Annotated in this window: 58 protein-coding genes and 1 tRNA gene (1 of these 59 cut by a window edge); 42 read left to right on the top strand and 17 right to left on the bottom strand. The window is 42.0% G+C overall.

What is annotated here, in order from left to right; genetic code table 11:
• From AB3N61_RS14300 to AB3N61_RS14265, 8 genes are all read left to right on the top strand, one after another.
• Positions 1-47, top strand: the end of a protein-coding gene (locus tag AB3N61_RS14300) for a DinB family protein (RefSeq protein WP_020770470.1). Its footprint begins 463 nt before the window's first position; 47 of the gene's 510 nt are visible here — the last part of the coding sequence; the start codon falls outside the window, past its left edge; the stop codon is at positions 45-47.
• 17 nt (positions 48-64) lie between these two features.
• The gene (locus AB3N61_RS14295) at positions 65-385 is read left to right on the top strand and encodes an SH3 domain-containing protein (RefSeq protein WP_367897901.1); all 321 of its coding nucleotides are present in this window, start codon (positions 65-67) and stop codon (positions 383-385) included.
• A gap of 41 nt (positions 386-426) precedes the next feature.
• The gene (locus AB3N61_RS14290; protein WP_020770528.1) at positions 427-1,224 is read left to right on the top strand and encodes a hypothetical protein; all 798 of its coding nucleotides are present in this window, start codon (positions 427-429) and stop codon (positions 1,222-1,224) included.
• Positions 1,225-1,368: 144 nt separating this feature from the next.
• Positions 1,369-4,878, top strand: coding sequence for a PAS domain-containing protein (locus AB3N61_RS14285; RefSeq protein WP_367897900.1), 3,510 nt, complete (start codon positions 1,369-1,371; stop codon positions 4,876-4,878).
• Positions 4,868-5,275 (top strand): response regulator, encoded by a 408-nt coding sequence (locus AB3N61_RS14280; RefSeq protein WP_036090096.1) that lies wholly within the window; start codon positions 4,868-4,870, stop codon positions 5,273-5,275. Before AB3N61_RS14285 ends, AB3N61_RS14280 begins: the two co-directional genes overlap by 11 nt.
• 162 nt (positions 5,276-5,437) lie before the next feature.
• Positions 5,438-7,198 (top strand): acyl-CoA dehydrogenase family protein, encoded by a 1,761-nt coding sequence (locus tag AB3N61_RS14275; RefSeq protein WP_020770347.1) that lies wholly within the window; start codon positions 5,438-5,440, stop codon positions 7,196-7,198.
• 191 nt (positions 7,199-7,389) lie between these two features.
• The gene (fliD, locus tag AB3N61_RS14270; RefSeq protein ID WP_367897899.1) at positions 7,390-9,333 is read left to right on the top strand and encodes a flagellar filament capping protein FliD; all 1,944 of its coding nucleotides are present in this window, start codon (positions 7,390-7,392) and stop codon (positions 9,331-9,333) included.
• A 30-nt stretch (positions 9,334-9,363) separates the two neighbouring features.
• Positions 9,364-10,332 carry a hypothetical protein gene (locus AB3N61_RS14265; RefSeq protein WP_020770471.1) on the top strand — a complete coding sequence of 323 codons (969 nt, stop codon included), beginning with the start codon at positions 9,364-9,366 and terminating at the stop codon, positions 10,330-10,332.
• Here the strand turns inward: AB3N61_RS14265 and AB3N61_RS14260 are convergent.
• Together AB3N61_RS14260 and AB3N61_RS14255 are read right to left on the bottom strand one after the other, a co-directional pair.
• A complete protein-coding gene (locus AB3N61_RS14260) occupies positions 10,329-12,119 on the bottom strand; it encodes a SpoIIE family protein phosphatase (RefSeq protein ID WP_020770302.1) in 1,791 nt (596 codons plus the stop codon). The genes AB3N61_RS14265 and AB3N61_RS14260 overlap by 4 nt on opposite strands.
• Complete coding sequence (locus AB3N61_RS14255) at positions 12,116-13,861, bottom strand: SpoIIE family protein phosphatase (protein ID WP_020770293.1); 1,746 nt, start codon at positions 13,859-13,861, stop codon at positions 12,116-12,118. Before AB3N61_RS14255 ends, AB3N61_RS14260 begins: the two co-directional genes overlap by 4 nt.
• A gap of 221 nt (positions 13,862-14,082) precedes the next feature.
• Here AB3N61_RS14255 and AB3N61_RS14250 point away from each other — a divergent pair, with 221 nt between their 5' ends.
• Positions 14,083-14,640: a hypothetical protein gene (locus AB3N61_RS14250; RefSeq protein WP_020770481.1), complete on the top strand. Its 558-nt coding sequence runs from the start codon at positions 14,083-14,085 to the stop codon at positions 14,638-14,640.
• Between the two features lie 53 nt (positions 14,641-14,693).
• Here the strand turns inward: AB3N61_RS14250 and AB3N61_RS14245 are convergent, their stop codons facing one another.
• The gene (locus tag AB3N61_RS14245) at positions 14,694-15,626 is read right to left on the bottom strand and encodes a bifunctional riboflavin kinase/FAD synthetase (RefSeq protein WP_020770533.1); all 933 of its coding nucleotides are present in this window, start codon (positions 15,624-15,626) and stop codon (positions 14,694-14,696) included.
• Positions 15,627-15,661: 35 nt separating this feature from the next.
• Between AB3N61_RS14245 and AB3N61_RS14240 the strand changes: the two genes are divergently transcribed.
• Entirely contained in the window at positions 15,662-16,285 is a 624-nt protein-coding gene (locus tag AB3N61_RS14240; RefSeq protein ID WP_020770434.1) for an LIC10729 family protein, read from the top strand.
• Between the two features lie 3 nt (positions 16,286-16,288).
• Here the strand turns inward: AB3N61_RS14240 and AB3N61_RS14235 are convergent, their stop codons facing one another.
• Positions 16,289-16,621 (bottom strand): STAS domain-containing protein, encoded by a 333-nt coding sequence (locus AB3N61_RS14235; RefSeq protein ID WP_008595407.1) that lies wholly within the window; start codon positions 16,619-16,621, stop codon positions 16,289-16,291.
• A gap of 118 nt (positions 16,622-16,739) precedes the next feature.
• Here AB3N61_RS14235 and AB3N61_RS14230 point away from each other — a divergent pair, with 118 nt between their 5' ends.
• From AB3N61_RS14230 to AB3N61_RS14215, 4 genes are read left to right on the top strand one after another with little or no spacing between them, the layout of a single operon-like run.
• The gene (locus AB3N61_RS14230; RefSeq protein WP_367897898.1) at positions 16,740-17,432 is read left to right on the top strand and encodes an LIC_12936 family protein; all 693 of its coding nucleotides are present in this window, start codon (positions 16,740-16,742) and stop codon (positions 17,430-17,432) included.
• A 27-nt stretch (positions 17,433-17,459) separates the two neighbouring features.
• Entirely contained in the window at positions 17,460-18,128 is a 669-nt protein-coding gene (locus AB3N61_RS14225) for a J domain-containing protein (RefSeq protein WP_020770352.1), read from the top strand.
• A gap of 6 nt (positions 18,129-18,134) precedes the next feature.
• A complete protein-coding gene (locus AB3N61_RS14220) occupies positions 18,135-19,127 on the top strand; it encodes a type I phosphomannose isomerase catalytic subunit (protein ID WP_367897897.1) in 993 nt (330 codons plus the stop codon).
• Positions 19,124-19,414, top strand: coding sequence for an HNH endonuclease (locus tag AB3N61_RS14215; protein WP_008594056.1), 291 nt, complete (start codon positions 19,124-19,126; stop codon positions 19,412-19,414). The genes AB3N61_RS14220 and AB3N61_RS14215 overlap by 4 nt, the downstream gene beginning before the upstream one ends.
• Before the next feature lie 232 nt (positions 19,415-19,646).
• On the opposite strand, the gene AB3N61_RS14210 is transcribed toward AB3N61_RS14215, so the two are convergent.
• Positions 19,647-22,133, bottom strand: a complete 2,487-nt coding sequence (locus AB3N61_RS14210; protein WP_367897896.1) for an ATP-binding protein — start codon at positions 22,131-22,133, stop codon at positions 19,647-19,649.
• A gap of 186 nt (positions 22,134-22,319) precedes the next feature.
• On the opposite strand from AB3N61_RS14210, the gene AB3N61_RS14205 reads away from it, so the two are divergent.
• The 3 genes from AB3N61_RS14205 to AB3N61_RS14195 all read left to right on the top strand — a co-directional run bounded on the left by AB3N61_RS14205 (position 22,320) and on the right by AB3N61_RS14195 (position 25,957).
• Positions 22,320-22,658, top strand: a complete 339-nt coding sequence (locus tag AB3N61_RS14205; RefSeq protein WP_020770523.1) for a DUF1292 domain-containing protein — start codon at positions 22,320-22,322, stop codon at positions 22,656-22,658.
• 179 nt (positions 22,659-22,837) lie between these two features.
• On the top strand, positions 22,838-24,319 hold the full coding sequence (locus AB3N61_RS14200) for a potassium/proton antiporter (RefSeq protein WP_036090158.1): 1,482 nt from the start codon (positions 22,838-22,840) through the stop codon (positions 24,317-24,319).
• Between the two features lie 6 nt (positions 24,320-24,325).
• Entirely contained in the window at positions 24,326-25,957 is a 1,632-nt protein-coding gene (locus AB3N61_RS14195; RefSeq protein ID WP_367897895.1) for a hypothetical protein, read from the top strand.
• Positions 25,958-26,123: 166 nt separating this feature from the next.
• Here the strand turns inward: AB3N61_RS14195 and AB3N61_RS14190 are convergent, their stop codons facing one another.
• Positions 26,124-26,855 carry a motility protein A gene (locus AB3N61_RS14190; RefSeq protein ID WP_036090091.1) on the bottom strand — a complete coding sequence of 244 codons (732 nt, stop codon included), beginning with the start codon at positions 26,853-26,855 and terminating at the stop codon, positions 26,124-26,126.
• A 545-nt stretch (positions 26,856-27,400) separates the two neighbouring features.
• Between AB3N61_RS14190 and AB3N61_RS14185 the strand changes: the two genes are divergently transcribed.
• The 8 genes from AB3N61_RS14185 (at position 27,401) to AB3N61_RS14150 (ending at position 35,120) form a co-directional block, all read left to right on the top strand.
• Complete coding sequence (locus AB3N61_RS14185) at positions 27,401-28,945, top strand: cellulose synthase family protein (RefSeq protein WP_257588058.1); 1,545 nt, start codon at positions 27,401-27,403, stop codon at positions 28,943-28,945.
• A 92-nt stretch (positions 28,946-29,037) separates the two neighbouring features.
• Positions 29,038-29,319, top strand: a complete 282-nt coding sequence (locus AB3N61_RS14180; RefSeq protein ID WP_010414765.1) for a hypothetical protein — start codon at positions 29,038-29,040, stop codon at positions 29,317-29,319.
• An 8-nt stretch (positions 29,320-29,327) separates the two neighbouring features.
• Positions 29,328-30,479: a 4Fe-4S dicluster domain-containing protein gene (locus tag AB3N61_RS14175; protein WP_367897894.1), complete on the top strand. Its 1,152-nt coding sequence runs from the start codon at positions 29,328-29,330 to the stop codon at positions 30,477-30,479.
• Positions 30,469-31,377, top strand: coding sequence for a hypothetical protein (locus AB3N61_RS14170; RefSeq protein WP_367897893.1), 909 nt, complete (start codon positions 30,469-30,471; stop codon positions 31,375-31,377). The genes AB3N61_RS14175 and AB3N61_RS14170 overlap by 11 nt, the downstream gene beginning before the upstream one ends.
• A complete protein-coding gene (locus tag AB3N61_RS14165) occupies positions 31,352-31,807 on the top strand; it encodes a PTS sugar transporter subunit IIA (RefSeq protein ID WP_020770519.1) in 456 nt (151 codons plus the stop codon). Before AB3N61_RS14170 ends, AB3N61_RS14165 begins: the two co-directional genes overlap by 26 nt.
• A 12-nt stretch (positions 31,808-31,819) precedes the next feature.
• Positions 31,820-32,722, top strand: coding sequence for an ABC transporter permease subunit (locus AB3N61_RS14160; protein WP_020770338.1), 903 nt, complete (start codon positions 31,820-31,822; stop codon positions 32,720-32,722).
• On the top strand, positions 32,719-33,489 hold the full coding sequence (locus AB3N61_RS14155) for an ABC transporter permease (RefSeq protein WP_367897892.1): 771 nt from the start codon (positions 32,719-32,721) through the stop codon (positions 33,487-33,489). Before AB3N61_RS14160 ends, AB3N61_RS14155 begins: the two co-directional genes overlap by 4 nt.
• Positions 33,486-35,120 carry a PEGA domain-containing protein gene (locus AB3N61_RS14150; RefSeq protein ID WP_367897891.1) on the top strand — a complete coding sequence of 545 codons (1,635 nt, stop codon included), beginning with the start codon at positions 33,486-33,488 and terminating at the stop codon, positions 35,118-35,120. Before AB3N61_RS14155 ends, AB3N61_RS14150 begins: the two co-directional genes overlap by 4 nt.
• Before the next feature lie 40 nt (positions 35,121-35,160).
• Here the strand turns inward: AB3N61_RS14150 and AB3N61_RS14145 are convergent, their stop codons facing one another.
• Both AB3N61_RS14145 and aroE read right to left on the bottom strand, forming a co-directional pair.
• On the bottom strand, positions 35,161-36,366 hold the full coding sequence (locus AB3N61_RS14145; RefSeq protein WP_367897890.1) for a glutamate ligase domain-containing protein: 1,206 nt from the start codon (positions 36,364-36,366) through the stop codon (positions 35,161-35,163).
• Between the two features lie 21 nt (positions 36,367-36,387).
• A complete protein-coding gene (gene aroE / locus AB3N61_RS14140) occupies positions 36,388-37,254 on the bottom strand; it encodes a shikimate dehydrogenase (RefSeq protein ID WP_367897889.1) in 867 nt (288 codons plus the stop codon).
• Positions 37,255-37,321: 67 nt separating this feature from the next.
• Between aroE and AB3N61_RS14135 the strand changes: the two genes are divergently transcribed.
• Positions 37,322-37,714: a hypothetical protein gene (locus tag AB3N61_RS14135; protein WP_036090145.1), complete on the top strand. Its 393-nt coding sequence runs from the start codon at positions 37,322-37,324 to the stop codon at positions 37,712-37,714.
• A 180-nt stretch (positions 37,715-37,894) separates the two neighbouring features.
• Here AB3N61_RS14135 and AB3N61_RS14130 read toward each other — a convergent pair whose 3' ends face one another.
• The gene (locus tag AB3N61_RS14130; protein WP_367897888.1) at positions 37,895-38,662 is read right to left on the bottom strand and encodes a glycosyltransferase family 2 protein; all 768 of its coding nucleotides are present in this window, start codon (positions 38,660-38,662) and stop codon (positions 37,895-37,897) included.
• On the bottom strand, positions 38,663-39,355 hold the full coding sequence (locus AB3N61_RS14125) for a hypothetical protein (RefSeq protein ID WP_020770421.1): 693 nt from the start codon (positions 39,353-39,355) through the stop codon (positions 38,663-38,665).
• A 26-nt stretch (positions 39,356-39,381) separates the two neighbouring features.
• Between AB3N61_RS14125 and AB3N61_RS14120 the strand changes: the two genes are divergently transcribed.
• From AB3N61_RS14120 to AB3N61_RS14095, 6 genes are all read left to right on the top strand, one after another.
• Positions 39,382-40,737 (top strand): hypothetical protein, encoded by a 1,356-nt coding sequence (locus tag AB3N61_RS14120; RefSeq protein WP_367897887.1) that lies wholly within the window; start codon positions 39,382-39,384, stop codon positions 40,735-40,737.
• Positions 40,734-41,882, top strand: a complete 1,149-nt coding sequence (locus tag AB3N61_RS14115; protein ID WP_367897886.1) for a S1 RNA-binding domain-containing protein — start codon at positions 40,734-40,736, stop codon at positions 41,880-41,882. Before AB3N61_RS14120 ends, AB3N61_RS14115 begins: the two co-directional genes overlap by 4 nt.
• Complete coding sequence (locus tag AB3N61_RS14110) at positions 41,883-42,344, top strand: tRNA (cytidine(34)-2'-O)-methyltransferase (RefSeq protein ID WP_020770531.1); 462 nt, start codon at positions 41,883-41,885, stop codon at positions 42,342-42,344.
• Between the two features lie 67 nt (positions 42,345-42,411).
• Complete coding sequence (locus AB3N61_RS14105) at positions 42,412-43,083, top strand: ATP-binding protein (RefSeq protein ID WP_412758376.1); 672 nt, start codon at positions 42,412-42,414, stop codon at positions 43,081-43,083.
• Positions 43,084-43,143: 60 nt separating this feature from the next.
• Positions 43,144-45,141, top strand: a complete 1,998-nt coding sequence (uvrB, locus tag AB3N61_RS14100; protein ID WP_020770392.1) for an excinuclease ABC subunit UvrB — start codon at positions 43,144-43,146, stop codon at positions 45,139-45,141.
• Positions 45,138-45,746, top strand: a complete 609-nt coding sequence (locus AB3N61_RS14095) for a rhomboid family intramembrane serine protease (RefSeq protein WP_367897884.1) — start codon at positions 45,138-45,140, stop codon at positions 45,744-45,746. Before uvrB ends, AB3N61_RS14095 begins: the two co-directional genes overlap by 4 nt.
• 102 nt (positions 45,747-45,848) lie before the next feature.
• On the opposite strand, the gene cutA is transcribed toward AB3N61_RS14095, so the two are convergent.
• Together cutA and AB3N61_RS14085 are read right to left on the bottom strand one after the other, a co-directional pair.
• Positions 45,849-46,181: a divalent-cation tolerance protein CutA gene (gene cutA / locus AB3N61_RS14090; protein ID WP_367897883.1), complete on the bottom strand. Its 333-nt coding sequence runs from the start codon at positions 46,179-46,181 to the stop codon at positions 45,849-45,851.
• A gap of 70 nt (positions 46,182-46,251) precedes the next feature.
• Positions 46,252-46,728, bottom strand: coding sequence for an LIC_10730 family protein (locus AB3N61_RS14085; RefSeq protein WP_020770362.1), 477 nt, complete (start codon positions 46,726-46,728; stop codon positions 46,252-46,254).
• 269 nt (positions 46,729-46,997) lie between these two features.
• Between AB3N61_RS14085 and AB3N61_RS14080 the strand changes: the two genes are divergently transcribed.
• From AB3N61_RS14080 to AB3N61_RS14060, 5 genes are all read left to right on the top strand, one after another.
• Positions 46,998-48,272, top strand: coding sequence for a serine hydrolase domain-containing protein (locus AB3N61_RS14080; RefSeq protein ID WP_367897882.1), 1,275 nt, complete (start codon positions 46,998-47,000; stop codon positions 48,270-48,272).
• Positions 48,273-49,022, top strand: a complete 750-nt coding sequence (locus tag AB3N61_RS14075) for a type 1 glutamine amidotransferase domain-containing protein (RefSeq protein ID WP_367897881.1) — start codon at positions 48,273-48,275, stop codon at positions 49,020-49,022.
• A gap of 84 nt (positions 49,023-49,106) precedes the next feature.
• Positions 49,107-49,808 carry an HAD-IA family hydrolase gene (locus tag AB3N61_RS14070; protein WP_367897880.1) on the top strand — a complete coding sequence of 234 codons (702 nt, stop codon included), beginning with the start codon at positions 49,107-49,109 and terminating at the stop codon, positions 49,806-49,808.
• 66 nt (positions 49,809-49,874) lie between these two features.
• Positions 49,875-50,420, top strand: a complete 546-nt coding sequence (locus AB3N61_RS14065; protein WP_367897879.1) for an NADPH-dependent FMN reductase — start codon at positions 49,875-49,877, stop codon at positions 50,418-50,420.
• 222 nt (positions 50,421-50,642) lie between these two features.
• Entirely contained in the window at positions 50,643-51,218 is a 576-nt protein-coding gene (locus AB3N61_RS14060; RefSeq protein WP_367897878.1) for an LA_3696 family protein, read from the top strand.
• A 15-nt stretch (positions 51,219-51,233) separates the two neighbouring features.
• Here the strand turns inward: AB3N61_RS14060 and AB3N61_RS14055 are convergent, their stop codons facing one another.
• Positions 51,234-51,929 carry a DJ-1/PfpI family protein gene (locus tag AB3N61_RS14055; protein ID WP_036090073.1) on the bottom strand — a complete coding sequence of 232 codons (696 nt, stop codon included), beginning with the start codon at positions 51,927-51,929 and terminating at the stop codon, positions 51,234-51,236.
• Between the two features lie 206 nt (positions 51,930-52,135).
• On the opposite strand from AB3N61_RS14055, the gene AB3N61_RS14050 reads away from it, so the two are divergent.
• The 4 genes from AB3N61_RS14050 (at position 52,136) to AB3N61_RS14035 (ending at position 54,473) form a co-directional block, all read left to right on the top strand.
• Positions 52,136-52,432 carry a helix-turn-helix domain-containing protein gene (locus tag AB3N61_RS14050; RefSeq protein ID WP_036090072.1) on the top strand — a complete coding sequence of 99 codons (297 nt, stop codon included), beginning with the start codon at positions 52,136-52,138 and terminating at the stop codon, positions 52,430-52,432.
• Between the two features lie 113 nt (positions 52,433-52,545).
• Positions 52,546-53,550, top strand: coding sequence for a hypothetical protein (locus AB3N61_RS14045; protein ID WP_020770484.1), 1,005 nt, complete (start codon positions 52,546-52,548; stop codon positions 53,548-53,550).
• A 96-nt stretch (positions 53,551-53,646) separates the two neighbouring features.
• On the top strand, positions 53,647-54,153 hold the full coding sequence (locus AB3N61_RS14040) for an ankyrin repeat domain-containing protein (RefSeq protein ID WP_367897877.1): 507 nt from the start codon (positions 53,647-53,649) through the stop codon (positions 54,151-54,153).
• Complete coding sequence (locus AB3N61_RS14035; RefSeq protein WP_367897876.1) at positions 54,150-54,473, top strand: hypothetical protein; 324 nt, start codon at positions 54,150-54,152, stop codon at positions 54,471-54,473. Before AB3N61_RS14040 ends, AB3N61_RS14035 begins: the two co-directional genes overlap by 4 nt.
• 156 nt (positions 54,474-54,629) lie before the next feature.
• On the opposite strand, the gene AB3N61_RS14030 is transcribed toward AB3N61_RS14035, so the two are convergent.
• From AB3N61_RS14030 to AB3N61_RS14015, 4 genes are all read right to left on the bottom strand, one after another.
• Positions 54,630-55,469: a sterol desaturase family protein gene (locus AB3N61_RS14030; protein ID WP_367897875.1), complete on the bottom strand. Its 840-nt coding sequence runs from the start codon at positions 55,467-55,469 to the stop codon at positions 54,630-54,632.
• 102 nt (positions 55,470-55,571) lie between these two features.
• Entirely contained in the window at positions 55,572-56,687 is a 1,116-nt protein-coding gene (locus AB3N61_RS14025; protein WP_020770462.1) for a helix-turn-helix domain-containing protein, read from the bottom strand.
• Positions 56,684-57,055: a type II toxin-antitoxin system VapC family toxin gene (locus AB3N61_RS14020; protein ID WP_367897874.1), complete on the bottom strand. Its 372-nt coding sequence runs from the start codon at positions 57,053-57,055 to the stop codon at positions 56,684-56,686. The genes AB3N61_RS14025 and AB3N61_RS14020 overlap by 4 nt, the downstream gene beginning before the upstream one ends.
• Positions 57,052-57,186, bottom strand: a complete 135-nt coding sequence (locus AB3N61_RS14015) for a hypothetical protein (protein ID WP_367899103.1) — start codon at positions 57,184-57,186, stop codon at positions 57,052-57,054. The genes AB3N61_RS14020 and AB3N61_RS14015 overlap by 4 nt, the downstream gene beginning before the upstream one ends.
• Before the next feature lie 404 nt (positions 57,187-57,590).
• On the opposite strand from AB3N61_RS14015, the gene AB3N61_RS14010 reads away from it, so the two are divergent.
• Positions 57,591-57,662, top strand: a tRNA-Thr gene (locus AB3N61_RS14010).
• The last annotated feature ends 9 nt before the right edge of the window (positions 57,663-57,671 follow it).

The raw sequence follows: 57,671 nt of genomic DNA, 5'->3' as shown, positions 1-57,671 counted from the left end.
GAGTCACGGATATTCCTTGGAATCCTTTTTATCCGAAATCAAGATAATATATTCAGGAAAACGAATGAAACAGATCCTTGTATTCTTTGATACTTTCATTTCTCTTTTGATTTTGAACTGCGCCTCCGTAGAAAAGGTAGAACCTCGTAAGATCGAAAAGATCATGAAGGTCCATGCGGGTGGAGGTCTTCGTTTGAGGATTGCTCCGAATATAGAAGCTAAAAAAATAGATCTGGTCCCGGACGGAGATATTGTCGAAACTTTCGGAGAGACCGGAGAGATTGAGGTCCAAGACGGTAAACAAGGTCGTTGGGTCAAAGTAAAGTGGAAGAAAAAAGACGGATACGTGTTCGGCGGATTTTTAGAATTTATCAACGTCAAATAATTTTATACTTTTTGAATATTCTCCTATTTTAAGGAATTCCATTGAGAAGATTAAGAAACCAATTTATAGAGATCATTTCATTCCAAAACTCGGCCGGATATTTCGCCGCTATTACTTTCTTTGTGAGTTTATTCTCCCTATTGATCGATCCAAAGATCGGAGTTTTGACTCCTGATATGCTCGACGGAGGTAGATGGTGGAACGCAGGATTGTTTGTTTTTCATCTACTTTCTCCGGCTGAGATCCAAGCCGGAACTTATATGCCTTGGATCTTTTTGATCTTCTACACGTACCTTGTTTTTTCCGTGGGTAAAATTTTAGAAGAGGATATGGGTTCTCTTAGATTTAATCTATTTTTGTTTTCTTTAATGTTCCTGATCACGATAGGCGGGGTCCTTTCCTTATATTATCCGTTGTTTGTGGAAACTAAGATGATATACGATTGTCTTTTGTTGGCTCTCGCAATCCGTATGCCCAATCTCGAATTTTTTATTATTCCGATCCGAATGAAATGGATAGGGATCGTTTTATTTGTCTACCTTTTCTGGGAAAGAGGGGATGAGGTGAGAATGTTCAACTCGAGCTTACCTTGGGCAGGATTGTTTTTTGGATTTTCCAGTTTACTTATATTTTTCGGTAAGGATATCTTAGGCGCCAAAATCCGGGAGCACAAAACTTCTACTTGGAAAGCCAAACAATCGGAAGTATTCACAATACATAAATGTTATGTTTGCGGAGCGACCGAGGCTACGGACCCTCAATTTGAATTCCGTTATTGTGTGGATTGTGAAGATAAGGAATATTGCGAGAATCATCTTCATAATCATTCACATTCTTGAACGAACTAAATTTTGTCCCTTAAGAGCTTGTAAATTACTCAATTTTTTTTAAACCGGATTGACTTTCTTTCGATAAGATATGAAATTCTCCGGCACTCCAAAATCCCCCGATCCGGAAGTGGGTTGTAACAGGAAAAACTTTCCGTGAATTCGATCGTTTACTGGTTTGAAGAATTATTTGCCTCTCTTCCTTTGCCCTTCTTGGATATTTGGGGAAGATTCGGCTATATAGTCGGGATCTTTCTGACGATTTGCGCCTACGGAGGTTTTACTTTTAATCCGGCAGGTAAATTCGGTTTCGGTCGCCAAAAACAAAGCTGGGACACTCAGGCTTTTTTAAGTATTCCGTTCACTTTTGTTTTTATATTTATAACCGGTTATATCGGCTCTTTTATCGTTTTAGTACCCGGAGCTCAGACCTTCGAATCCTTAAAGGATCTAACGGTCTTTCTTTGTATTCTTTTGTTCGGTTATCCTGCACTTCTTGCGGTACCTTTTGCATACGGACTTTCGGATCTGATAGAAGGTGTTCCGCCCGATTTTTTATTCGACTGGCTTTTAGGTTATTTTATCAATCCGTCTTGTTTCTGGGTCGCATATCAGTTGATCGGCAGGGACCCTGATTTTAAAAAATTGAAAACATGGGGATTATATTCGATTTTCGTAATTATCTTCATGAGTATCGAACCCCCGCTTTGGGGTTATATCTGTTCGGAACAATTTACTCGGGAGATCTCCTACCGAAATATTACTCCCGCTCTTTTTTTTACGACAGGAGTTACCTGGGTGGTCGCTCCTTTTGCTACGTTGGTCGCATTACCGCTTGCTAAAAAGTACGGATTATTTTGGGCCGAAATCCCCGGTCATACTAGAGAGCTGATCTTAAGTTATAAAGAATGGTATTGGCAGGAGGAAAAAATAGGAAAAGATGGGGCTCCCTTACCGCAAGGACTTCCTATTCGGATGTTCTTGGTCACCCCGTTCATTCTTTTGGTCCTGATAATGGTAGCCGCGACCGCTTATCTGACTTTGAGAAGTTCCGAAGCGGCTTCCGGAAAACTCGCTTCCAGATTGCACCAAGAGATCTCGGAAAATATCAATCTCCGGCTGGATGATTATTTGTCTCATTCTATCGATAAAAAAACGGAGGAGATCTCTCTTTTATTAAAAAATACGAATATAGCCAGACACGGAAGAGCTTTTATTTTGGATAGAGAGACTAGGGTCGTAGCTTCTTCCGATCTGCGTTTTAGTAACTTGGGGTCCGCTTCGGAGAGTGGGGATCCCGTAATACGAAATTCAATTCTTTCCATATTGAAGGATTACAGAGATCTGTATTCGATCAAAGTAGCATTCCAATTTAGATTCGATATAGTAAACGCAAAACCCGTATCCCGGGAGACTTGGCTTACTCAAGTAACTCCTTATCGGGACAATGCAGGACAGTACGATTGGATCGTGATCACGGCAATGCCTGCTTCTTATTATTTGGAAGGTGTGCAGATCGGAAATAGCGAATCAGCAAAAGTATTCGCAGTAGCTTTGACTCTTTCTCTTTTGATCGCCGCATTACTTGCCGGGATTGTTACATCGCCGATACGAAAGATTTCTCGGGCTACTCGTGCAATGGCAGAAGGGGACTTCTCCCAAAGAGCTCCTAGCAGTAAACTGGAAGAAATCGGGATCCTTGCATTTTCTTTTAATCATATGGCGGAACAGTTGCAAGAGGCCTTCCTGAGAACAAAGTCCAGTGAGCAGCAATACAAAGATCTTGTGGATACGACCCCGGGAGTTGTCTGGGAAGCGGATGCAGCCACATTTAATTTTACATTCGTGAGTAAACAGGCCGTGGATCTACTCGGGTATTCCGTAGAAGAATGGAAAACTCCCGGTTTTTGGGCGGATCATATCTATTCGGACGATAGAGAGGAAGCGGTGAATTTTTGTGTGGCTTCTACAGGAAGATTGGAAGCTCACGAATTCGAATATAGGTTCTTGAAAAAGGACGGAACTATCATTTGGCTCAGAGATATGGTGAAGGTGATCACCGAAGCGGATAAGCCGAAATGGCTTCGTGGAGTAATGGTAGATATTACCGAACGGAAAAATTTCGAAGAGAAGTTTTTGGAGAGGAATAGATTTGTCGAATCGATATTGGATATCTCTCCTGATATATTATATATTTATGATATTAGGGAGAAGAGGAACGTATACTGCAATATCGGTGTGGAGAGATTATTGGGTTATTCCGTGGAAGAAATCCAAGGAATGGGAAATTTCGTTCTTAAGACGCTGATGCATCCGGATGAATTTGAGATACATTGGGCCGAGACCATTCCGAAATATCTGAATGCCTTGGACAAGGATGTAATAGAACACCAATATAGGATGCGGCATAAGGATGGAAAATGGCGTTGGTTTGTATCCAGAGAGTTGATCTACATGAGAGATACGGAAGGAGTCCCGATCCAAATCTTCGGGATCTCCAATGATATAACGAAGAGTAAAGAAGCGGAAGAGACTATCCTGGATCTGAACGCAAACTTGGAACGTAAGATCGATCAAAGAACGGAAGAATTAAAAAGAACAAACGAAAATCTCAAAGAATCTTTGGAATACCAGAAAAAGATCTCCGAAGAACTGAAAGAAACACAAAGCCAACTTCTTCTTTCGGAAAAGTTGGCAGCTTTAGGTCAACTTGCTGCGGGAATGACCCATGAGTTAAACACTCCTTTGGGCGCTATTGTTTCGTCCAATCGTGCCATTTTGGATATTTTGTACGAAGAGATCAAAGAAATCCCTGACCTTCTTCTTAGTTTAAATAAAGTAGAGGTGGAACATTTCAAATTTCTATTAGATGAAAGTTTAAAGGAAATTTCCCAGGCCGAGATACTGCCGAATCGGTCTTTGAGAAGGGAACTTGTTCGGGAATTCAAAGAAGCTTCGGTTCCGGATCCGGAGAATGCGGTAAATATGGTCCTAGAATTGGGGCTTCACAGACTAGGGGAAAAACTTCCTGAACTTCTGAAGACTGAAAATTCCCTGAAGTTATTGGAGGCGGTTTCTTCTATAGCATCCGTTGTGCGATTCAGTAATGTGATCTCAATCGCTACCGGAAAGGCGTCTTATGTGGTCGATGCTCTCAAAAATTATTTAAACCCAGGAACACATAACGGAGAAGAGGAACTTGTCCCGGTTGACGTAGAAGTGGAGCTGGAAACGATCATCGCACTATATCATAATAAGATCAAATACGGGGTCGAAGTAATTAAACATTATCGGACGAACGAGCTTTGTTTGGGAGATCCGGATAAGTTGAACCAAGTATGGATCAATCTATTAAATAATGGATTGCAGGCCATGAACTATAAGGGTAAAATCGAAATTTCGATAGAGAAAAGAGAATCCTGGATTATAGTCTCCTTCATCGATTCCGGCTCTGGAATTGCTAAAGAGATCCAGGACAAAATTTTCGATCCATTCTTCACTACTAAAAATCCTGGAGAAGGTATCGGCTTAGGTTTGGATATCTGCAAAAAGATCATAGAGAAGATGGGCGGGAAAATAGAATTTGAAAGCGAACCTGGACGTACCAAGTTCGAAGTTTGGCTGAAATCGGCAAACCGTAAAAAAGAGGAATCTATTGGAAACTGAAACATCACAGAATGCGATCCTATGTGTGGATGACGAGGCGATCATCTTAATTACCTTACAAAAGGAATTAAAGAAGCAGCTCGGAAATTTATTCCAATACGAGACTGCATTAAATGCAGAAGAGGCTATGGAAGTCATAGATGATCTGGTAAAGGCAGGTGTGAATGTGATCTTGATCCTTTCCGATTGGTTGATGCCGGGGATTAAGGGAGATGAGTTCTTAATTTTAGTTCATCAAAAGTATCCGAATATCCGATCCATACTGATCACGGGACATGTGGATGCTGCCGCCGTGGATCGGGTTAAAAAAGAAGCGGGGACTTATACAGTGATCCCAAAACCTTGGGACGTGAACAAACTAATGGAAGCAGTTCGAGTTTGTTGTAATTTGAATTAGAGCGAACGTTACGAAAATCATCCTTGGAGACAGTTTTAACCGTTTCGATATTTTGCCCATCAAACTAACACCGGTTCGTTCGGATGCCTCCTTCCTGAAAACGAATTGACCTTTCCTTTTCTAAGAAGATACTTTATTATCTCCAAAAGGAATCTTCTTACCATGCTACAAAATAACTACTTTAACGATGTATCCGACTTAAGGTTACATTTCGATCATATCATCAATTGGAAAGAAATCGTGGATTCCTATGAGGGCGGATTTGTAGATGCCGCTAAATTCAAAGCCGGGGACGAAAGATTTGCCGCTGCACCTTCTTCTTATGAAGAAGCATTAGAATATTATAAAACACTATTGGATTCCGTTGGGGAATTTGCAGGGAAAGAGATCGCTCCTTATGTTGCCGAATTGGACAAAGTCGGCGTTAAATTCGAGAATGGAAAAGTGGTATTCCCCGAAAAACTATTGGAGATCGTTCGAAAAGCAAGGGATGCGGGCTTACAACCCACCGGCTTTTCCAGAAAATACGGCGGACTCGGAGTCCCGTGGACTGTCCGAGCATTCTTTAGTGAAATCTTATATAGGGTGGATGCATCCGTTTGTATTTCCATCGGTTGTGTGAATTTGGCCGAGATCATCGAGAAGAACGGAAGTGAAGAATTAAAAGACGAATGGTTGCCTCGCTTGGCTGCGGGAGAATTTGCATGCGCTATGGGACTTACGGAGCCTGACCATGGTTCAGATCTGCCGGGGCTTCGGACTAAAGCCGTTCATAAAGAAGGAAATATTTATCTTTTAAACGGAACAAAAAGATTTATCACCCAAGGATGTGGAACAGGAGAAATTCCTGCGATCCTTTTGTTATTAGCGAGGACCGGAAATCCGGGAAGCGGGGCTCGAGGGCTTTCCTTCTTCTTAGTGCAATCCAAAGACGTACAAATTGCGGGAATAGAAAAGAAGATGGGTCTGCATTGTTCTCCTACTTGTGAGATCGTTTTAGAAAATACTCCGGGAATTTTGATCGGAGAAGAAGGCCATGGACTCATTAAACATACAATGGGAATGTTGAACGGGGCCCGGATGGGAATTTCCCAGCAAGGAGTCGGGATCGCGCAAGCAGCGTTAGCCGAAACCAAAAAATACACTTCCGAACGGATACAATTCGGAAAACCGATCGGAACGATCCCTGCAGTCCGTAAAATCCTCCGAAGAATGGAAAGAGAAACAATGGCAATGCGCTGTTTAATGTTGGAAGGCGCTAGAGCTATGGATCTGTATTATTTCAGGGGAGATCATCTGAAAGAAAAAGGGGCCACGGAAAGAGATCTTAAATCGGACGTGGTCCTGAAATACTGGGAAAAGTTAGCCGGAATACTCACACCTATTTCCAAGTTTTATTGCTCCGAATCTTGTGTGAAGATTGCAGGCGATGCTGTGCAACTTCATGGAGGAGCAGGTTTCACGGACGATTACGATGTCTCCAGGATTTACAGGGACTCAAGGATCACGACGATTTATGACGGGACTTCTCAGATACAAGTGAATGCTAGTATAGGTGGGATCGTTACCGGAATGAGCGGTCACGGTTTTTTAAGGGAATATATAGACAACGAATGGTCCCATTTCCCAACCGAGGAGACAAAGGTTCTTTCAGATGTTTGGGACGGTTTCCAAGAAGCGGTCGCAATGTATAAAGAACTCGCTACTTCGGAGGAAAGGGAAGAGACTGCCGATGAGATCGTTTGGGCAAGCGCCAGACTCCTTTCCGGTTTACTATTCTATCGTTCTACACTTCGTATTCCGGAAGAGCTGAGAGCTGACAGACTTTCTCATGTGGAGGAATATAATCTGGACAGTCTTGGGTATATGGAAGGTCTGAAAGCAAAGTTGAAAGTAAAGGTTTCCTCAAGGCAAGCGGTTTAGATTTTAGAACCGCCAGGGATCGATGCGGGCGTCGCGAAGCGACCGAAGCGGAGAGCCCGGTCCGAACGAAGTGAGGAGGCGGCCCTTATGTCTCGACTCATTTCCGTCGGAAGTCCAAAAAATCCGTCTTTCTTATCTTGAAATGCTTATACTTTTGGGAAATCGGTCGATGGAATTAGAAGGAGGGGACTATGCCCGCATTCTCTATTCCGGGATTGAGTTCCGGCCAGGATACGAACCAAATCGTAAAAAAACTGGTAGAGCTAGAAGCAAAGCCGATTCGCCGTTTGGAAAAACAAAACGGTTTCAATCAGGCCCAGGTTAAGGCGTGGTCCGATCTTAAAACTCTTACTACTGACCTCCAAAATAAAACGAGAGAAATTATTTCTTTTACGGCGCCCTTTGCGACGAAGTCTATCGTTTCCGATCCGGAAGGTGTGATCACCGGTGATGCTGCGCGTTCTGCAAGCAGCGGTAAACGTAAGATAGAAGTGAAAGAGCTTGCTACATTTCATCAGATCTCGGGCGATCCTATCGATTCGGAGAGAAAGATCCCTGCCGGGACATTTAAGATCCTTTCCGGAGAGATAGAGAAGGAGATTGAGTTCCAAGGCGGGACTATTCGAGATCTATATCTTACCGTACGAACCGCGGCTGCGGGGATCGTTCAGCCTACGCTTGTAAAAGTGGATCAGGATAAAACGGTTTTAACGTTAGCCGCTTCTCAATCCGGCAAGGATAATCAATTGAAGTTCGACGATCCGAACGGGGTACTTAAAGCGGCTACTCTTGTGGGAGGAATGCTTCCTCAGGATCCTCCTCAGTCTTTTTATCTTCCATGGGAAGCGAGCCAAACAAATCCATTCCAACCGGATAAGTACGGTATGATTGCGAATGCAAAACCTACTTTTATCCCTGCGGACCCGGAGAAAAAAGAACCTTCTAAGATCAAATTAAGCTCTAAACAAGCTTTCCAATTCCATATAGATGCGAAAGAAGGAAAGAAGGGCGCAAGGATCGAGGCTACTCTTTCCGAACCTTTGGAGGAAGGGGAAACGATTTCCTTAGGTGTGATCTACGATCAGGACGAACAAGATAAAGTATTCTTAGAACAGGCTTATCATAAGGAAGGGAAGGTTCGTATTACTTTTAAGTCCAATATGGACGGCAAAAAGATCCATAAGGTAATCGTAATCAACCAAACCGGAAAGGAGAAGGAATTCTCGAATTTCAGATTCGTTCTTCCCGCGGAGTTCAACGGTGCTAAACCCGCAAAGACCATCGTAGAAGCAAAGGATGCGGTTTTTACGGTAGACGGAATTGAGATCACTCGACCTAAAAACGAGGGTCTAACCGATGTTTTGGACGGAGTTCTTCTGAATTTGAATAAAAAGAGCGAAGGTGGTCCGGCGAGCGTCGATATCAAAGTGGATTCCGCAAAAGGTATCCGTATGATCAAGGAATTTATAGAAGCATATAATAATGTTCTAAAATACTCCAAGGATGCCACCGCTGTTAATAGGGAAGGCGGGATCAGCGATTCTAAACTGGAAGATCCGGATATTACCAGATCTTTCTGGGAAGGAAAAACGAAAACCGGCATTTTGGCCGGAGAAAATTCCGTCATTCGTTTGGTTGCGGGTATGAAAACCGTTACCACTTCTTCTTTTCCCGCTTATCCGAATTCGGAGATCAGGACTCTTTCCGATGTTGGAATTTCGACTGGAGAAGTGGGAAGTAAATGGGCCGATATCCAAGAAGGTCTTCTAACTCTAGACGAAGCGAAATTAGCCGCAAAACTTGCGGAGAATCCGGATGCAGTCCGCCATTTATTCGCCCAAGACACCAATTCCGACGCCAGGATGGACACGGGAGTTGGCGTGAACCTGGTGGAACATTTGAAACCTTATACGCAGTTTGCGGGCGGACTGGTAACAAGCAAGATCAAGTTATTGGAAGAACAGGTCTCCGATAATAATAAGAAGATCAAAAACTTCGAGTCTCACCTGATGAGTTACGAGAAAAAACTCAAAGAGAAATTCCTGTATATGGAGCAGGGTGTGGGAAGGAACAAGGCCGTAGGATCCTATCTGAACAATAATCTCAGTAGGGGACAAGGCGGAGACGATAAATAAAGGAATTATAATATAAACGGAGGAATCACCGTGGAAATATTCGTAAACGAGCAAAAATTGGAAAGCGTCATCGAAAATGAAAAGAACCTTGGAGAGGTTTTCGACGCTGTACGTCGTTGGGTTGAAACTAACGGTAAATTTTTATTATCCTGCGTTGTGGACGGGGAGGAATTTACCCAGAACACAATGCGTGATTCTTCCATTTCAAATGTTTCCAAAATGGAATTTTTTGTAGGAGAAGAATTGGATATTCTGATCAGCTCTCTCCATGAATTGGATTCCTATGTGGATAAGGTGGGAACCACTTTACTCGGCAGGGATTCCCTGACCGAAAAAGAATCCAAGGAGCTAGGAGACGGGATTGAATGGATCCGCAGTCTCTTGGAATCGGCAGGTAAACTTTTAAAACTAAAATACGATCAGATCAAGCCAATGGGTACCGGATCCACGGTAAGAGAGATACTGGATGCGTTGAGCCATAATTCTTCCAAGCTCGACGGAACTACCGCTATCGAGGAATTTTTGGAATACCTAAGAGATCTAAAATTATTCGTAATGGATCTGGTCGCTAGAGCTTCCGTTTTGGATCTGGAACTTCCTACTCTGAGGGAAATTTTAGATACTTTCATCAAGGCTGTTCCTGCATTAAAAGAAAGTTTCGTAAAAGTAAACGAAAGTTATCAAGCTGGAAAAGACGAAGTAGCGACTCATCTTCTAACACAATCCGTTTCTCAAATCAATGTTCTTCTGACTTCGTTTATAACTTTGAGACAAAAACTTCCCGGTATGGACTTCTCCAAGATCCAGATTGCGGAAAGAAGTTTTGAAGAAAAGACAAACGACTTAAACGATACATTGGCATCCGTTGCACTTGCTTTGGAAGAAAAAGATATAATTCGTGCGGGAGATATTATCGAGTATGAGATCCCTGCCGTTTTAGACGAATTCCTTCCCTTTTTGGAAAAGGTAAAAGAGCAAGCGGATTCGCTAGCAGTTTAACCGGTAATTTCCAAACAGAATAAGGTTAGATCGTCCGTCATGATCCCGTCTCCGAAGGATTCCGAATAGGATACTAAGGAGCGGATCAGACTGTCGGAATCCTGGTATGAAAGTTTTTTTACCGCCTCCACAAGCGTCGAATTTCCCATCGGAATCCCTTTCGAGCCCCTGACTTCGAATAAACCGTCGGAATACAATAGTACCCTGTCCCCGGGACGGAGTTGTACCTGAAAATCCTCCAAAATGGGAGTACCTACCGCAAGTAAGACCCCTCCTTTACCTTTTAGGTCCAAAGTTTCCCCGTCTCTGAGAAGAAGTCCTGCATGATGACCTGCATAACTATATTCTAATATTCTTGTATTTGGATTATATCTAAGGAAAACCGCAGAGATAAAATGTTGTGTTACAACGGAGGAAAGTAGATCGTTTGTGAATAGTAACCCTTCTTTAGGTTTACTTCCTTTTCTGGAAAATACGTTAAAGGAGATGGAAGCCATTGCTGCCACCATTGCGGATGAGATCCCATGTCCTGAAACATCTGCGAATAGGATCTCAAGGCTTCCGTCTACACTTTCGGAACAATTCAGAACGTCTCCACCTACACGATCGTAAGGACGAAAATAGGAGAATATCTTGAATTTATCGGAAGTGGGGAAGTCCCGAGTAGTGATCGTATTTTGCACTTCTCTTGCTATGTCCAGATCCCGGATCACTCTGGAATAGAGCATGTTGATCCTTTCCGAAGCTTCTTTTTTTTCCGTGATGTCTCTAAGGACATACACTCTTCCTAGGTCTCTTCCTGAGATGGGGATCTCCGATTTAGAGACTTCTAAATATACCGAATCGGAGGAGGGTAACATCTCTTCTTCGGAGTAGGTCCGATCTTTTTCCGAAAATTTTCTTTTGAAGTCCATTCTAGAAAAGGGCCTTCTCGTAAATCCTTCTAAAAATTTTCCAAGATCCAGTCTTTCCGGATTGGCTGCTATTTTAGGAAAACCTAACATTTCTTTTGCACTTTCGTTCCAATACAATAGGTCATCGGAAGCGGATAAAAGGATCACTCCTTCTCTTAGTTTTGAATACAATTGAAGGGCGATCTTTTCCAATCGGATCTCTAAAAATCCGTACTTTGCGATCGCTATGAATATGCAGGCGGATTGGATCACGCTTACGCTTCCGCTCAATGGAGGATAATGTAGATCTCCGTTAGATAGTATCCTCGGAAGTACGGTGGTCAAAAATCCGAGTACCGAAGATAAAAGTGTTCCGAATGCCAAAAGGTAACATTGTTTTCTGAATCCGATCTCTTCTTTTCTGGATTCGAAAATCAATAGAAAGATCGCATATACCGGAGGAGAAACTATGAGCAGATTGACGCCGTAAACGTACAGAGGTCCTTGGACGAGCATGTCTCCCCAGTATTTTCTTTCTACACCCGCTATGATCCAATCGGTGGTCAATGTAATCGGGAAAATTGCGAGAGCCAGTCCCCGCAAGAGGTATAAAACTATATTCGGATTTTTTGATAAGAACGCGAATACGAACTCCAAGAATAAAGGCCCGACTAATAACCAGGAAATAGAACTGATCTTAAAGACCCAAGTCATCCAATGAAACGGTAAGAAGGACCAGTATAATATGATGGAAATGATCCAAAAACTTAATGCTCCGGAATATAATAGATACAAATGAACTACCTTATGTTTTCCTTTGAGGGCCAAAACATAGGTGAACAACCATAGATTGATGAATAATGCGAATAATGGAAGAATCAGGTACGGATTCATGGTCGTATTTCCAAAGCGAGCATCGCCAAATCGTCGTTATGTTTTCCGTTTCCGAATTCCAATGCTTTTCGGTGGGCCGCTTCCAAAAGAGAGCGAGTGTCTCTATCCGCCATCCCTTGGATCCAGTCCAAGAATTCTTCGTAACCGAAAATTTCTCCCAGATCGTTTTTTACTTCGTATAAACCGTCTGAGTAGAATAATAATCTATCGGAAGGTTGTAGATCAAAATGGTAATCGTTTAGGTGTAATTCCTTAACTGCCAGTAGTATCCTACCTTCTCCTTCCAGAGGGTAAATTTTCCCCTCTCTGAAAACAAGCATAGGATGATGTCCCGCGTAAGAGAATTTAACTCTATTTTCAGTCGGATAAAAACTCGCATAGACCGCAGAGATATGATGGTGTAATACCACCTTGGAGAGCATTTCGTGGATCTCGGACAAACTTTCCTTAGGAGAAAGTTTTTTATCCGATACGATCTGGAATGCGATAGAAAGCATTCCGCCTACCATGGCGGAAGCGATCCCATGACCGGAAACGTCCGCAAAGAGTATATCCACTCTTTCTTCGGAATGTTCTATCACTCTCAACATATCCCCTCCCACTTTGTCGATGGGTTCGAAAAAGGAATGGATCCTATAAGAACCCTTGTCCGGAAACTTCTGAGTGATGATAGATGCCTGGGTAACCCTTGCGATCTCCAGGTCGTTTACGATCTGTGAATATAATTGATGGATCTTTTCTTGAGCCGCCTTTTTTTCAGTGATGTCCCGTAATAGATAGAGAGTCCCTGATTCATTCTCAGTGATCTTGATCTCTGAGACAGTGAGTTCTATGAATTGAATAACCGAGTTATTCAACAATTGGTAGTCTCTGGGAATATGATCCTGTTCTTCTCTATAACCGGCAAAATGCCATTCCGGTTTGAATAGACCTTCCTTAGAAGGAGAACCGTCTAAGATCGCGATTGCAGCTTGATTTGCAAAAAAGAATTCATGATTCTCTTTTGTAAGGATGATCCCATCATGGATATCACGGAATAATTCTACTGCGATCCTTTCCAAACTGATATTTAAAAAGCCATAACGTGTGATCGCAATAAAAATGAAGAATGCCTGTATACTGATTGCGGCAGGACTCAAAGGAACGAATAAAAATCTACCCTGTTCGTCCAAGTTAAATAACTCCGTGTATGCGCTGATTCCTAAAGCGATCGTAGTTCCTATTATCCAGTAATTTAATTGTTGTCTGATCTTTCTTTGTTTTGTCCTGAATCTTTCTTTTAAAAGAAGATAAAGCCCCCAGATTGCAGGGCCGCTGACAGCAATCGAACTGAACGGAACGAATAAAATCCCAGGCTCTAATTCGTACCCCCAATCGTACAAGATAGAACCTTTGATGATCCAATCTGTGGAAGCGGTCAGAAAAATTGTAAGCACTACGGAAAAACGAAAGAATGGTAAAAGTATTGTCGAACGAATGTTTAAAAATCCATATACGGTTTCCAAAAATAATAGGCCAACCGGGATCCAGGTAAAACAAGAAAGTTTAAAAATAGGAGTCATCCATTCCGGAGGAAGCATGCTCCAATATAAAATGTAAGAAATTAACCAGAGATTTAAGAACAAAACGAAACGTAAAAAATCACGAATGACCGAACTTCGGAACCTTCTCGCGAAAACGTAAGAAATAAGAAGAGTATTTATGATTAGAGCGCTTATTGGCAGAAAAAGGTAATAATTCATAAGCCCGGACGCTCCGAGGCATCCTAACCGGGTCCTAATTCGGAATCAATCCCGAATGACTTGTCGACGGACCTTTTTTAGGCAGGAAAACAGCAGTTTTTAGAAAGTCCAAAATCCAAGAAAATTAGGTTTTGTTTATTAAGAAAATAGATTGCGTTAGACGACATTGTATATAGGGTTGACTCGACTAACGCTCTGTCGCGGCCTAAGGGGAAAATCGAATGAGTGGACTGGAGCCGGTAGGAACGATGGAACCTAGTTCCGATTATTTGATCCAAGAATCAATATCTTATCTACCTAAAGAGGCCCCTATACTCTCCCTGAAAGGAGTAACTCTTACCCCGGTATGTATTTGCCCGGTGTGCGGAGTATCCGGTAAAACTCCTTGGAATAAGTCCAGAGGGAGGCTTAGGGATTGGGCCGCGTTTTTAGAGGAAATCAGGGAAATCACGTGTTCCAACGAGTCCTGTCAGACAAAATATTCCCCAAAATATCTTCTGGAATTTCCAAAAGGGATCAGTATTTTAAATAAATCGAATTTACTTAATTCTTTAAAGTCTTGGTTCGAGGAATTTTCCGGCAGAGAGATCGTTTGGGAAGAAGAAGAGGGATCGGACTCTTTACATTGGGACCCATTCTTCCAATCTGTGCCGACCTGGTCGGATCATATTCCGGCGTATTTATTTACAAACATTCTGCGATACACTCCTCCTAAGGATCTGGAGGGGATTCTTTTGGGAAGGAAGGGAATCCCTTTGTTTGGCGGATTTAAATTTTAAGAAAACGTAATGAATAACTGCGCCGGCTTTTAGGAGCCAGCTCCATATTGCTTTTATCGTTCTTGCAGTATTTTTCTAGAAAGAGTCTCGTCCTTCTTCAATTGCAAAACAAGAGCGTCCACACCCGGGAATTTGATCTCTTCTCTGATCTTTTTGGTAAAAATTACGTTTACCTTCTTCCCATAGATATCGTCCGAAAAATCGAATATATGACTTTCTAATGTGACGGATTGATCACCGAACGTAGGATTATTTCCTATATTGATCATAGAAGGATAGGTTTTTCCTTCTATCTCGGTTCTCCCTGCATAAACTCCGACTCCGGGCAGGATCAACTCAGGGAACGGTTCCACATTGGCGGTAGGAAATCCTATGGTCCTTCCTCTTTTATGGCCTTGGACTACCCTTCCTGCGACGGAGAATTCTCGACCAAGACATTCTTCCGCTTCTTCTACCTTACCTTCCCTCAATAAGGAACGAATATAAGAGCTAGATAGTTTTGTAGAGCCGAGAAATACCGGTTCCAATTTTTCCAAATCGTACCCGTACTCGGAGGAGTATTTTTTGAGAAGATCGTAATCTCCTCTTCTCCCTTTTCCGAAACAATGATTGAATCCGATCAAGATGGATTTTGCCCCCAATTGATCGATCAGTATCTCCTTTAGGAACGTTTCCGCTTCTATTTGGGCGAATTCCAGAGTAAATGGGACAACTACAAGCCAATCGATCCCGTAAGATTCTATTAAATTTTCTTTATCCGTCTGAGTGGTGATCCCGCCTAAATCCTTGTCTTTTCCTAAGACCAAAGCGGGATTGGGGTGATAGGTGACCACACAAGAGGGGAGGCCTTTTTCCAGGGAAATTTCCTTGGTTCTTTCTAAAAGAGCCTGGTGGCCCAGATGGATCCCGTCAAAATTCCCCAAAGTTACGACTGTGGAAGTCTTTAGGTTGCTTTTTAAGTTCTCCAGACTTCTAAGAATTTTCAAGTTTCTCTCCAAAGGACGGTCGATATTCTAAAAAGATGGACTGGCACCGAATTGCAATACTCTTATTCTTAATTCTTGCCGCTGCCGGACAGGGTCCGATCAGTCAGGAAAATCGGAAAACGAAAAATTTTGAGAATTTCTCGAAACCGATGGGGGGAGAAAACTATATTTCCGAAGATTATAAGACCTTCCCCGAACTTTCTATATGGGCCTATCATAACGGTCTGAAATTAGCTCCGGATAGAAAAGATCCGGCTCCCGGAGCAGGGACAGGCCGACTATTCGATAATCAATGTAGAATGGTCCCTGAGACCGGCTTGGATATCCTATTGATTGCTGATCCGAATAAAAAAGACATTATCTACGTTTATTTCGATCTAACCCACTTTTCTAAAACGGAGAACGCAGCAATTTTACCGGATCGAGAGCTTAGAATTTCCGCAAATGGAACTCTGAAAAGAACGATCCGTTTTCCGGACACAAACTTATATTCCAAGTCTCTCTACTCTGGAAATCCTCCTGTTTACATTACGGTGGATCCAGCCGAGTTGAGGGATGGCAGATTGAATTTGAATCTTACGCCACTCGCGGGAGAAAAGGGGAGGTTTTGGGGAGTTTGGGACGTGTTTTTGTCCTACTCTGCCCCGGAATACCCTTGAATATCAGGGAAACTGGCTGGTGAATTCGGACTCTGAAAGAGTTTGGAAGTAAGAAGTCAGTCCCGCCACTTTGAAAACTTTTTCGATCGCAGGTTTCATGTTTGCGATGAAAAATTTTCCGCTCAATTCTTGGACATAATTCAATTGTTTAATCAGCATTCCGATCCCAGAGGAATCGATGTAATTTAACTTTTCCAGGTTGATCACAACGTTATTGTTATTTCGATCAATGTTCTGCTCGAAAAAGTTTTTGAGATCTATGGACGTATAGATGTCCAGGCTCCCGGAAAGGCTGATTATATTTGTTTCGCTGGATTTTCTAATGCTGATTTCCATATTGGTCCCTTCCCTTTTCGTAGAATCCGGCCGGAATTCAACGAATTTTTAGGAAAAATCCGGGCTTTTTGACGGAATGGACGACATTAAATATAGGAAATCGTCCGGAATCATACGAATGAAGAAACCTGCTATCTTACTTCTTTTGATCTTCTTATTCAGTTGGGAAATATTTTCTCAGGACTTCGAGAAGGACGGTCAGATCAAAATTCTTCCTTACGAGCCTACACAGGTCAGGGACATTGAAGGACTAACAAAAGACATCAAGGACTTTCATAAAAGAATAGAAGATATGCTCCCTTTCCTGAGTAGAAGGAAAAAAATTATTGATAATGAGTATTTCCAGTTTGTTCCTGCGATGGAAAACTTCAATTTCCCGGTCCGTGATAGATATTTGGTGGATAAAAAGTTTTATCTAAAAGTTTCAGGGGGAGAAGGTTCTCTAAAACTGGATGGAGTCCGATTTATCACCCGAAAATCCCTGGTTACTAAGCTCAGACCGGTCAATGACGAGATCGGTGAATTAAAAAACGAGAAGGTTGTTGCCTCGGATATCACTAGCATTGTTTTGGTTGTAAAAAGAAAAACGGATGCCGGAATAAAAGAAGAAGTATATAATCTAGGAAATATTCGGAACCCGAACCAAAGAGTCAAATTCGTCCGTTCTTATCGAGACAATCTTGCGGAAGTGGTCCAAGCAATAGATAAATATGTGGAAGGAACGATCCGAGCAGACAGAAAGGATGTGGATACCATGCTGGACGGTTTGGAAAGCGGCGGCTCCTTCCAGGAATATAATTCGAATCGTTAAATCGTTTTTAGAGTCTAAAATTTTACCATGAATTCGGCCTGGACAGATCATTATCGGGTTCTGGGTCTGAATTACGGTGCCAGTCCTGAATCTATCAAACATAGATATAGAGAGCTCGCCAAAATTTTTCATCCGGACAATAGACTAACGGGTTCCGAACCGGTCTTCTTAAAAGTTTTGGAATCCTACCAGGTACTGTCCAAACCGGAAGAACGTTCTCGTTTCGATCAAGAATTCAAAATCAGAAAGAAACAAGAACATGCAAAAAATGGAATTCATTTAATCCCACCTTCCAGGATTGTATTCGCTACACAAGCGGTTGAATTTGCAAGAAGGGGACTTCTTCGCGCCGGTATGAGAAGTAGGGATCGCAAAAAATACACCGGCATCTATTATGATATTCGGATCTGTCTCAAACCGGAAGAGCTACTAGGCAGAATATTCGCAGCCATTCCTTTGGTGGTCAGATCTATCTGTCCGGAATGTAGAGGTTCGGACCTGAACTGCGCTTCCTGCGGAGGAAAGGGAAGTTATAAGAGTTACAGGTACCTAAAATGGAGCCCGGAGCCGGGGAGTTTAGTCCCTGGTAGGATCTATACCTTAGATCTATCCGGGTTTCGTCCCGACGTATTTACTCATTTCAAGAAGCGGATCTTAAAAGTTAAAATTGAACTCTTCCAGGGTCAAAAAAAATAGGCATATATGCAGAAGGTTTTCAAATTCGAGCCCATCTATAAGGAAAAAGTCTGGGGTGGTAGAAAATTAGAAACCGTATTGGGGCGTGTTATCCCTTCGGGAGATATAGGAGAGTCCTGGGAGATTTCGGATTACGGTTCCGACCTTTCCAAAATTACAAACGGAGAATGTTCCGGAAAAACGTTCAGAGAAGTGTATACATCCGATTACGAGTCGGTTCTTGGAAAACCTTTTAAAGGGCAAGGATTTCCATTATTGATCAAACTCATAGACGCTAAAGAAAAATTATCCGTACAAGTCCATCCGGACGACGCGTATGCGGAAAAGTTTGATCCGGAAAGCGCAGGTAAAAAAGAAGCTTGGACGATTTTACAAGCGGATAAGGGGTCCAAACTAGTTTGTGGATTTTCCAAACAAACCAGTAAGGAAGAATTTTCACAATACGTACAATCAAACCGAGTCGAAGAAATTCTAAACGAAGTAGAAGTGAAAGAATTGGATTCTTTTCTACTGAATCCCGGCAGGATACACGCAATCGGCGGCGGCATCCTTCTTATGGAAGTCCAACAATCATCCGATTCAACTTATAGAGTGTACGATTACGGGAGACCTAGAGAGTTACATCTCAAAAAAGCGTTGGATGTTTTGGATTTTTCTTCCGCTGATCCTCAGGATAGGCTGAGTCCGAAACGAATCGATTCTTTCGAATTCAATCGTTTTGTCCTAACTGCAAACGATAAGTTCCGGATGGAAATTTTAGAAATCGATTCTAGTAAGAAGTTTGCACTTCCTCCTTTTTCTTCCGAGCCTGTGTTCCATATTTTGATGATCTTAAGTGGAGAATGTAAACTAGAAGATCTGGATCTAAAAACGGGAGATACCGTTTTAGTCACCGCTGCCGGGATTAAAGAAGGGGTGATCTGCGAATCTAAATCTTCTTTTTTACGTCTGGCTTGGTCCGGTCCAGGTTCGGATTGGATCCAATATACTTCCCCATGAACGGACCTGGAGAATATTCGGAAGAGCCGCTTCTTTGGGTAAGCGAATCCGAGATCAAAAAGCAAAGACAGATCGCAAAAGAACTACGCAAAACTCCTTGGTGGAGAAAAAAGAAAGCGGACGGAATCTGTTATTATTGCGGTAAAAAATTTCCTCCGGACGAACTTACAATGGATCATCTGATCCCTTTGGCAAAAGGGGGAAAATCGATCAAAGCGAACTTGGTCCCTGCATGTAAGGATTGCAATAATTCTAAGAAGAACAAACTTCCTTTCGAGGAGTTTTGATATTCTTTTTTACCAACAATGCGCGTGATAAACCGCTTCCAACAGGTAAAGATTACAAACATTTTGATCGTTGCGGTTCGTTAAACAAGCGGCCTGAAGTATCTCCGAGGTTTTTTTATCACTTGGAGTGGCTCTGCTACAGTCCTGTTTTCCTCCTGAATTACAATTGGATGATCCAAAAAAGATAAATAATACGAAAGTAACAGAGAGTATATTGTACATTTTTAATGAATTAGCCTGCTGGTTTGGGTCTACTCTGCACATATCTTTCTAGGAATAGGATCCAATCCCTTTTGAGAGAAGGTTTTTTGAGATAAGAATCGAATCCTGAGCTTTGGAAAAACTCTTCCGAGCCGGGCAAAGCGTGAGCTGTCCAGGCCACAAGATATGGAGGATGAGCGAAAGTCTCCTTGATCTTCTTGGAAACTTCTACGCCGCTGATATCCGGAAGATCGATATCTAAGAGTATGATCTCGTAGGTCTCTCTCTCCAATTGAGCGATCGCATCCTTTCCCATTCCTAAAGAATGTACCTTCATGCCTAATTTAGTGAGAATATCAAATGCAACTTTTCTAGAAAATTCTTGGTCTTCTACAAGTAAAATTTTGAGCGGAGGTAGAACGATAGGCGGAGCTGCCTCTTCTTCCAAATCTTGTTTTTCCGGTTCTTCCTGAGGGAAGGGAAGTAAAAAGGAGAATTTGGATCCTTTACCCGGAGAACTTGTGATCCGAATACTTCCCCCCATAAGTTCCACCAATTTTTTGGAGATGGTTAGGCCTAACCCGCTTCCCCCGAATTTTCTAGCAACGGAAGAATCCGCTTGCACGAAAGGTTCGAATAATACTGCGGCTTGGTCTTCTGCGATTCCGACTCCGTCGTCTTCTACCCAGAATTCTAATACACGGGAGAAAAGGTCTTCTCCATAAAAACGAACTCCAAGGCAGACCTTTCCACCGGAGCCGGTAAACTTGATCGCATTACTCAAAAGATTTAAGAGTACTTGTTGGATCCTTCCTTCATCTCCTAAGAAGATCCCAGGGTGGTGTTCCGGATAAGAGATATCCACCAAGACCCTTTTTTCTTCCGCTCTGGCCTTTACCACTCTTGCCGCTCTTTGTAAAACTGCAAATGGATCGAAGGGTAGGATCTCAAGGACAAAACGATGATTCTCTATTTTAGAAAGATCTAATAGTTGGTTCACTAAGTGGAGAAGGTTTTCTCCCGATGCTTGTATTATATCCGCATATTCCTTTTGCTCTTGTGTCAAGGAGGTTTCCGAAAGAAGATTAGAAGTTCCTAATAACCCGTTCAAAGGAGTGCGGATCTCATGGCTCATGATGGCCAGAAAGTCGTATCTATATTTGGCTTCCCATTCCGCTTTTTCTTTGGCGGCGGTGAGCTGGATCGTCCTGGATTCCACCTTGCTTTCTAATTCCGTTTTTAACTCGTTTAGATTTTGGTTTGCGATCTGTAATCCCTTCTCCGCTTCCATAGAAGTTCTTAGAACCCGAGAGAAGGAGAATGAAAATCCTAGGCTATGGAAGAATATGAATAAAAAGATCGCCGGAGCAAGTATATAATTGTTATTTAATATATAGTGCGAGGCCAGGATATCGTTTGCACCGGCGATGATGATAAAGGAGATCCCTACCAGGAAAAATCTGGAGCCGGGTCTTGCATGGATTACCGCTCTTGCACATCCCAATAGAGTGTAAGCTCCGCCGATGATAATCGTAAATTGGAAAGGAAAAAGTAATCTGGCATAATATTCCGCAGGCAGGACTATCGTGGGAATTGCGAAAATTAATAATATGATCAGGGAGATCCTTTCCGTTTTGGGATGGAAATCCTGTTTAAACGCGGTCGCAGAATAGGACAAAAACCCCGAACATAAAATATAGGTGCTTAGGTATTCTAATCTATAGCTGATCTCCCAGGGAATTTCGGGAAATACATAATTAAAAAGCCTATTCCCCGTTAAGAAAAACCGAAATACGGAAGCTAATGAAAATAATGCAAAATACAATTGGCTTTTTTCTTCTCTTGTTCTTAGAAAAGCCATAATTTGATAGATCGCAAGTACCAAGACCGCGGCAGAGCTTGCCATGTCTATTGCCTGGCTATAATGCAATTTTCTTAATATGAGGGAAGGTATCCCGATCTCGGGGGTAAACCAAAGACCCCCATTGATATGGGCAAAATTGGAGATCTCAAAATCCAGTTTTTTCAGGTCTTTCGGAAGGATGACGATAGAAGTTTGGAGGAATGGCACGGAAGTTTCGGGAGTCTTTCCCACTTTGCCAACGGTTTCCAAAAGTTTTCCATCCGCATAGATCGAGTAAGATGTTCCTAAATCGGGAACTTTTAACATCAGTTCAGGACAATTTTCGGGCAATTGCAGACGTAGAGTATAGGTTCCGAAACCTTTACCATTCGGAAATAATAGTTTTCCGTCTTTTGTCAGTTCGTTCCAGATCTGAGGAATCGGCGCATATACCGACTCTTGGATTTGCCCCGGCTCCGGTTCGGATGCCAAAAATTTTCCGGGAACCAGTTCCCATTCTCCACTGAGAGAAAGGATGGTTTTACTCGGGTCCCAGGTGGACGCATCCAGCTTACCTTCCCGAATTTCTCCCAAATCATAATCTATCCTTCCGCAATTCCAGGTGAGAAGAAGGCAGAAAATAAAAATCGGAAAAATTACGCGACTCGAATGCATATCTGTTCGTTGCCGGAGTATCACCAAATGCGGCATCTTTAAGATTTTTGCAAGTGGAGATTTGAAATTTCCGCCAAGATTGACGGAATTTCATCCTATAAACGGTGGATTTTCGAGTTTGTCCACCTTTTACGGCAAAGCCGGATCCTTTTTTGAGCCGATCTTTAACATAAGGAAGCGATCTTTATGTTGGAATCTTACGATCAGGAAACCGAATCCACAGACCATGAGGAGCTGGGAGAAGAATTGCTACATTTGTTGGATGAGGATGGAAATCCATATTCATTCATCGTTGGAGAAGTAGTCGAACTAGACGAACACCAATATTTTTTACTCGTTCCTTCTACGGAAGAAGAAACAGATCTCATCAATTTGGATGTGGGATTTTTAAAAGGAGAAGAAAGTTTCGGATACTTTGCCGTGAAAATAGAAGCGGACGAATTCGGAGAAGATAGATTGGTAGAAGTCACCGACCCCAGAGAGTTGAAAGATTTATTGTATGAACTGAACTCGGATGTTGTCTAATGGGTCCAATGGTCTTAACTTTTGTTTTGAAAATAGTTTTTTCGTATAAGACCCTGTCCTAAATGGTTCAGATTCTTGAAGCTCGGAAATTGAACTAAATCGATAATCTAAGTTTTAGCGCGGACTATAAAAAAAGAAATCGCATAATTTTCAACGGATTATAATCTATCGTAGTGGAATTGAACGCTCTTAACTTCGAGTTTCAAATTTTAGCTCTCTCGAGCCTCATCATATTGAGCATAGGCTTATTGCGTGTTTCCACAAAATTCGGAATTCCCTCTCTACTAATTTTCTTATCGATCGGAATGTTGGCTGGTTCAGACGGCATTCTAATGATCTGGTTTAACGACGCTGATCTTACCCGTAAAGTTGGCTCCATTGCATTAGCATTCATCTTGTTCTCGGGCGGTTTAGAAACCGATTGGACCAAGGTAAAACCGGTACTCTGGAAAGGAATTTCTCTCGGAACCTTGGGAGTACTTCTTACTTGTTTATTCGTGGCCTTATTCGCAATTTTTGTAATGGGTTTCGACCCGATTATCGGATTCCTTTTGGGGGCGATCGTATCTTCTACAGATGCGGCGGCGGTATTCAACGTTCTAAGGACCAGTAATATCGGTATGAGAAAAGGACTTACTTCTCTTTTAGAATTGGAGTCAGGTAGTAACGATCCGCTGGCGGTCTTATTGACAACTTCCGTTTTAGGTTTTGTAGGAACTTCTTCTCCCACTTGGGACAGTTTGGCTTGGACCATCTTCCAACAATTTAGTTTGGGAATTATCCTAGGATTACTTTTAGGATATTGGATCTATAGAGGAATGAACCGTATCAAACTGGATTACGAAGGGTTGTATCCGGTATTACTTTCTGCTTCCGTTTTATTTGTGTATGCGGCTACGGATCTGATCGGGGGAAACCCGTTTTTGGCGGTTTATATCGCTGGAATCATTATCGGGAACAGATCCTTCGTTCATAAACGGAGTAATGTTCGTTTTATGGACGGGATTGCATGGTTGATGCAGATTGTAATGTTTTTAACTTTAGGACTTCTAGTCTTTCCTTCTAAAATTCCTTCCGTTGCAATTCTCGGAATCGCATTCTCAATTTTTCTAATTGTGGTGGCAAGACCGGCCGCTGTGTTTTTGGCTCTAACTGGATTTAAAGTAGACTGGAGAGAAAAACTTTTGGTTTCTTGGGTGGGGTTAAGGGGAGCTGCTCCGATTATCCTGGCGACATTTCCTTTTGCAAAACAACTCCCCGAATCGGAGATGATCTTTCATATCGTCTTCTTTACGGTTCTAACGTCTTTATTGCTGCAAGGATCTACCATACCGTTTGCAGTGCGAGTGTTAGGACTAGAAGCGACTTTGGAACAAAGAGCTTCTTATCCATTCGAATTCGAGAACAAGGAAAAAAGTGATACACAACTTTTGGAATATATCGTTCCTTATGGTTCGGCGTCGGTAGGCAAGTTCGTCTACGAATTGGATTTCCCGGAAAATTCTTTGATCACCTTGATCTATAGGGGAGATTCTCATTTGGTTCCGACTGGTAAGACCAAAATGGAAGATGGGGACGTTCTTCTGGTGTTAACTCCGGAAGGTGCGGAAGATAAGATCCGAGAAATCCTTTCCAGAATGGGGGATAAAAAGGAAGTATGACTTCGTATGATATTGGATCGCTTTGATTGGAAGAAAATTTTTCGATCAAATTACTTTGAACTAGCCTTAATTTTTTTTATTTTCTCCTATATTTCGTATCAAAACGCTTGGTTAAGCGATGATTCGTTCATCAGCTTTCGAGTTTTAGATCATTTGGCAAACGGTTTCGGATTACGCTGGAATATCGCGGAACGTGTACAGGCGTTTACAAATCCCTTATTGATCCTTGTACTTTCTCCTTTTTATTATTTGTATCAGAATATTGTGTTCTGGTCATTTTTTAGTTCATTTGTTTGGGGAGTTTTCGCATTTTATTTTTTAAAAAAGATCTCCGTTTCTTCGGTTTCGTTTTGGTTAGGTTTTGGATTTCTTTTGTCGTCTAGATCTTTCGTGGATTATTCCTATTCAGGGTTGGAGAATTCCTTAAACTACCTGATAGAGGCTATCTTCTTCTATTTGTATTTTAAAAAAGAAGAGGGGTCGGGATCCAAACTGCCAAGCCTGGTCCTTCTTGCTTGCCTTGGTCTGGTTTCCAGGATCGATTTTATTTTAATTTTTATGATCCCGCTTTTCATCGTTTTTGTCCAGGAATGGAAACAAGGGAAGATTAATATTTCTTTAAGTTCTAAAATTGTTCTTTGCAGTTTGCCTGCGGTTTTTTGGTTCTTATTTTCCGCCTTCTATTACGGTTCACTTTTGCCGAATACATATTATTCCAAAACAAATGTGGAAGATTCCTTTGCCCAGATACTTTTGCAGGGTTTGCAATATTATTTTTTCGAATTAAAATGGGATCCTATCGTATTTATATTTCTTCCGATTGTGGCGATTGTCCGAGTATTTTCGCGGAAAGGTTCCGGTCCTATTGTAACTTCTCTCTGCTTCTCTTTACCTTATTTGGCGTATATCGTCTTTGTGGGTGGAGACTTTATGGCAGGGAGATTTTTTACCTATGTGATCTTTCTTTTAGGGATCGCATTAGTGCGGCTGGAGAATCTGGATAAAAAAGAGATCTATATTCTGGGATCTGTTTTAATTATTTATAATATTTTTCTATCCTCCAGTCCGGTGCATTCCGTTAAGCAACAGGTGAAACAAAACCCTTGGATTTTAAGTAAAGGTGAGATTGCAGACGAAAAACTTTGGTATTATCCCGGGACAGGCCTCGCATGGTATAATAAAAAGGATTCTTTACTCCCCGGTTTGGCGAATAAAAAGCCCTTTTTCCCTTCGACCGAGCAAAAAGTATTCATTAAATATAATACAGGTATACTCGGATTTTTTCTGCCGGATAAATATATAATCGATATAGTAGCTTTAGGTGATCCTCTCCTTTCTCGGATTCAGGGAAAAGGAAGGGTAGGTCATAAGATCAGACGTTTACCTTCCGGTTATTTTGAGTCCGTCGAGTCCGGCGAAAATAAGATCCAGGATCCTAAGCTGAAAGAATATTATGATTCTTTGAATATATTGACAAGAGGGGAATTGTTCGATTCCAGGAGATGGGAATTGTTCTGGAAATTCCAGTTTGGTTCTTTTCGAAAATATAAGGAAGTTTATCTCATAGATGAGGTTCGTGAAAATAAAATGTGGGAAGAGGAGAATCGTAAAAAGAATTCGGGGATTAATTCGATCTAATAAGGGAATATTACTTTAGTATGTAGGAATTCCAACAGGCTAATGCCTCGAAAATTTAATTGAAAAGATTAGAATTTTATGATATAGGGGGCAAGGGTTCTCCCACGGGCCCTCCTCCTCCACCCAAGCCTTCAGGGTGGGGGCGCCCTCTTGTCCGTAGGAATTCCTACAAAAACGGCGCCATTCTCTCCACAAGGATCCTTCTGTTGTCTCCCGTTTGTAGAGAAATAATTCCTCGGATGATTGCTTGTCTTCTTCTATCTCTGGAAAATGCCCAGGTCCTAAGACGATTTGCCAATGGAAAATACACTAAGTTTGCAAATGCGATTCCGTAGAAAGTTGCGATGAATGCGGTAGCGATCCCTTCTCCGAGAGCCCTTGTTCCGGCTCCTAAATTTTCCAATACGCTTACAAGTCCCATTACGGTTCCGATGATCCCGATCGTAGGAGAAAATCCTCCGGCAGTTTCTAAAATTTTAGCGGAGCGGGTTTCCTTATTCTCCTGGCCTTCCGCTGCTTCGAATAAAATTTCTTCCACCGCTCTTGGGTCAGTTCCGTCTACGATGAGTTGGATCCCTTTTCTTAAGAATGCGTCGGGCACTGCTGCGAGTTGATCTTCCAAAGATAGTAATCCGTTCTTGCGAGCCTTCTCCGCAAAGTCCAAAAATACATCGGAAAGAGAAAAATCTCTTTTTGGAAAAAGAGATTCTCTCAAGTGAATGATCAGGTTTGCAAATTCTTCCGGGGAATAACTTGCGAATGTTGCGCCGGCAGTTCCTCCGATGATCAATACAAGTGCGGATAGTTTGAGAAAGGAAAGAAAATGCGCTTCTTCCAGTAAGATTGCTAATAAAACCGAGGCAAATGCGGCAGTTAAACCTAAGATGGCCGAACGCATGGGAGCAAATTAGGCAGATTATGTCCAAGAGACAAGTCTTTTCGCGATAAGTTGGGAAGTTTGGCCGCCTCGCCTTCGGCGACCGGGCTCTCCGCTTCGGTCGCTTCGCGACGCCCGCGTCGATCCCTGGCGGGGGAAAATTCCTGAGCGATCTTAGCGCCTTTGCGTGATCCCAAATCTACGGAATTTTGTTTCTCACGCCAAAGTCGCAAAGAGGAGAAGATTTTGGATTTGTAAGCCTATAAACTCAGTGAGCTCTGTGTTCTCCGTGCGAAACCATAGAAAAAAGGGGAGGCAAAAAATAAGGGACGGTTTCGTCCATCCCCTCTACAAGAAAGTGAAAATTCGCAGTGGATTGACTCTAGCCAGGGAGGCTAAAGGTCCATCCGATCTAGAATATCGGATTTCAAAGTTCCGACCTTAGAGGTTCCTGACCATTTTTTCCGTCGGAAAAGAGATTTAATTTCGGTACGAAAAAGTTCGCTCCGAATGTTGCGCTGCAAAATCCATTGACTTTTTGCGTATTTCTAAAATTTTTGTCCCAAATGCTCACTGTTGTCACTGTTCTGTTTTTGGGAATTTACGCCCTGGATATTCTAGGATTATTTTTCTTTGGAATTCATACGTATATCATGGTGTATTTGTACAGAAAGTACAATGCCAATTGTGATACAGATCCGAGCAGAAACCTTTCTTTGGACGATCCGAGTCTTCCGATAGTCACCGTCCAACTTCCAATTTTTAACGAGTTTTACGTAGTAGATCGTCTGATCGACTCGACTATTGCATTAAAATATCCTAAAGATAAATTAGAGATCCAAGTTCTGGATGATTCCACTGATGAGACCATCCAAAAAGCCGCTGCCTTGGTGGCAAAATACAAGGCTCAAGGTTTCGATATTCATCACCTTCACAGGACGAATCGTGTTGGTCACAAGGCTGGAGCCTTAGACGAAGGAATGAAAGTTTCTAAAGGCGATTTTATCGCTATTTTCGATGCGGATTTCATGCCGGATCCTGATTTCCTCTTAAAAACCATGGCTTACTTCGAAGATCCGCAGATCGGAGTTGTGCAAGCCCGTTGGGGACATATCAACGCAGATTATAATATTCTAACCAAAGCCCAAAGTTTCGGTATCGACGGTCACTTTATGATCGAGCAAGTAGCGAGAAACGGTTCCAAACTTTGGATGAACTTCAACGGTACTGCAGGTACTTGGAGAAAGAAAACGATCGAAGATGCCGGCGGTTGGGAACATGATACCCTTACCGAAGACTTCGATCTTTCCTATCGCGCAGAATTGAGAGGTTGGAAGTTCCGTTATTTCAAAGATGTGGTTTGTCCTGCAGAAATTCCTGCAATGATGTCCGCATACAAGTCCCAACAGTTCCGTTGGTGCAAGGGCTCCATCCAGACTGCCGTAAAACTTCTTCCTCGTATCTGGAAAGCGGACCTACCTTGGAAAATCAAGGCTGAAGCGGTGACCCATTTGATCAATTATTCCGTTCACCCGCTCATGATCGTGAACATTTTATTCAGCGCTCCGTTATTATTGATGGAATACTGGTCAGGTTTCAGTTTTTACGATCTTCCTTTAGAGGTATTGTCCGGATCTGCCGCAATACTTTCTATCGGTTCCGTCGGGCCCTTATTCTTCTACGCATATTCACAAAAGACATTATACAAAGATTGGAAAAAGAGAATGGTATATCTTCCGATCCTGATCATGATCGGAACAGGGATCGCGATCGTAAACACCAGAGCTTGGCTCGAGGCTGTTTTGGGAATCCAATCTTCCTTCAAAAGAACTCCTAAATTGAGGATCGAAAAGAACACAGACGCCTTGAAAGATAGGCTGAAATATACCGTTCCGCTCGATTTCCATGTGGTTCTTGAGTTCTTATTGGGTTGTTATTGTGTGTTTTCCGTTGTGCTATCTTTCTTAGTGGGACGTCCTTATATCGTGGGCTTCCTATTGATCTACGGGATCGGTTTCTTCTTTGTTGCCTTTAAGTCTTTCCAAGAATTCACTTGGAAATACAAAGAGGCAAGAAACGCAACTCAGGAAGAGATCCCTCAGGAAGCCTGACACAGCTTCCGCCGTACAAAAGGCGAGGAAACGGGTTGACTCCCTGTGCCCTCGCCTAAATCTGTCAAATACCCCAGGAAACAGGATAACCGATGAGTGAGAAAGTCTATTGCGCCAACTGCCTGCATTGTGTAACCGTCAGACAGTATGAATCCGAGGCGGACAAATACATCCTCCGGGTCAAATGTACCAAGAAAAAATGGTCCAAACGTTCCGGCGAAGAGAAGTTATACAAATACTTCACTGTGGCTCGCCGTATGCAGACTGATTGCGAATTCTACGAGCCGATGGGAGAAATCCTTCCTTATATCAAAAATTTAAAGAAAGAACTTCCCATTAAAGACGAAATCTACATGGTGAAGTCGCCTAACTAAAAAGGGCATTGTTCTCCAAACCGTTCCTCCTCCAACCCAGGACCGTAAAAGAAACGGGAAATCGCAAAACGGTCCTGGACGAACCCTACACCCTCTTCCCGGACAAAGACGCCTTATTACTTAAGGATTTTCCAGTCCGGGTAAGTGTAGGAGATCCTCTCTACAAACAATCTTCAGGTTCAGTTCTCTCTCCTGTAAACGGGATCGCGTCTTTAGAACATAGCGAAGAAGGTTCCAAGATCCGTATCGTACAAGATGGAAACTTTATTGGTTCCAAACCTTGGATCCCAAAAGTTCTAAAAAAAGAAGAAACACTGGAGCCGATGGACAGATTGGGCTTAGTCAGTCTGGACTTTCCGGAACATTCTCTTTTATCCTATTTTAAATCCAGACAAACCACTAAACTTATTATCTTAGCTCCGTTTACTAGAACTCAAGACGTGGACTATCTTCCCGAGTTAAGAAGGAACGCAGAATGTCATACTCGTTTCTTAGAAGTTTTAAGATCCATTTTTCCGGAAGCTCAGATCAGGGATTATATTGTCGCTCTAAAATCTCCCGTTAAAAATTACGCATACCCTTGGGGAATTCCGGAGTATTTCGTATCCCAAACCGAAAAATTGCCTTTTTCTAAAATTAAGGAAATTTTATATTTAGGTCCGGAAACATTATATAATCTTTATAGAGCATTATTCGCCGATTTTCCTTTTATAGAAAGAGAGATCGCTCTTTATTTTTTAGGGAAGAACGGAGGGCTTAGAAAAGCGGATTCTACCGTTCGTATCCGGAACGGACAGAGCCTGAAATTTTTATTCGAAGAATACGGCCCCAAGTATTCCAACTTCACTCTAAATTCCTTTTACGAAAAAAATCCGGTCAGAGATATCAAAAAAGGATTCTATTGGGATATTAGACAGAATTATTCCTTAGTGTTTTTGACAAAACATGATTCGGGGAGAAGGGAATTCCCATGTGTAGAATGCGGAGAATGCTCTTATAATTGCCCTACCCAGGCAAATCCAATGGCCCTGGTTTCCAGTTTCGGCAATTTTAATTCTTCTCTTTGTATGGAGTGCGGGATCTGCACATTTCTTTGTCCTTCTACCATTTCTTTAAGGACCCGTATCAGGACTTGGAAGGAGGCGAATCATGGCTTTTAGTTACATTCTCTCCACTCAAAACGGTTTTTTCAGAAGAAAGGACCTTCTTCTACCCGATATTCTTTTCGCATTTTTAGCGATGGGCCTTTTGGTTTTAGGTTCCGGCGGATCTTATTATCCGATCGTTCCTGCGGGTTTCGGACTTGTATTCGGAGCGGCTGCCTACTTTCTTCTCACAGGTGGGAAGTCCTACCCGTTATATTGGGTAAATCATACGTTGAGTTTTGCTCTTCTTCTTCCCAGAGATCCAAGATACGCTTTACATGCGGTTCTTGCTCTCGGGATTGGATTGGGTCTTTGGTGGATCCTGGAACAGAAATTTAAGATCCGCTTCCCTTTGGCATTAGTACAATTTTTGCTTTTTCTAATATTCTATCTTTTGCCAGGGGTAGACAGCTGGGCTTCCGAATCTTCTTCCGTGTTTAGAGGAATTTCTTACCCTGATATATATACTCCCGGGTTTTTTATGGAAGGTACCTTGTCTGGTTTTAGATATTCTCCCTTGGAAGCTTGCGGTGGATTCGGGATACTTCTGGCAGTACCTTTACTATTAAGAAGTAGTTTGGCTCTATTATTACCCTTGGGATTTGCGGTCTTACTTTCCGTTTGGTTCCATTTATCTAAGATCCCAGGTTGGGAAACAGTTTCCGGACCGGTATGGCTTGGAACCTTTTCCTTCATTTTACTTCTAAATTTACCGGGAAGAAATACAGGCTCACTTTTGCCTCTTTCTTTTTTGAGTTTGGCACCTTTGGGGTTGGCAATTTTTTTCCTTCCGCCTGCCTTGGTTCCTACATTCCTGTGGGTCTCATCGTTTTTTTTCATTGAATCCATCCTGATTCGTATTTTCCTAGGAGATAGGACAGAGAAGAATGAACCAGCTCCTCGCTTTACTTAAGCCAGAGACTGTAATTTTTGAAATAGAAGGTTCCTCTAAGGAAGAAGTGATCAATCAACTTCTCCAGAAGGCCGTCGACTCGACACTTATTGCTAGAGACGACAGGGACCTTGTGTACGAATCTCTTATGGCGAGAGAAAAATCCATGTCTACGGGTATTGGAAGCGGGGTTGCGATCCCGCATTGTTCGGTCAATCTGGTAGATGAGCTCAAATGTGTGATGGGCCTTTCACGAAAGGGTATCGATTTCGATGCAATCGACCATCTTCCCGTTCATATCTTTATCCTTCTGATCGTTCCCAAATCTAAATTCCAAGAACATATCAAAACCCTGGCGCAGATCGCAAAAACCCTCAATGTAAAAGAGGATCGCGAAAAACTGATCCTTTCCAGAAATTTCGAAGAGATCCGAAAAGCTTTCTCTGCTTGAGAGGGTGGAAGTTTGTTAGAAGAAGCGAAACGCTTTTTGATCTTTGCGGTTTTCCTTTCCGCAATTTCCGTATTTTTTTCCCAGCTCAGATCCTTGAATAAGGAATTTTTAGAGGCGGATTCCGGGATCCAGGTCCAGGATTCCGCGGAGAGATCGCCTAACACAGATTTTACGAAAGAATATCTAAAATTTTGGAAAGGTTTGGTCAATTTCGATCTGGGCGAAACCGAATCCGGGGATCCGGTCCTTTCTCATATACTCTCCAGATTTTGGCCCACTTTACATTTAGCCGGATTTGCGGTTTTAACGGGGACCTTCTTTTCCGTTTTCTTAGCCTTGGTCTCTTTTCTTCCTCGGTGGAGTTTGGTGGGAGAAGTTTTCGGATTTATCAGTCAAGTTATCTTATCCACCCCAGTATTTGTAGTTTCCGTTTTTCTATTAGTATTCTTTTTTCTGATACTGGGCTGGCTTCCTCCCGGTGGATATGAGCCTTGGAATACCGCTTATGTGATCTTGCCTGGAGTCGCTCTTGGTTCCAGAGTGTTTGCCAGACTTTTTATTTTTGCCCACCAGCTGGCCGGTACTGAAAAAAAATCGGCTTATACGAACGTTTTGAAGGCGAGAGGATATTCAGAAAATCGAATATTGTTCCGACATATTCTTCTGAAAGTTTGCCCCGTACTTCTTATCTTGATCTTATTGGATTTGAGTTCTTTACTTTCAGGCGCAATCGTTGTGGAAGAGATCTTTTTTTTCCCCGGGATCGGAAAGTCCATGTACCATGCGATAAGGACCATGGATTCCGCATTACTCTCCGCTCTTTTATTCTATAGCGGAACGGTATTCTATATTCTGACCAGAGTCTCGGAAAGAGTAAGAGATAGACTTTTGGGTTGGGAGGCAGGTGCAGCTTGAAAACTTCAAACCTGCTTCGTTACGGAGTGATCTCCCTATATTTAGTTTTAGTAATATTTGGAATATTATTCAAGTCCGCTCCTACTGAATTGAATTTAAAAGAGTCTTTTCTCCCTCCGTCTTTGGATTTTCCATTCGGTAAGGATAGATTGGGAAGAGACGTGCTCTCGCTGTTCGCTTACGGAAGTTTGGCTACTTTCTTATTCGCTTTTCCTGCAAGAGTCCTTACCTTGGTCGTGGCTTCCCTAATCGGTCTCGTTTCCTATACAAGTCCATTCTTTAAAAGGAATGTATTCTCTCCCTTGTCTTCCGTATTTGTTTCTCTTCCTTCTTTACTCTTGGCGTTGCTTGTTGTCCAAGTATTCGGTGCGGGACCGATCCCTTTGTTTTTAGCGATCGTTCTAGGAGATTGGGCACAAGCTTATGAGACGGTTCGGGCCAAAATCGACGAGGTAAGCACAAGCGGTTATGCGTTAGCCGCTTCTTGTTTTGGTGCGAGTAAATCTTATATTTTTAGGGCGCATCTTCTTCCCCAAGCGTTCCAAATATTGAGAGTACTTTTGTTTACGGGACTTCCTGCAGTTGTGATGACACTTGCAATATTCGGATTTTTAGGGATTTCAGCGGGAGGTGAAGTTTTCGGGCCCGGTTTAGGGGAACAAATTGCATTTTCAAAGGATTACGCGCAGAATGCTCCTTGGTCTTTGGTTTTTCCTACATTAGGAATTTTAGGTTTAGTAATGACGGTGGGAGGAAAACGATCTTGAAATTGTTGTTCTTCCGAAAAATACCCGCCTGTATTTTACTGATTTGTTTAGCTCCTTTGTTTGTTGGATTTCCAATATTTGGGACCGGGATAAACGATTATTATCGTATTTCTGAATATTCTTCTCCCGAAAAGATCCAATTTGAGAAGGAAAGAAAACTTTGTATTTTTCCTCTCCGGAATTTATCCGGAGATGCCTCTCTGGATTTTTACTCCTCCGGTTATGCTTCTGTTCTATATTCGGGTCTGAAATCTTTAGTTCAAATTTACGACGAATCTCTTTACCCTAAGTCTATACAACATGCTTTTGGTCCAAATCCTTCCGGGGTGAAACCGAATCTAAAGGAAGGAGAATGGGATTATGCAGGACTTGAAAAATTAAAGAAGGGAGAACTTTCTTTAAACGTATCCAAAGATCCTAGATATTTGATCTTAAAAGTCCAACCTTACGAAACGGAAACAGCTCCTGACGAAGGATTTATCATTCCAGTCTCCCGAAAATACGACTGTTTTTATTCCACTTACGGAGAATTTGAGAAGAAGGGAGAAGAACTCCGGATCAATATCCGATTGAGATCTTCCAAAGACGGATCTAAGAAAGAATTCTCCCACAAAACAAGTATTAGGCGATCATATCAGGAATTAGGTCCGGTGATCGAAGAGATCCGCAAAACACTTTTAGGAAAACATACTAAAGTGCTCTCCGTTAAAACCGGGACCCAGTATGATTCTTTAGTCTTCTTGGACGGGAATTACATAGGTAAAACCCCTTTAAAAAGAAATGATGTTCTTGCCGGGATACACGATATCCGGATCACTAAGAACGGATATTCTGATTGGATCGGTCAACTGGATCTGAGAGAAAATTCTAAAGATCTGGATATCGTATTAGAAAAAGATAAAAAAGAAGGCTTTCTTTCCCTAGATTCCGACCCACAAGGAGCTAAGGTGTATTTAGATTCGGAATATTTAGGGGTGACTCCACTCGTAAAAGTTCCTGCCAAAATCGGTTGGAACAGATTGAGATTCGTTTTAGACGAGCATGTGGACCAGTTTAAAGGAGTGGAGATCAAAAAAGGAGAAGTATCGGAAATCAAGGTCAAACTGAAAGAAGGTGAATCCGTTTCCTATTATAAAAACAAAAAGTATTTATTCTTAGACCATACCTACGATGATTTTGCAATCTATTCCCTTTACGGAAGTTTGTTCTTTTATGCCGGATATTATTATTTCAATTTGAGAGCGAATCAGGCCCTGGAAAACGTAAGGCCAATGGTCCAGATCACAAATTTTACTGCTCTCCAGGAATTGCAGCAATCTTCTCCTAATTTACAGACATTCGCGCTTTCTTATTTCTATCAGGAAAGTATCTATAACGATGCTAAAGATAAATCCGATTATTTCAGATCTATTTCCGGAAGATTCGGAAGAAACCAAGGGATCCAAGGCGGACTCATGTTGTACGGGATCGGAACAATGCTGATCTTGTCTGCGACATTCTACGCTCTTGGATTGGATTCCGAAACCTTGGAGGTAGGTGTGGCACCCGTCAAGACCATGCCGACATTCGTAAGAGGTTTGGAAGGACAGTATGAAACCGAGTCTTACGCAAAATTTAATATGAGATTCTGATAGATCTTTCCGGAGTTCTTTGGCGTATCGGCCAAAATATTTAAGCTTTGATATAAGAATATAGTCTAAAACTTCCTAAGACAAGGAGGCCTTCTGCGTTCCGTATAGGTTTTAGGATCTCCGAAAGTTTTTCCGGAAGGACCGAATAAGATCCATATCCTTCCGGAAGTTTGAACTCTTTGGAATCTAAAAAATACAAATTTGTATTCTGTATTTTTGTATAATCAAAAAGTTTTTCCGCCATAGATTCTCCTTCTTTGTCCGGTAAAAATCCGGCGAGTATAGAAAACCTTTTACCTGGAAATGCGGAAGATAAAGACGCAAGTGTGACTCGGATTGCATCCGGATTATGTGCAGGATCGAATACGATGAAGGGAAGATCCGATATGGTCTCCAACCTGCCTGGAGGAAGGGGCAGGGGTTTAAAAATTACTTGTTCCGTCTTTTCCAAAGAGGATAACTTCTTAGAGATATATCCCTGTAGGTTCTCTACAATAAACTTTACGTATTCTTGATTATGATCCAGATAGGATTTTCCTTCCGGCAAAGAAGGAAAAAGATGGAGATCTAAATTCTTTTCGGAACAAAACTCTTTTAGTATTTTTAACTGAGACGGTTCCGGTTCTAATGCGAATACGATCCTCGTTCTTTCGGATACGATCCCTAATTTTTCCTTTAAGATCGCTTCTTTTGTATTTCCTAAAACCGCCTTATGATCTTCTCCGATAGCGCATATAACTAGTATGTCCGGTTCCGCCACTTTTGTGGCGTCTAATCTTCCGCCTAAGCCCGCTTCGTATATTTGGACCGCGATGTCCTTTTTTTCGAATAAAACGAAAGATCCAAGTGTAAACCATTCGAACCAGGAGAGAAAGGAAAGTTCTTCCGAAGTACTTTCCGTAAATAGGATATTAGAGATCTCTTTTAGATCTTCTTGGTCGATAGGATCGAAATTCGGGCCGATTCTGATCCTTTCTTTCGGATCGAATAGATGAGGAGAAGTATAAAGACCTGTTCCGTATCCCAAATTTGAAAAACTTCCCGCTAAAAAATGGGAAACGGAACCTTTTCCGTTCGTTCCGACGACAGAGATCCTAAGCCTTTCTTTCTTTCGATCTCTCCAGCCATGGGAGTCTATTAGTTTACGGAACGGATCTAAGGAATAATCCCCAAAAACGTTAAAATTCCTAGTCTTCTCTAAATTGGTTAATTTGGATCCGAATTCTAAAAAATCTGGGATAGACATTTAAGTTTTTCTAATATTCTTTCAGGTGTATCCGAGAGCATTTAACAGCCTGGACCTTCCTTTTTCGATTAGGTCGGTACTTAAATTTACGCCGGTGAATAATCTGAATTGTTCTACCGCTTGGTAGAGTAACATATCCGTTCCAGGTACGATCTTGGCGCCCTTCCTCTTGGCCCCTAAAACCAAAGGAGTTTCCAGAGGGTTATAGACTATATCGAATACGATTTGACCTTCTACAAAACAAGACTCGGGGATAGCGGGTCCCGGATCTTTTCCTTTCATTCCAAGCGGAGTTGTATGAATGATGAGAGAATATTCCGAAAAATCCTTTTGTACTTCGTTTAGATCCTTGGATTGGATCTTTGCGGACGAAATCTTGGATAGTAAGCCGATCAATTCCTCCGAAGTTTTGGGATTTCTTGCAGCGATAGTAAGATCTTTTACTCCTGCTTCTTTCAATAGTGTGAAAGAAATTCCGCGAGCACTTCCACCGCTTCCGATCAATAATACTTTTCCTTTTAAACTTTCCGGAAAAGATTCTTTCACGGAGCGGACTGCACCTATTCCGTCCGTATTATGCGCGCTAATCGATCCGTTCTCGAAAATTAAAGTATTACTGGCTTTGACCGCTTGAGAGGTCTCGTCGGTTTTATCTGCGAGTAGAAAAGCAATCTCTTTATGAGGAATGGTTACGGACAAACCTCTTACTCCGAACTTGGACAAAGAAAGAAGTTCCTTTTTTTCCAAAGTTTCCACAGGAAAAACCAAATATCCGCAGTCCAGACTTAGGTCTTCATACCATGAAGTATGTAATAGAGGTGAGAGGGTATGAGATAAGGGTCGGCCTACGATCCCGAAGTATTTTGAGCTGTCTCGAAAGATTTTCAATGGGTTCCGCTTCTTTTTTACTAAAATTCTCGACTTTATCCGAAAACCCGGAAAACCTGTAATGCAGATGGGAATCCTGGCCTCGCTCAACGATTTTCTCCCTTTACTCGGCACTCAACCCTTTTTAGTTTTAGCTTCTTCTTCGGGTTGGTGGACGACATTCACGGATATACTGTTTGTTCTGTCCATTAGCGGCGGTTTAGCCTGGTATTTTTATTATTATAAAAGAAAGGATCTTTTAGGCGGTTACTGGGTGGCGTTTTTAGTCGCTATTCTGGGGTCGTTGATCATTCTTTCTATCTTCCAAGACCTAATCCGAGAAGTGGTGTATTGGTTAATCTCCCCTAAGATCGGAATCTACCAGGTTGCCAATGTGAATTTGATCGCGGTACTTTTGGGCGGATACTCCATGCTCTATATCATGAACCGTATCAATCATAATAAAGAACGTAGGGATTAATTTACGGGCGACTCACTCGCTTTGCTCGTGATCGCGCTCTTCGCTCCAATCAGCAAAGCGCCATAAACGGCGCATTGCCGGATTTCCGCTACGATCGCTGTCGCATCCAGATCCGGGCTTTTCCTTTTTTCCACGCAGTATCGCAAAGTTGCGGCTCTACGAAAGTAGGAATCGTCGTCTTTATTTCTTCTTTTCTTTTTCCGCCAAAGACATTTCGAATACTTTGGTGTATTTTAGAAAATTATAATAGAATCCCATGATCGCGAGGATCAATCCCCTTCTGCCGTCCAAAAACCCGAGTCTCACAAAATACATCCAAAAGGATTTGTATCCTGCTTCTAATAAAGCTAAGAACAGACCGGTTCTTTTTCCTTTTCCGAATTTTTCCGCGGCTGCAAGTTCGGAATATCGATTGATAAAGTTCACATGATCGAATAAATTTTCGTAGGAATAATGGAATACGGGATGTTTTAACTTCTTCCTCTTTCCGGACAATTCCACCGCTTCGTGGACCTTTCCACCCACGAATTTTCCTTTGGATCTTAAGAATAACCTGGCCCTATAATTCGGATACCAGCCTCCGTGCCGGATCCATTTTCCCATGTACATCGTAAGTCTCGGGATCAAGAACCCGTCTTCTTCCGGTTCGCCGTTCTTAAATAAGTTTTTGATCTCTTCTTTTAGTCCCGGAGAAAGTTCTTCGTCCGCATCCAGAGTGAGTATCCAAGGATTCACTGCTAAAGATATGACATGGTTTTTTTGGGACACGTAGTCGTCGAATTTCCGGAGAATTACTTTGGCTCCCTTTTGTTTCGCGATACTTTCCGTTTTATCCATGGAACCTGAATCCAATACTATGATCTCGTTTACGAAATCTAGGGAAGACAGACATCTTTCGATATTATCTTCTTCGTTTAATGTGATGATACAGGCTGAGATTGGGTACATCTAAGCGCGGGAAAAATCCTGATCTCTAACGGATTTAAAATTAGACGAAAGAGGAACTTCCAATCTGGCGATGGTTACGTCTTTTCGGATGATGATCCTGAAATAGGAAGGATCGATACCTTCTCCTTTCAGCATGATTAATATGAGTGCAAGTCCGAGTCCCGCTCCTTCCGTATTGTCGGCGTTATCTAAATAGAATTGGGCGATGTCTCCGTACTGCATTCCTTTTTCTAATTTTTCACGAAGGGATTTTTCTTCTTCAATGGTCACCGGTGTGTTGTTTGTTACCTCGATCCGAATTCCGTCCATGGAATAGTCGAAGGTGATCAGACAGAAATATCCTTTTTTTTTGGATTTGTTTCCGTATTCTTCCGCCATACTTTCGGAAAATAATTCCTTATATTCGGAGACTCCTTTTTTGTACTGGATCGGATTTTCAATATCGTAGCCTTTTTCCTCGAAGAAGATCCTTTTTTGATTTGCCTTGCAGGCATTGATCGATAATTCTTTTACGATAGTGTAAATCGTTGGAACAAGGGTGGGATAAGTGACCTTATCCAAGATGAGCTCGATCGCCTGCTGGATATGTTCCTCGACCGATCTGGTGATCCGATGGGTCTTTAGAGAGAGGATTCTTCCGTCCTCCACCGTAAGCCGGATATTGTCTGATATATCCCGGATTTCCTGACCCATTAACCTTGAACTTTTCGGAACTCGATTTGTTTGTCAAGAGACTCATTCTAATAGCTTTAAAAAAGGTCCGTTCTAATTGGGTCCGAATTTTGCCGAAATTCTTCCCCTACATTTTAGGGAGCCTTGTTTTTTCCGGGAACATTCACGCGGATTCCTGGTCATGGAGCGGAGTTTATTTAGTCCAACCCGAAACGTTGGAATATTCCGGTCCGGTTCAGATCCAGGTCAAAGACGGCCTAGTAGAGAAAATATCTTCTTCTCCTTCCTCCAAAGATCCTCTGTTCATTTTACCAGGGTTTTGTGATTCTCACGTAACCTTAGGGGCAAATTCACTCGGTGGTTGGAAAGAACGTTCGGAATTGGAATCCGATCTGAAACAATTTCTGCTACATGGGTTCACGCATATCCAGAGTATTGCGGATCCTCCCTGGGCCGGCGAACTTTCCCTGATCCGAAAAAAGAATTCTCAGTATCCGAGTATCTCGGTTCTTCCTCCGGTTTTAATTCCCGAGTCCAAAGAAATTTCCGGATCTAAAGCTTCCGGCTATAAGATCCTGAAATCACCTGAAGAAGCGATGTCTTCTCTCTCCGGCAAAAAAGGAAAGATCCATATATTCTTACGGCATAACGAAGGAGAAACTTTCGAAGTGGATGGAAAACTTCTCTATCGAATGAGAAGTGAAGCGGAGAAGAATGGATTGGAATTATCCGTCTCCACCTTCGGAGAAGAATTTGCAAATTGGGAAGCTTTGTCTTCCGAAACGAAGGTGCTCTATCATCCTATCCCGGAAACTTCTTCCATTCGTCCCGTGGCTCATAATTTGGTGAAACAGATTTGGGCTCCACTTTTCGGGATCTATTTTACAAGAAAGGGAATAGGAACTTCTTCTTTTGTGGAAGAATGGGAAAAATGGACCCAATGGAGCCCGACTTTTGGGGAAAGAGCGCTGTCTAAAGAAGTACTTTCTACTATACCAGGACTTTCCGAATCGGAACGAGAGGAAGCGGAGAAGGAATACGAATCCTATCTTGCTTTCTTGAGAGCTCGCAAAAATCTGTCCCTAAGGATCTTACTCGGTTCCGGTGCAGGTCACCAATTACAGTTCCCTGGGATTTCCGGCTGGAAGGAACTTAGAATTTTATCCGAACTTCTGGGGCCTAAAGAAGCCTTGAGAGCGGCGACGGAAACCACCTGCCAGTATTTGGGGGCGGCTCATGAGGGGAAGATCCGAGTCGGAAAACCGGCTCATCTTTTGATTTTTAGAGAAGACCCTCTCCAGAATTGGGATAAACTAAAAACATTAAGAACGGTCGTGACGGAGAGAGTGAAAACGGAAATCTCTTCTCCGGAAAAAAAGAAAACTAAGGGGCAGAGACGATGAAAGAAGATCAAAAAGAACTGTTTCAAAAATTACTGGACGAAAGTTTCCGAAAAAAAGCGGCCTTAGAGCCCGGAGCCAAAGTTTCTGCGTTAGTCACCAGTTCCAAATCGGATTACGTTTTTATAAAGATCCAAGAAGCAGGACTCTCAGGTATTATCGCTTCTGACGAATTTACGGAAGCTCCGAAACAGGGAGAGACAATCGAGGCTTATTTCCTACAGGAATCTTCCGGAGACCAATACTTCACCACTTGTTTGAACGGGGACACAATCTCCAAAGATATGGTATCGGTGGCTCATCACGCCGAAATTCCGGTTTTAGGTCATATCATCGGAGAGAATGAAGCAGGCGTAGAGGTAAAGTTAGGCGAACTTACAGGCTTCTGTCCATTCTCCCAATTGGATCCGGAACTCAAAAAACAAAACAACGGAGTTGGCAAAAGGGTCCGCTTTTTGATCTCAGAAGTCGGGAATAAGGGAAAGATCATCGTTTCCCAAAAGAAAATCGCGGATAAGGAAAGAGAGGCCAAAATTTCCGTCCTGAAAGGCGAATTGAAGCCTGGCATGTTCGTCACTTGTAAGGTCAAATCCGTTCATAACTTCGGATTGATCGTGGAAGCGGACGGACTTACAGCCCTTGTGCCTGCTTCCGAAGCCACTTTCAAAAAAGGAGCCGATCTCTCCAAAGAATTCCATCCAGGGCAAGTGCTTAGGGCTAAAGTCCTAAAATTAGATTGGGAAGAAGAAAAACATAGTTTCACAGTTAAGGATTTTCTAAAAGATCCTTGGGCGCAAAATGTTCCGTTCAAGGAAGGAGATTTGGTTACCGGAACGGTAGAAAGTGTAAAACCTTTCGGAGTATTCGTAAAATTGAATGAACATTTTTCCGGACTGGTTCCCAATCGAGAAACGGGACTACAAAATCGTACGCCTGCTGCACAACATTTCAAGACCGGTGATTCGGTTTCTGCCTTCGTAACGGAAGTGAATCCTACAAAAAGACAGATCTCACTTTCCCTTGCAAAAGCGAAAGAAGTGCAGGAAAGATTGGATTATAGTGGATATCTTTCGGAAGAGACTTCTTCCACCGGATCTTTCGGCGCTATTCTTGCAAAATCCTTAAACAAGGGACAGAAAAAAGGTTAAATGGCTCTCCGGATCGCATTGTATCGACCGGAGATACCTCCCAATACGGGAAATATCGCCCGACTCTGCGTCGCCTTAGGTGCGGAGTTGCATATTGTAGGAGAACCTGCCTTCGAGTTGTCTGAAAAAGCGGCAAGAAGAGCAGGGTTGGATTATTGGGATAAACTAAAATTGACCCTTCATCCTAGTTGGGAAACTTTCTCAAAATCTTTACCTTCCGATTCCAAATTATATTTAATATCCACTAAGGGTAAAATTTCTTATACAACTCCTCATTATGGGGAGAATGACGTATTTTTGTTCGGAAATGAAACTTCCGGATTACCTCCGGAAATTTTTCAATCAGAGATCCCTAATGGGATCCTTCGGATCCCGATGGAAGAAGATTGCAGGTGTTTGAATTTGAGTAACGCTGTCGCTGTAATCGCATACGAAGCATTGCGGCAAATCCGACGTTGGTGAATCGGAAACTGTCTTCCGGAAAAAATCGGATTTACACCCCTCGAAAAAAACGGTCCTATGGAAAAATATGGGAATGTCCTTTTCCCTAGGAGAGATACAAGCCCGAATTCGGGAACTCCTAGCAAACGGTTTAACAGGTAATTCCCAGGATTTCCATGCGTGGATCCGTATGGACACTCTTCGAAAATTCAGAGAAGAGCCTACGTTCTCTCCGGATTGGGTTCCCAAAGTTTTGGATGAGCTTGTTACTTCCGGAGAAGCCGCAAAAAGTAAATTAGATCCCAGAGAATATACTCTCTCTTCGGAATCTTCTCTACGTAAAAAAACTTCCAAAACAGAAGAATACCTTCTACTTGGCCGCACCGAATTCCAACCGATGCAATATGTTAGAAGCAGAATGGAATCTTTCTTGAGAGGGAACGGGATCGACGAGGATATGATCGTGGATCTGACGATCGGCTCCATCGAAGCGGTGGAGAATGCAGTCAAATATGGTGACGGCGGAAACGTAGAAGTCGCCTATTCAATCGAAAAAAACGGAATTTTTAAGATCCGACTGGTGAACAACCTGAGAGAATTAAATATCGAAGAAGATATAGAAAGGGGAAAATTTTCTTCCACAGCCACTCTAATGAGAGGGATGATGGTTATGCAAAAATTATTCGATAAAATGGATCTCGAGATCTTAGAGGATAAAAGACAGGCCTTGTTCATGGCCGAAAAAATCCTTCCGAAGTAAATTTTTCAGTTTTTTTACGTTTTACACTTCTTCGATTTTCGGGTCTTTCTTTCCAAAAATATGTCTTCAATTTTTAAAATCCATTCCAACTATAAAGCTGCCGGGGACCAGGTCCAAGCTATAGAAAAAATTGGCCAAGCATTCAAAAAGGGTGAGGATAAAGTCACCTTAGTAGGTGTGACCGGTTCCGGAAAAACGTTCACCATGGCCCAGGTGATCGCGAATATGGGACTTCCTACCTTGGTACTGTCGCATAACAAAACTTTGGCGGCGCAGTTATTTCGAGAGTTTAAGGAGTTTTTCCCGGAGAATGCGGTGGAATATTTCGTTTCTTATTACGATTACTACCAACCGGAAGCTTACGTTCCTTCTTCCGATACGTTTATCGAAAAAGATATGTCCATGAACGAGGAAATTGACAAACTCCGACTGCGGGCAACTTCTTCTCTGCTGGAAAGAGACGATGTGGTGATCGTTAGCTCCGTTTCTTGTATTTACGGTTTAGGATCTCCGGAAGAATATGTGAACTCCGTTGTTGCTTTGACAAAAGGTGATATCATAGACAGAGATCAGGTCATCCGCAAACTTCTGCATATACAATATAATCGTAATGATACGGATTTCTCTCGGGGAAATTTCAGAGTAAGAGGGGATTCAATCGAAGTTTATCCTGCCTATCATACGGATGCATTCCGTATCGAATTTTTCGGAGACGAAGTGGATTCTATTTCCAGGATACATCCGGTTACCGCTCAAGTACTTGCAAAACAGGAAAAATGTTTTATCTATCCTGCAAAACACTTCATCATGTCGCCTCCTTTGATAAAGGACGCCGTAAAAAGAATTAAAGATGAGATGGCGGAACAAGAGATCAAGTTCACCAAAGAGAACAAGTTTTTGGAAGCTCAGCGTATCGTATCCAGAACGAATTACGATATGGAAATGCTGCAAGAGATGGGTTATTGTAACGGGATCGAAAATTATTCCCGTCATCTCACAGGAAGAAAAGAAGGAGAAAGACCTGCTTGTCTCATAGACTATTTCCGCGGGGATTTTTTACTTATAGTGGACGAGTCTCATGTTACCATTCCTCAGGTGGGTGGAATGTATGCCGGCGATAGGGCTCGTAAGCAAACTCTGGTGGATTTCGGATTCAGATTACCTTCTGCCCTTGATAATCGACCTTTGAACTTTACGGAATTCGAATTGTTAACTCCGAAAACACTCTATGTATCCGCTACACCTGCGGAATACGAATTAGAGAAGAGTAAAACAAGAGTAGAACAGATCATTCGTCCTACGGGGCTTCTCGACCCGAACGTAGAAGTCCGACCTACGAAAAATCAGGTAGAGGACCTTTTAGTAGAGATCCGAAAAAGGATAGAACTGGGAGAGAGGGTCTTAGTCACCACATTAACCAAGAAGATGGCGGAAGACTTAACGGACTATTATAAGGAACTAGGGCTTAAAGTTTCCTATCTCCATTCCGAAGTGGATACCTTGGAAAGGGTGGAGATCATCCGGGATCTCAGGAAAGGAATATATGATGTCCTGGTAGGGATCAATCTTTTAAGGGAAGGATTGGATCTCCCCGAGGTTTCTCTTGTCGCTATTTTGGACGCGGACAAGGAAGGTTTTTTAAGAAATTATAAATCCTTAATACAGACCATCGGTAGGGCCGCGAGAAATATTAACGGAACTGCGATATTATACGCGGATAAGATGACGGATTCTATGACCAAGGCCATAGAAGAGACCAAAAGAAGAAGAGCAATTCAAGAGGAACATAACCTGAAATATAGGATCTCTCCGCAAACGATCAAAAAGGAAATTGCCGATATGATCGAACGAACGGAAAAAGAACTGGCTCCGGAAGAACAAGCAGCGGAAGAGATCAACAAGAAATTTAGGGAGAAAAACTTCTCTTCTAAAGAGGAAATGAAAGAGAAGATCAGGGAAGAAATGTTAAAAGCCGCCAAGGAACTGGATTTCGAAAGAGCTGCTTTACTCAGAGACAAAATGCTTACCATTAAAGTGAATCCTATAGAGGAAAAATGAGATTAGACATTACACTTATAACAATAATTGTCACAGGGGTTATCAGTCTTTACACGTTATACGTGGATCAAAATCTTTTAGACAAATTGATCCTAAGACCTTTCCGAGATTCTAAAGAAGGGAATTATTATACCTTAGCCACAAGCGGTTTTGTTCATGCGGATTTTTCCCATTTATTCTTTAACATGCTGACTCTGTACTTTTTCGGAAGGCATGTGGATATAGTGCTCGGTCCATTGGGATTTATGGGGTTATACTTAGCTAGTATCTTAATTGCAAATCTGGTATCTTTCCAAAAAAATAAAGCGGATACGAATTATGCAAGCCTTGGAGCTTCCGGCGGAACTTCCGGGATCGTATTTGCTTCTATTTTATTTTATCCGTATTCTAAAATTTTCTTTTTCTTTATACCGATCCCGATACCTGGACCTTTATATGCGATCTTGTATTTGGCCTATTCTTATTATGCATCCAAAAACAGGCAGGATGGGATCAATCATGATGCACATTTTTATGGAGCGCTTACCGGACTTGCGGTTGCCATATTAGTACAACCGACTTCTCTGACTATGTTTATCCAATACGTGCTGGGTGGATTTTTATAAGACTTTTTCCTAAACTCCAGGGTCTTTAAGCCGGAAATTGAACGTTTATTTACTGCACTGACTTTGGCACGGAGTATAATAAATTTCTAAAGTGCGAAAGGATTATCCTCCTTTCGCGATCTTATCCTTTATAAAAGCCTTAAACTTATCGGAACCGAAACTTACATCCATTTTGATGATCTCAGGAGCGAGATAAGGATGTTTTTTCATAATATATTCTTCGATTGCGGCGTACTTATCCGCTTTCGCTTTTAGAAGGACCTTATTTTCAGAATCGATGGTGAGTTTTCCTTCCCATTGGTATAATAGAGCCACTTCCGGAAAAATGGTACCACTCACTATGATGCCTAACTGCAGCATTTCTGCGATATACTCTTCCGCTAGATCTCGATCCGCCAGCGTTGTGAAGACTAAAATTTCTTGAGATGCAGACATTGGTTCCTCCGAGAAAAAGGAGGATAAGAAGTATTCATTCTTTGTCCAGTCTTTCTTTAGAAAGATCGGATCAGTATCTGGGAGCGTTCGGATCCGAATAATTTCCTTTGCCGGAATTCGGCATAGTGCCTCTGGAAGTGGAAGGAATATAATCATCGCAAAGATTACTGCATCTAGCGATACAATTTTCTCTTTTACGATCCACGGTGATTGCGGTAAAAACAGTCTCCACTTTGGGGACCGGATATTGGGTCCAACATTGGCTTTTGCAATTCCCGTATTTGGCAGCACAGTTCCGAGCAGTGTTTTGATCGGTGCCGGAGGAGATCATCATATCAAAAAGTTCCTGCTCTTCTCTGGTCTTGAAGCCGCCTTTTTTCGGTCTTTTGGAAAGTTCCTCTTTGCTTAAATTGGCATTTTCAGGCTCCGGAAAATCCTCTACCGAACCTTTTCCTCTCACCTTACCTGATTCGTCGGAACTCCAATCCACTGCGAAAAAGCAATTCAGAGTAAAGGAGAATAGTAATATTCCGAGTTTAATTTTCATAAGAAGAAAGTCGATATTTCGGCAGACGGCTTTTACAGTTTCCCTTGGTAAATTGGGAAGACAAGGAAAGAAAATGGAATTTTTTAAAAACTAAACCTTTGGGATTAGGCAAATATTTTCGTCGTTTAACAAATAAATACATAATTTTTGCGCTCTTTTGGATAGAAATCGTGTGGAAAAAAATTTCCGAACGGGGTCTCAATAGTATTGAATGCTGGATAACCTACAATAGAGTCTGTCTAAGCAGTACTTAAGACCTAATAATTTGAATGGAGGGTCTTTTAGTGAGCAGTTTTTTTACTAGTACTTCATCAATCAAACGTTTCTTTCTTATCTCCTTAGTTATCCTTTTCATTTCCAATTGTAGCGCCCTGGATTGGGGTTGGGTTAAGCTTCCTTCCGGACTTGCCTGGGACCAAAATGAGACCTTAGATAGAAATCCGGCAGAAGGTTTCCGAGTCGAATTTCCGGAAGAATTAGGACTAGATTCCAGACCTTTGGTGGAACTTTCTAAAAAACTCAGAAAAGAAAAAACGGAGGTCCGTTCACTTCTCATCTTGAAAGAAGGAAATCTGGTATTCGAAAGATATGCCGGAGGTATTTCCAGAAATCATAACCATAATATGTACTCCGTAACCAAATCGGTGGTCTCCATGTTATTAGGGGTCTGCTATTCGAACGATTGTGGAGTGGATTTGGAAGATAGCCTTTACTCCGTTGAGTCTAATTTGCCGGGCCTTCTTCCATCCGAACTAAAAGGAAAAGAATCCATCCGACTCAAGGACGCATTACGTATGAGTTCCGGAATGGGCTGGGATTCCTTTCCCAAAAAAGAAGATATTAGAACGGACGCAGACCCCCTTGCGATTGCTTGGACCCCTGCCGTATCTTCCGCACCGGGAACTAAATTCGAATATTCTAATGGAGATACTCAGTTAGTTGCGGGTTATTTGGAAGCAAAGACAGGTAAGACATTATACGAATATTCGAAGAATACCGCCTTCTCATGGTTAGGTTTTAAGGGAGAAGAATGGAATACGTCCAAATCCGGAAGACAGACGGCCGGTTTCGGACTTCGTTTGAGACCGATCGACATGGCTAAATTAGGACAACTCTATTTAGATGGAGGGAAATGGCAGGGCCGTCAGATCTTAAAACCGGAATGGATCGCTATGACCTTGGAGCCAGGAGTGGAAAAAAGATACGGACTCCATTTCTGGCTGCACGAATTCGAAGGAAAGCCAAGCTTCATGGCAAACGGAAAAGGCGGACAGTTCATCTACGTAATCCCTCATCGTAAGATCGTTTTAGTGATGACTAGCGCGATTTGGGACAAGGCACCTGACGTAATTTTAACCTCTGCCTTGGATGCGGTCAAAGCATCTTTAGTCTCTACGGATAAGATCCCTTCCCCTGACAGGGAAGAGGCCCTTCTCAGGGAATTAAAGGTAGCCGCCAGGACTTCCTTGGATCCTAAGCTAAAAGAAGGAGCGGATGAAACAAGGATTGCAGCGGAACCAGGGATGAAACAAAATCATCCTTAAATGAAGACTGTCCTAATCCCGATCCCTCAAATCGATTTCGACCCAACGGAAGTATCCGTACCTTGGAAAGTTCTAAAGGAAAACGGATATAAGATCCTATTTGCGACCCCTAACGGAACCTCCGGAGAAGCGGATTTTAGGATGGTAACCGGGAAAGGATTGGGGATACTTTCTCCCTTTTTACGAGCGAAAGATGATGATGTTCTTCTCTACAGGGAATTAGAAAAATCGAATGAATTCTTAAATCCTAAAAAGTACGAGTCGATCAAATTGGATTCTTTCGATGTATTGCTTCTTCCAGGGGGACATGCGAAGGGAATGAGGGTCTATTTGGAATCCGAGTTTTTACAGAATTTGGTGGGCCATACGTTCGCTGAAGGAAAGCCTGTGGCTGCGATCTGTCATGGAGTACTTCTTGCTGCAAGATCCAAAAATCCTAAAACAAAAAAATCCAGTCTATATGGACTGAAAACCACCGGACTTCTGAGATCACAGGAACTTCTAGCCTGGAATTTAACTAGGGCTTGGTTAGGAGATTATTATAGAACTTATCCTACACCATTACAGGACGAGGTGATTTCATTTCTGGAATCAAAAGTGGATTTCCAAGAAGGGCCCATGCCGATTGCAAGGGACAGTTTTTCCAATATTAAACCGGGGTTCAGCGTTTTGGATAAGTCTTGTCTTTCCGCAAGGTGGCCCGGAGATGCTCATAAGTTTGCATTCGAACTTCCTGAATTCTTCGGTTAATTTCGGTTTTTGATTTTCCGTAAACACTATATAGACATACTGACTATAAAGGGTCCGATCTAAGGTCACTCGATCGAGAACGACATGAATTCCAAAGAACATTACATTTTTCTGGATGTGGGGGACACTCTCCTTACGATGAAAAAGCCCGCAGGGGACGTATATTTCGAAGTTCTCAAAGAATTCGGCCTGGACGGTTCCAAACATCCGAACGGTTATATGGAAAGAGCCTTTCGTAAGGCTTATGCACATATGACGCGTCATCCGCTTCCCGATTATAAAGATAAATTCCATGCGCATCAAGATGGAAGTGAAGGTTGGTGGAGAGAACTTCTGGGTTTCTTCCTAAAGGAAATAGGATCGGATCTGGAACCTGATCCTATTTTCCAATCCATATTTAAACGTTTTGACGAACCTTCCGTCTGGGAAATAGATCCGGGCTTCTATGAATTAGTAGAATTCGCAAAAGAGAGAGGCTCCGGTTTAGGGATTATCTCTAATTGGGATCATCGACTCAAACAGCTACTTGCAAGTGTAGGCGTATTAGATTATTTTTATCCTGTGATCGTCTCTGCGGAATTCGGATACGAAAAACCTTCTCCTTTGATCTTTCAGGAAGCGGAGAAGCTTGTGGGGCTTTCTCCGGATAAACTCATATATTGCGGAGACAAGGTGGAGTTGGATATCCTACCCACAAGATCCAGAGGATGGACCGCATTTCACAAACATGCTGAAGGTGATATCCGAGATCTTAGCGAGCTAACTGCGATCTTAAAACAAGGATAGTTTGTTTTCTATTCCTTCTCCATATAAGTCTAACCGAATACAGAAAAGAATCGAGTTAGAACAAGAATGAAAATACTCGCCGTTTCCGGAAGTTTAAGAAAAGGTTCATCCAATACAGCCTTATTACTTGCAGCAAAAAGGATTGCACATGATCCTTTGCAGATCAGAATCGCAGACCCGATTGATCGGATCCCACACTTCAATCCTGACTTGGATACGGATACACCTCCTAAGGAAGTCATGGAATGGAGAAGGGAATTAAAAGAGGCGGATGCCATTCTTTTTTCCAGTCCCGAATACGCATTTGCGATCCCAGGGGTCTTGAAAAATGCATTAGATTGGATTGTGTCCAGTGCCGAACTTTATGGAAAGCCGGTAGGGCTTATCAATGCATCTCCAGGTTACGGTGGAGCTTCCAAGGCACAGGAAGCTCTTTTAGGTTTATTGAATGTTCTCACAGTTAAGATAAATGATGATTGTATTTTAAGTATTCCTTCCGTGAACAAGAAGGTGGATCGGGAAGGTAATATTTTGGATGAACAAACGGAGAAGGAGTTGCGAAATTGTTTGCAAAGCCTGGAACATTTGATCCAAGCATCTAGACCTTCTTAATTCTTCAAAATCGCCAGCTGAATCAGTTGATAAAAAATCTATATTTCGCAAAGGAGTCTTCAGGCTCCTTTTCTAATACATTCTTTTTTTATAAAGTTCTTTAGGAATTCTCATTCCGGATGAAAATTTTCTAACAAAAAAGTGCGCGCGGAAATCATTATTCCGGACCTGAGCCTCATAGCGGGGAGTTTTGAATTGCAAAATCCTCCGTTAAGGAGCATAATGATGGCAATACCTATGTTTCGCAGAATACCGCGAAAGTTAGAAGAAGTATTGGGTGAGGAAGGAACGAATGAATTTGTGGATTTTATCAACGATTCTTTTGGAGCCAATCGGGAGAATGTAGTGGAACTCGTTTCAGATAGATTTGAGAACAGACTTTCGGAAGAATTAAATACATTTCGTTCTGAATATAAAACAGACCTGGCTGACCTTAGAGCTGAATTCAAATCGGATCTAGCTGCACTTCGAGCCGAGGTAAAGGAAGATATTGCAGAACTTCGAGCCGAGGTAAAAGAAGATATCGCAGAACTTCGAGCTGAGGTAAAGGAAGATATCGCAGAACTTCGAGCTGAGGTGAAGGAAGATATCGCAGAACTTCGAGCTGAGGTGAAGGAAGATATCGCTGCCCTCCGTGCTGAGGTAAAAGAAGATATTGCAGAACTTCGCACAGAAATGAACGAAAAAATTTCAGAACTCCGAATTGAAATTCACAAACTCATTTCTGTTCAGACCAAATGGATGTTAGGAGCAATCATAGCATTGACTGGAATCTTTTCCATCATAGTCAAACTATAAGTTGAAAAATGAGTTTTAAGATTTGGGAAATCTTTCAATGGACCTGGTGGCGATTTCCTTTCTCAGTTCTTGGGCTTTTTCCCGAGTGACTTGTATTTCGGAAACCAAATCCGGATCTGCGGTATTAGGATGTCCGCTTACAAAAGGGGGTTTTGGATTGTATTCGATCATAAGTTGGATTTCTTCAGCCGATTTTTGTCCTTGGATCTCGGCTACAATTCGGAGTGCGAAGTCGATTCCTGCAGTGACTCCTCCTCCTGTAATTCGGTCTCGATCGATCACTACTCGATCTTCTTTTACATCGATTTCCGGAAAGAATCTTAACACATCTAAAGAGAGCCAATGTGTGGTTGCCTTATATCCGTTTAATAAGCCTGCTGCGGCTAATACCAAAGAGCCGGTACATACCGAACTGATATATCTGGAGGTTTTTGATTTTTCTCTCAGCCAACTCAGGACCTTTTCGTTTTCCATGAGTCGGTTGACGCCGAGTCCACCCGGAACTAAGACCAAATCCAAATCTATGTTTTCGTCCATAGTTCTGTCCGGAAGAATAAATAATCCTTTTTCGGATGGGATTGGTTCCTTGGTTTCGGCTATTACGTAGATTTTGGAATTTTTCATTCTGGAAAATACTTCGTAAGGACCCACGAAATCCAATGGAGTTAGGTCCGGAAAGATAAGTAAACCGATATGGAACGGCTCTTGCATAGACAAGATAGAATAGAACTCGTAGAAGTCTTCAAGTCGAATTCGAAAGAAAAAATTTTGAGAGGCAGATCGAAAAACTTTCTTGGAAAATTAAGCAGAAAGGAAAGGAAATTCCCTAATCGAACGATATCCGGAATTAGCAGGTCGGCCTTTTTCAAATATCCTAATTTGGTATATTCCGAATTGGGAAGTAGAATAAGTTTTGCTTGGCTAAAACAATCTACACCGAAGAATATAAGATTTTCCAGAAGTTACTAAAGAAAGCCCGGGAAGAAGCGGGGTTGACCCAAGTGGATGTTGCCGATGCCCTCAAAACACCCCAATCATTCATTTCTAAGGTCGAAGCAGGAGACAGAAGGATAGACGTTATAGAGTTCTGGAACTTGGCCAAACTTTATAAAAAGCCCGTAGACTTCTTCTTCAAGTTTGATGATAAATCGGAAATAAAATCCAAAAAGAAGTCTTTAAAAGCCGCAAGTTCTACAAAAAGAAAGACCAAATAATCTATCTTTTTGATCTGTTGGACTTCCAACAATTTACCTTTCATATAAAAGAATAGCCAAGCAAAGCGGTCCCTTTAAAAAATTCCCATCTGCCTTTCGGGCAAAAAAGCTGAATGAATCAGAATCGAATTTTACGTCCTTGGATTTACGGGATTGTCCTGATCTGTATTTCCCTGCTTTCCTTTTTGGCTGGAAGATCCGGTCTAGAAAATATGGATATACCCTTTTCGAACATAGTATCCGAAAAGGAACGAGTAGCTGATTTTCATTATTTCGCTAGGCCACACTTAATTCTTAAAAACGTTAGATTCTATTGGCAGAAGGAAATTTTCGTGGAGGCGGATCGTCTTTCGTTAGAAGCAATCCCTAAAAACGGAGAAATTCTTCCTTTCGATCGACCGGAACTTTTTACTCTTAAAATCCTGAACGGGAATATTCGGATTTCTTTGGAAAGTTTGGAAAGATTATTGAATGGAAGGTTGTTCAATTTTCCCGAGTCCACTCTACGGAAAATCAAACTTAAACCGATTTTTCATAACGGTGCATGGAAACTTAAGATTTCAGGAGAGGTCAAACTTGTAGTTTGGGTATCTTTCGAAGGGATTGCCACCGTTAAGTTAGATCCGGAATCAGGCCGGATCTTGGTGGAAAATGAGTCCGTTCGGGCATTATTAAATCCTTATACAAAAGAACTTTTAAATACTGTTGGTGTGTCCATCGAGGACCTGGTCCGTTTTCCTAAGGGGAGAGGTCTGGTAATTTCCGGGAACAAGGTGTATTTTGAACCATTTTCGGTTTTTCCGGATCCGGAAGTAGAAGGTAGAATCAAAGATCTCAAATTGGATGAGAATACACTCGATATAGAGTTCATCTCAGAATTAGAGGTTGCCTCTCCTAAAACAAATTCTAAAAATTATATTTATGTAAGTGGAGGAAAATTACTCTTCGGAGGGATTCAAGTGCACCAAGGCAGGGTCTTACTCCAAGACAGGGAAGAATCCTCTCTGTTCGAATTCTGTTTTTCGGAATATAAAAAAGCGTTGTCTCTCTCCAATGTAAAAATGGAGGAAGACGGACGCATCTTCATTTATATGCCTGATTCTCCTCCTCTTGATTAATTTTTCTTATAAATAAAATATTTCCAATCTAACAAAAATTTTCAGAATCGGGAACGTTCTTATTCGAACTTGGTCCTCTTGTTAAGGAGGATACTTATGAATCTTTTCACTTCCACAATACCTTTTGTTCCTTTTTACGTTAGGAGCGGCTTATACCTTTTAGCCATCTTTTTAACGAGTTGTATCTCTCCTCAATTTGCCGGGGGAGGGGGAAGTCCTTATCCTTCCGACTTTGTTTATAAAGGAGATCTTTTCGGTTTACAGAATTGTTTAAGAGCCGGTTATTCCGTAGATACAAGAGATCCTTTTACTAGGAATTTTACCCCTTTGATGATCGCAGCAAGAGAAGGAGAAGTTGAGATCGCGGAATTTTTAGTTCGCAGCGGCGCGGACATCAATGCCAAAACGAGAGACGGTCACACAGCTCTTATGATGGCCGTTTACAATAGGAACTTGGACATAGTAAAACTCCTCTTGAAGAATGGTGCGAATGTTCATATTAAAAGTAAACAAGGCCATACCGCATTTTCGGAAGCCAGTTTGGAGGAATCTGTTCAGATCAAAGAATTACTCGCTCCTTATGAGATCGGTCCAAAAAGATGAAATCGGCATTTCAGATAGCTCTTGTTCTTTTCTTTTTGGAATCTTGTACGAACGACGATCGTTGTGTAAGAGACTGCGATAAAAACTTCTCAATTTGTCTATTGGTTGCAACCAATGAAAATTCTCTTGGGATTGGATTTATTTGTAAGGCCATTTGTGATGATTGTAAATCAGACTGCCATACCGTTACTTCTTCAGGAGGAAGAAGCTCTAGTACTTCCAGAGGAGGTTCTGGTGGGGGAGGGGGTGGCGGTAGTTCTGGCGGCGGCGGAGGAGGTCACGGCGGAGGCGGTCATGGGGGGAGTGGAATTACATTCTAAAACCGAAATACAAAAAAGGAAAACCGAGGAGACTCGGTTTTCCAATTAGAGCTATTACGAAAATTTTATAGTCCGTCCTAAAACTTAACGATTTGATCGGTATTCGTCCAAGGGTTATAAGAGCCCGGACTTTTTGCGATAGGTTTTTGTATACATCTACTTCGCGAATCCTACCTCGGAGGCAACGGGAGTTTTTTCGTAATTTTCTTTCTTCCCAGCTACCTCGTCAAAATAGGTCTCGTAATTCGGGAAATTTGTTCCCATGACTCTGTCCCAAAAATTAAAATAAAGACTATAATTCCCGTGAAACTTCTGGTGATGAAGGTTATGATGGGTAGAAGTATTGATCCATTTTGTGATAGGATGACTTGCCCAACCTTTAGGTAAAAATTCATACCCTAAGTGCCACCAGATATTCATAACCATTGCATAGAATGTGTGAAATATAAATACTCCGAAATGGATCGGAACCAAACTGATGAATGGTACGACATAGATCGCTTCCAAAAAAGCTTCCGCCCAATGGAAATTATAAGCAGCTAATGGTGAAGGGTTTACGGATTTATGATGGATAGCATGTACAAAGGAGTAAACTTTTTTGTGATGCATGAGCCTATGTGCCCAGTAGAACCAGGTTTCATGCCAGATAGTGATCAGTATATAACTTAAGATCGCATAAGCCCAACCTCTTTCGGAGATATCGAAGTAAAGCGCTCTTGGAAGATAGCCTAATTTTTGAAGGCTGAAGGAGAGGACCGCAACCAGACTGAACATTACCATTGTAACCGCAGATTGTTTGATCTCGTAGACTACCTTCTCCCATTTGGGAAAATTTTTCTGGATCCGAAACTTTTCGAAGGTTCCTTTTTTCCAAACCCAGAATATAAAGAATGCAAGTCCCGCTAGAGGATAGTATCTGATAAAGTTCATTGAAAGTTGGAATAGTCCGAAATTCCGAACACATTCCCAACCGAAATCACAAGCATTGATTGCCATTTTTCCTCCGATCTCTGCATTCAGTTTACGTCGGATCTATGAAGAAGTCGTCCTCTCCGATCGGAGCGGAATAAAATATATGTCCAGACCGATCGAGACGGACTATTTGGACTTATTTTTACGGATTTTATTTCTGTATTCGGAAGGTGTGAATCCGGTCTCCTTTCGGAAAACCTCGTTAAAAGCGGATTTGGAGCCGAATCCTGATGAGTAAGCAATGGACAATAAAACTTGAGCAGGATCGGATTCTATTTTACTTTTGGCCTCTTTTACCCTATATTCATTCAATAATTGGAAAAAATTTTTTCCAATCTCGTTGTTCAGATATTCGGAAAGTTGATGAGTGCTGATCTCCAGTTTTCCCGCCAGAAATCCCAGGGTCAGATCTTCCTTTAAGAATACCTTTTCCTTTTGAAATAAGTCTTCTAAGTTTTGTTTAATATTATCTAAATCCAATCCGCCGAGCTGGGTAGCTCTGTATTTTTTCTCTTCTTCTACCACTCTTTGGACTTCTAAGAAAAATTCCGGATATCCTTGGCGTAGAATGTACAAAGAACATAAAAAGATCCCAACTAAAGAACCGACTCCTTCTAAACCTCTGATTGATCCTATCGATACCGATATCGCTCCGTATAATAAAATGATCAAAATGCAAACACTTACCATCAGGATCGTAAGCATTCTTGGATCTTTGTAGATGACTGAGAATCTAAAACCCGCAAATAAACGAAAGAATGTAGAAAGTAAGAATACGAACATAAGTCCAAGCGTACTTAAAACAGGGATTTTTAAGAATAAAGGAAGTCCGGTGGTTTGTAGATCTTTAAGTAATTCGATCTTTTCTATACCTCCTGTAAAATAGAAGTTAGACATCCATAGAAATATTGCAAGAGCTGGGATCATTTTCAGATAAAAAATCTTTTTAGATTCGGGAGTGTTTCCCATGGCAAGGAGAAGATACCGTTCTATAAAAGGACCCATAAGCGCGGATATAGGGAGATGGGTTAGATACAAACCGGGGAAATGTATGATCATTTTGCAGGTAATCAAAAATGCATGTATAAGAAAAAGCCCCACTAATAGGAAAATGAAGGCGAGTAAGTTTTGTTTTTCTCCTTTGGGAGAAGAAAATATTTCTCCCAAAGAAAATAAGAACGCAAGTCCGATCGAAAAAACTAAAAATAGGGAGGTGTAAGATTGGGTTCCGAACTCATTCATGTTGTAATTTCCGCGATCCCTACTTTCTCCGCAGCCTTTGATAGAGACAAGTCACCAGAATATAATTTTGCACTTCCTAAGATACAACTTGCAAGCAAATGTGCGTCTATCCAGCCGATTCCCAGTCCCGCCAGAGAATTTCTTTCCGAAAAGATCAGGACTTCTTTATGATTTGCGATCGGAACTTCCTTTAATTGGGCGTACTCGATTAGAAAAAAGTTCTTATTCTTAAAATTTCCCAAACTGAGTTCTCCCTCTACCATAGGATGACGTCTGACCAAGCCAAGGCGGAGAAGTTCCGTAAGTTTCGGATCCGATTTACGAAGATGATTGATCCAAATGGAAGTGTCGACTAGCACCGCTGTCATTTAGATATTTTTTTACGAATTGGACCTTCTGCTTTTGGATCGCTTCCACCTAAGAGAGCCATTCTTTCTGCGGATTTTTCCCGAATCAATGCGCGGAGTCCCTCTTGCACGAGACGAGTCTTTTCTAGGATCCCGGTATAGTCTTGGGCGCTAGCAATCAGTTCGTCTGGGATGTATAAGGTGGTTTTGACAGCTTTTATATATGGTAGTATATGGTGTTATTAGATGTATATCAAGAATGTAAGGCCGGAAAAGTGATTTGGGGTTAGAAAATTGGTTCCGCTTCGCGGGTGGCCGGGAAAATTTTGGATGTACGTACCCTTCTTCCCATATAGATTGCTTTCTTATGTCGCATAAGATTGGGAAAATCACATCAAAGTCGATTGGCACTTCGGGAAGAAGGTTCAAAAATCCTTCTTCCTTGCATAAATAATGCCAGCAACCAGGGAAGAGCCGCTAAAACCTTGACCGGGGACCCTGGGTAAAAATACTGTGTATTTCTAGCTCCTATCTCTGGGAGCGGGTAGATAGACATGCCCTCTTAGCTCAGCGGTAGAGCACTTCCATGGTAAGGAAGGGGTCACCAGTTCAAGCCTGGTAGAGGGCTAAGTTCGAA

This window comes from Leptospira sp. WS58.C1 (assembly GCF_040833995.1).
Taxonomy (GTDB): Bacteria; Spirochaetota; Leptospiria; order Leptospirales; family Leptospiraceae; genus Leptospira_B; species Leptospira_B cinconiae.
The sequence above is the reverse complement of the archived record's forward strand: the minus strand, read 5'-3'. Positions and strand labels throughout refer to the sequence as shown.

Coding starts and splice junctions, on each gene's coding strand:
- AB3N61_RS14295 (WP_367897901.1), top strand. CDS start 65: ATGAAACAGATCCTTGTATTCTTTGATACTTTCATTTCTCTTTTGATT.
- AB3N61_RS14275 (WP_020770347.1), top strand. CDS start 5,438: ATGCTACAAAATAACTACTTTAACGATGTATCCGACTTAAGGTTACAT.
- fliD (WP_367897899.1), top strand. CDS start 7,390: ATGCCCGCATTCTCTATTCCGGGATTGAGTTCCGGCCAGGATACGAAC.
- AB3N61_RS14260 (WP_020770302.1), bottom strand. CDS start 12,119: ATGAATCCGTACCTGATTCTTCCATTATTCGCATTATTCATCAATCTA.
- AB3N61_RS14255 (WP_020770293.1), bottom strand. CDS start 13,861: ATGAATTATTACCTTTTTCTGCCAATAAGCGCTCTAATCATAAATACT.
- AB3N61_RS14250 (WP_020770481.1), top strand. CDS start 14,083: ATGAGTGGACTGGAGCCGGTAGGAACGATGGAACCTAGTTCCGATTAT.
- AB3N61_RS14240 (WP_020770434.1), top strand. CDS start 15,662: ATGGACTGGCACCGAATTGCAATACTCTTATTCTTAATTCTTGCCGCT.
- AB3N61_RS14235 (WP_008595407.1), bottom strand. CDS start 16,621: ATGGAAATCAGCATTAGAAAATCCAGCGAAACAAATATAATCAGCCTT.
- AB3N61_RS14230 (WP_367897898.1), top strand. CDS start 16,740: ATGAAGAAACCTGCTATCTTACTTCTTTTGATCTTCTTATTCAGTTGG.
- AB3N61_RS14225 (WP_020770352.1), top strand. CDS start 17,460: ATGAATTCGGCCTGGACAGATCATTATCGGGTTCTGGGTCTGAATTAC.
- AB3N61_RS14220 (WP_367897897.1), top strand. CDS start 18,135: ATGCAGAAGGTTTTCAAATTCGAGCCCATCTATAAGGAAAAAGTCTGG.
- AB3N61_RS14215 (WP_008594056.1), top strand. CDS start 19,124: ATGAACGGACCTGGAGAATATTCGGAAGAGCCGCTTCTTTGGGTAAGC.
- AB3N61_RS14210 (WP_367897896.1), bottom strand. CDS start 22,133: ATGCATTCGAGTCGCGTAATTTTTCCGATTTTTATTTTCTGCCTTCTT.
- AB3N61_RS14205 (WP_020770523.1), top strand. CDS start 22,320: ATGTTGGAATCTTACGATCAGGAAACCGAATCCACAGACCATGAGGAG.
- AB3N61_RS14195 (WP_367897895.1), top strand. CDS start 24,326: ATGATATTGGATCGCTTTGATTGGAAGAAAATTTTTCGATCAAATTAC.
- AB3N61_RS14190 (WP_036090091.1), bottom strand. CDS start 26,855: ATGCGTTCGGCCATCTTAGGTTTAACTGCCGCATTTGCCTCGGTTTTA.
- AB3N61_RS14185 (WP_257588058.1), top strand. CDS start 27,401: ATGCTCACTGTTGTCACTGTTCTGTTTTTGGGAATTTACGCCCTGGAT.
- AB3N61_RS14180 (WP_010414765.1), top strand. CDS start 29,038: ATGAGTGAGAAAGTCTATTGCGCCAACTGCCTGCATTGTGTAACCGTC.
- AB3N61_RS14170 (WP_367897893.1), top strand. CDS start 30,469: ATGGCTTTTAGTTACATTCTCTCCACTCAAAACGGTTTTTTCAGAAGA.
- AB3N61_RS14165 (WP_020770519.1), top strand. CDS start 31,352: ATGAACCAGCTCCTCGCTTTACTTAAGCCAGAGACTGTAATTTTTGAA.
- AB3N61_RS14145 (WP_367897890.1), bottom strand. CDS start 36,366: ATGTCTATCCCAGATTTTTTAGAATTCGGATCCAAATTAACCAATTTA.
- AB3N61_RS14135 (WP_036090145.1), top strand. CDS start 37,322: ATGGGAATCCTGGCCTCGCTCAACGATTTTCTCCCTTTACTCGGCACT.
- AB3N61_RS14130 (WP_367897888.1), bottom strand. CDS start 38,662: ATGTACCCAATCTCAGCCTGTATCATCACATTAAACGAAGAAGATAAT.
- AB3N61_RS14125 (WP_020770421.1), bottom strand. CDS start 39,355: ATGGGTCAGGAAATCCGGGATATATCAGACAATATCCGGCTTACGGTG.
- AB3N61_RS14115 (WP_367897886.1), top strand. CDS start 40,734: ATGAAAGAAGATCAAAAAGAACTGTTTCAAAAATTACTGGACGAAAGT.
- AB3N61_RS14110 (WP_020770531.1), top strand. CDS start 41,883: ATGGCTCTCCGGATCGCATTGTATCGACCGGAGATACCTCCCAATACG.
- AB3N61_RS14105 (WP_412758376.1), top strand. CDS start 42,412: ATGGGAATGTCCTTTTCCCTAGGAGAGATACAAGCCCGAATTCGGGAA.
- uvrB (WP_020770392.1), top strand. CDS start 43,144: ATGTCTTCAATTTTTAAAATCCATTCCAACTATAAAGCTGCCGGGGAC.
- AB3N61_RS14095 (WP_367897884.1), top strand. CDS start 45,138: ATGAGATTAGACATTACACTTATAACAATAATTGTCACAGGGGTTATC.
- cutA (WP_367897883.1), bottom strand. CDS start 46,181: ATGTCTGCATCTCAAGAAATTTTAGTCTTCACAACGCTGGCGGATCGA.
- AB3N61_RS14085 (WP_020770362.1), bottom strand. CDS start 46,728: ATGAAAATTAAACTCGGAATATTACTATTCTCCTTTACTCTGAATTGC.
- AB3N61_RS14080 (WP_367897882.1), top strand. CDS start 46,998: ATGGAGGGTCTTTTAGTGAGCAGTTTTTTTACTAGTACTTCATCAATC.
- AB3N61_RS14075 (WP_367897881.1), top strand. CDS start 48,273: ATGAAGACTGTCCTAATCCCGATCCCTCAAATCGATTTCGACCCAACG.
- AB3N61_RS14070 (WP_367897880.1), top strand. CDS start 49,107: ATGAATTCCAAAGAACATTACATTTTTCTGGATGTGGGGGACACTCTC.
- AB3N61_RS14065 (WP_367897879.1), top strand. CDS start 49,875: ATGAAAATACTCGCCGTTTCCGGAAGTTTAAGAAAAGGTTCATCCAAT.
- AB3N61_RS14060 (WP_367897878.1), top strand. CDS start 50,643: ATGATGGCAATACCTATGTTTCGCAGAATACCGCGAAAGTTAGAAGAA.
- AB3N61_RS14055 (WP_036090073.1), bottom strand. CDS start 51,929: ATGCAAGAGCCGTTCCATATCGGTTTACTTATCTTTCCGGACCTAACT.
- AB3N61_RS14045 (WP_020770484.1), top strand. CDS start 52,546: ATGAATCAGAATCGAATTTTACGTCCTTGGATTTACGGGATTGTCCTG.
- AB3N61_RS14040 (WP_367897877.1), top strand. CDS start 53,647: ATGAATCTTTTCACTTCCACAATACCTTTTGTTCCTTTTTACGTTAGG.
- AB3N61_RS14035 (WP_367897876.1), top strand. CDS start 54,150: ATGAAATCGGCATTTCAGATAGCTCTTGTTCTTTTCTTTTTGGAATCT.
- AB3N61_RS14030 (WP_367897875.1), bottom strand. CDS start 55,469: ATGGCAATCAATGCTTGTGATTTCGGTTGGGAATGTGTTCGGAATTTC.
- AB3N61_RS14025 (WP_020770462.1), bottom strand. CDS start 56,687: ATGAATGAGTTCGGAACCCAATCTTACACCTCCCTATTTTTAGTTTTT.
- AB3N61_RS14020 (WP_367897874.1), bottom strand. CDS start 57,055: ATGACAGCGGTGCTAGTCGACACTTCCATTTGGATCAATCATCTTCGT.